The sequence below is a fragment of the Mycobacterium venezuelense genome, from assembly GCF_054919535.1.
Genome location: NZ_JBONDW010000014.1, coordinates 1 through 56141, shown reverse-complemented (window position 1 = coordinate 56141; position 56141 = coordinate 1). Strand labels below are relative to the sequence as shown.

Genomic DNA, 56141 nt, shown 5'->3' with positions numbered 1-56141 from the left:
ATTCCTTTGCCGGCGATGTCGAACGCCGTGCCGTGGTCCACCGAGGTGCGGATCACCGGCAATCCGACGGTGATGTTCACGCCTGCCTCGATGCCCAGTACTTTCACCGGGCCGTGCCCCTGATCGTGGTACATCGCCACGATCAGGTCGTAATCGCCGCGCCCGGCCAGGAAGAACGCGGTGTCGGCGGGCAGTGGGCCGTGCACGTCGACACCCTCGGCCTTGAGTTTGTCGACGGCCGGGATGATCTTCTGCTCCTCCTCGCCGTAGCCGAACAGGCCGTTCTCACCGGCGTGCGGATTGATGCCGCACACCCCGATCTTGGGGTGCGCCAAGCCCGATCGCACAAGCGCGTCATGACCGCGGCGGATGGTGCGCTCCACCAGACCCGGCTCGATCCTGGCTACCGCGTCGATGAGCCCGATGTGGGTGGTGACGTGGATGACCTTCAGTTTCGGGGTGGACAGCATCATCGACACTTCGTCGGTTCCGGTCAGATGTGCGAGCAGCTCGGTGTGTCCCGGGTAGATGTGCCCGGCCGCGTGCAGCGCCTCCTTGTTCAGCGGCGCGGTGCAGATCGCCTGCACCTCGCCGCGAACCGCGAGTTCGGCTGCCACCCTGATGTATTCGTACGCGGCGTTACCCGCGACCGCTGACAGCGTGCCCCATTCGAGGTCGGCGGGCAGCAGGTCGAGGTCGATGACGTTGATGACGCCGGGTTGCGGGACCGCCTCTCCTGGCGAAGCGACGGTGTTGATTCGCGCGTCGATTCCGAGGATGTCGGCGGCCTGGCGTAACCGCTTGGCGTCGCCGATCACCACGGGGTTGCAGCGGGTCAGCACGTCGTCGTCGAGCAGTGCCGGCACCACCACTTCCGGGCCGACGCCGGCACCGTCACCCATGGTGACGGCGATGACGGGGAGTTGGGGCGATGTCATGAGTCTTCCTCATTTCGTTGGGTGAGGTAGCGGACGATGGCGGCCAGACTGTCGGTGTCACCGAAGCTGCCGGGGCGCGTGACGACGCGCCGGCCATCGGGGGCCACGGAAACCACAGCGCCGTGGTGGATTTGATGCACTGGACGCAGGGCGGTGATGCCGATCGCGTCGACGACGGCCCTGGCCGTTTCACCGCCCGTGAGCACCAGATCGGGCAGCGTATGGGCCTGCACGGTCGCGACGAACGCAGCGAGCGCACGCGAAACGCCTGACGCCTCAACCGGTTCCACCGCCCCGCCGACCGTGACCACGGCCGCGCCGCGCTCCAGCGCCCGGTGTACCGGTTCGGGGTCGGCCTTGTCGTGCAGTAGCGCGCGGGAGTCGATCACCACGGTCGCATGCCCGTCGGGGTCGAGCGCGCCGATCTGGTTCTGCGCGACGGGGGCAGCGGTACCCACCACGGTCAGCACCGCACGCGCGGACCGTCGCGGGATGCTCGGCATCGGGGCGACCGGCAGGGTACGCGCGACGGCGGCCGTCAGCGCCGCGGTTCCGACGAGCTGGACTCCCGGACCACTGGCTTCGACGATCCCATCGAGGTCCGCATCGGTGGCGGCGTCGCAGATCGTGATGCCGGCCAGGCCGTCGAACAGTTCGGCGACGGTGCGCGGTGGCCTGCCGAGTTCGGCGTGCCAGGCGTCGGTTTCGTGCAACGGCGTATCGCCGAGATACAGCACACCCCCGGCGGTGCGACGCTGCAAGGCAGGCAGGGCGACGGCGACCGTCACCGGTCCACGTTCGGCGAGCACCACGACCTCGGCGCGAATGTGCCCGCGCAACAACGAGTCGATCTTCTTGACGACGCGGGTGCCTGCCGGGACACCGTCGAGCGCTTCGCCGACCGTGCGCATGGCGTCGGATTCGGTCATGGTGCGGGTGTTCAGGTCGACGACCGTCACACCGGCCGCATTCGGACCGTCGCCCAGGCGCAACACCAGGTCTGTTTCGCGGCCGAGGAAACCTCCGGCCACCTCGGCGGCACCCGAGAGATCGTCGGCGAGCACACGAATGGGTGTCATGGCAGTGACACTCCAGCGCATTGCACGATCGTCTGCCCGGTGATGCTCGCGCCGTACGGGCCGAGCAGGAATCCGATCAGTCCGGCGACCTCGTCGGGCCGCACGAAACGCCCCATGGGCGGAAGCTTCGGCGGTGTGTTGCGGCGGGCCGGGTCGCTGAGCATCGGGGTGTCGGTCGGCCCGGGTGCGACGACATTGACGGTGATCTGCCTGCCGACGAGCTCGGCCGCCCAGGACCGGGCCATGCCGACGAGCGCGGATTTGGTTGCGGCGTACTGGCTTTTACCGGCATTGCCGGTCATGGTGCGACTTCCGACCAGGACCACACGGCCACCATCGCGTATGCGATCGGCCAGCGTGTCGACGAGCACCTCTGCCGCCGCCACGTGCACGCGCCACATCGCCAGCCCGTCATCGACGTTCAACTTGCCCAGCGTGGCCGACCGCTGCAAGCCCGCGGCATGTACCACCGCGTCGACCGGACCAACCGGGCCAAGAGTGTCACGCAGCTGGCCGAAGTCGTCGAGATCGGCCGCGAGCCAGTCGAATCGGTCATGCCTCGACGCAGGGTCACGGCGGCTCACCCCGATCACGTGCCAGCCGTCGTCGAGCAGGTTGCTGACGGTGGCCGCACCGATGCCCGAGCTCGCACCGGTGACCACGGCCGTCGGCGGTGTGGTCATCCGCTGACCCAGTAGTCGGTGAGCTCGACGTACTCGATGGCCTGGCGGAAGCGCGTGAACGCGATGTGGAACCGGCCGCCCGCCGCGGTGATCGTCGGATACGAGAACTCGCGGTTGAGCCCGTCGCGGGAGTTGTTGGACAGGCAGTAACCGTCGCCGATCTCGATGTTGCGCCTGACCGGCCAGGTGAGGCCGGCATCAGCCGAGATCGCCAGGGTCATGGGTGCCCGAGGTGCGCCCCAGAACGCGCGGCCGAGGTGCTCGTTGGGCTGCGCGGGGGCAAGTGCCGCATCGGCCAGACCGTCATCGTCGATCTCGTCGTACAGCGAGGTGCGCCGGTCGGTGGCGTCGTCGGCGCTGGACTCGTTGAACACCAGGGCAAGCCGATCATCGGGCAGCACCACGAACTGGATGGAGGAGTTGTTGTTGGGCAGCTCGGTGCCCACCGGTGCGGTCCACGTCTCGCCGTCATCGGTCGAGGTGCTGCGATAGATCGCGTCGGCCCAGCGGCTGCGGTAGAGCGCGACAAGGGTTCCGTCGGAGAGCCGGCCGATATTCATGTGCACGCACCCGGTGCTGCCGGGCACCACGACCTCGCGCCAGGACTCGCCGGCGTCGTCGGAGATCATGACGGCGCTGTAATCGTGGTCGCCGACCCATTTGTGGCCCGGCACCTTCACGCAGTGGAAGACCGGCAACAGCAGGCGGCCACTCGGGAGCGTGACGACGGGTTGCCTGATAAACACGCCGCCCTCGTCGGTCTCGGGTATGAGCGTGTGCACCGGACCCCAGCTCGTGCCGCCGTCGGTCGACACCCGGCGCAGCACGCGCGCGGTGTCCTGATTGCCTGCGTGCTGTGAGGTCCACATCAACCAGACCGCACCGGATTCGGTCACGTGCAGCACCGGGTTCTGCTCGGACCGGGTGGGATCGTCGGACAGCTGCACCGGTGACGACCAGGTGTCGCCATCGAGCCGCGACATCCACACGCTGATGTCCGGAACGCCTTCCTGGGTACCCGCGAACCACACGCATGCGAGCGATCCGCCGGGCAGGACCGCGAGATTCGCCGCATGGTTCTGGACCTGCGGGGCCGGGAGCAACGCCTGGCGGCGGCCGGGTTCCTCGGTCGGGCGGACAGCGCCGTTCGTGGTGGTCAGTGACGTGTTCATGAGTGCAGCGACACCGCCGTCAGATCGTAGGAATTGGTGGGCCGCAAGGCGATACCCTCGATGCGGGTCCGACGCGCAAGTACAGCCTTCGGCACGAACGACCACAGCATCGGGCAGGTGTCCCAGATCCGTCGCTGTGCGTCGGCGAGCAGTTCGGCGCGGCGTTTGGGGTCGGGCTCCTCGGATGCCTGGGTGATGATCGCGGTGATCTCGGGGAACACGTAGCCGTGGTAGCTGTCGCGGGTCGCTTCCTTCTCCGCCGTTCCGGCGTACATGCCCTGCATGATCGTCAACGCGAGGCCCGTGGGGCTGGGGAAGCCGTTGCCGAGGATGTCCCAGTCGCCGGCCTTGCCTTGCCGCCACTGCATGATGTCGCCGCCCGGTTCGAACTGCTGCAGCCTCGCCCGCACCCCGGCGGCACCGAGCATCTGGACAACAGATTCCATGATGTCGGTGTCCGCGGCGAATTCGCCGGATTCCCAGATGATCTTGAGGTCCAGATCGTGGATACCGAGCGCATCCAGTTCGGCGCGGGCGCGCAGCGGGTCGTAGGTGTATTCACCGGTTTCGATGGCTCCGTCGAGGGTCAGCGGGATGACCCCGCGCGATGCGGTGGCCGAGCCCTGCATGACCTCGTCGATGAGCGATCTGCCGTCGATCGCGTAGGTCAGGGCACGGCGCACGCGGGCATCCGCGATCGGATGCCCTTGCGGTTTACGGAAATTGAAGAACAACTGGTTGAGACGGACCCCGTCGACCCGGTCGATTGCCACACCTGACAGGCCGTCCAGCTGGTCGGCCGAGTCGGGTGTGATCGAGTCGATCACATCGATGTCTCCGCTGCGCAGCGCGACAACACGACTGGTCTCGTCGGGGATGAACCGCACCCGCACCGACTCGACATGCGCCGGTGTACCCCAGTAGTTTTCGTTTCGCACCAGCGTGTAGGTACCGGCCCCGCGGTTGCTTTCGGTGACGATGTACGGGCCCGTTCCGACCCCGCTCTGCAGCTCTTCTGGCTTGTTCGCCGCGGCCGGGGTGACGAGGATGTTCGACATGAGGTAGTCCAGCACCGGGACCGGTCGCACGGTGTTGAGCGTGAAACTGGTGTCGTCGATCGCCTCGACCGTGGGGAACTCCGGGAAGAAGCCGGCCACGAATGATCCGTCGACTTCGCTGTACATCTTGAGCGCCGTCGCCACATCCTCGACCCGCACCGGCGATCCATCGGAGTACCGCACTCCGGGGCGCAGGCGGACGTACCACTGCGTGGGCGAGGTGAGCCTGAACTGGTCCGCCAGGACGAGTTGCGGGCGCAGGTCGCGGTCGATCGCGGTGAGCGCCTGCCGAACCCCGCGTTGCACGGTCAGTGCGGCGTCGAACTGGTTGAGCTTGTTGTCGAGGCTCACCAGCGACCGGTTGAGGCCCAGGCTCATCGTGGTTGGTCCCGGGGTGCCGGTCGGGGTTGCGCAGCTTGCCAGCGACCCGCCGAATGCCAACCCGGCACCGGCCAACAGACTGGACCGAAGCAGCGTGCGGCGCGAGAACTGCTGATCCAAAAGGGATTTGGTCACCGTCGGCCTCCAGGCTGCAAACAGGGTCGGTGTGATCGTTGACACACTCGACTTTAGCCGCGTTGCGCATAGCGCGCAAGTCTCAACAAGTACTTGCGCACAATACGCAACCGTGCCATTGTGAGCTGTGTAACAGAAAGGTCGACGATGAACTTTTCGCCACTGCATCCGGGCGTGCGATGACCCAACAGCTCATCGCAGCGCCCGCACATACCGTCACGGGCCGGTTGGCGTCGGCCGCACTGCCGCGCTACATCGCAAAACGCCTCGGTCAGAGCGCACTCGCGGTCTTCCTCACCCTCACGACAGTGTTCGTCCTCATCCGGTTGGCGCCGGGAGACCCGGCATACGCCATGGCCGGACCGTTGGCGACCAGCGAGGACATCGAACGCATCCGCAGCACCATGGGCCTGGACCAGTCGGTCTTCATCCAGTACCTGCGCTACCTGCAGGGCCTGCTGCATCTCGACCTAGGCACGTCGTACTCGTTCCAGGCGCCCGCCTTCGACGTGGTGCTGGACCGGCTGCCGTACACCATGACGCTCGCGATCGCCTCGATCCTGCTGACCACCGTGGTGTCGGTGCCGCTCGGGGTGTGGATGGCGCGCAACGCCGAGACCCGACGCGAACTCGGCGCCAACGCGATCACGATCGCCGGCCAATCGATGCCCGACTTCTGGACCGGGCTCATGCTCATCACAGTGTTCGCGGTAGTGATCCCGATCTTCCCGACCGCAGGGTTCGCGACCTGGTCGAGCCTGGTCCTGCCGACCGTGACGATCGCGATATTGCAGATCGCCTTGATCTCCCGGCTCGTGCGCCGCGAGATGCTCGGTGCGTTCACGTCGCCCTACGTGACGGTCGCCCGTGCGCGCGGTGTCTCCGAACGTGAATTGATCTGGCGGTACTCGATGCGCAACTCCGCCATTCCGGTGCTGACCGCGCTGGGCACGCGCTTCGCCTCACTCCTCAACGGCGTGGTCGTCGTCGAGGTCGTGTTCGCCTGGCCCGGTGTCGGCTCGCTGGTGGTGCGTGCGCTGGAGACCCGCGACTATCCGCTGATCCAGGCGACAGTGCTGGTCACCGCGGTCCTCGCGGTCCTCGTCCAGCTCATGGTCGACCTCTGCTATCCGCTGCTCGATCCGCGGGTTCGGCTCGGGAAAGGAACTGCCAAGTGACCACCGTCATCGCACCGCCCGCCGAACCGCGGCCGTCGGCCGTCACGCCGCGCGACATCGCCCGCGCCGGCGCAACGCGCCGGGAACGCGACAGCCGGGTCAAGATCTGGGTCGGAAGCCTTTGCACCCTGCTGGTCATCCTGCCGGTGGCGTTCGCCCGGGTGCTGCCGCTCCCCTCCCCCGACGCCACCCATCTCGGGGAACGACGGCTGCCGCCGCTCACCGACGGGCATCTGTTCGGCACCGACCAACTCGGCCGCGATCTGCTGGCCCGCGTGCTCTACGGCGGCCAGGTGTCGCTGGCCGTCGGCATTCTCGCCGTGGTGGTCTCTGGCCTGATCGGTCTGGCTCTCGGCGCGGCGGCCGGTTACTGGGGCGGTTGGGTCGACGCCGCGGTGAGCCGCCTGCTGGAGGCGCAGCTGTCACTGCCGCTGCTGATGATGCTGCTGCTCGTGGTCGCGTTGTTCGGCCCGTCCATACCGGTCATCACGTTCGTCATCGCGATCGCCCAATGGCCGGAGATCGCGCGCCTGACCCGGTCGCTGTGCCTCGTCGAACGCGAAAAGCCTTACGTCGCAGCGGCTCGCGTACTGGGCCTCGGCGGATTCGCGATCCTGCTGCGGCACGTGATCCCCAACGTCGTCAAGCAGGTATCGCTCGTGGTGCTGCTCCTCCTGGCGCAGGCCGTGCTGCTGGAAAGCGCGCTGAGCTACCTGGGCGCCGGGCCGCAGCGACCCTTCGCGACCTGGGGCCGGATCATCTCCGACGGCCAGGATTACGTCACCACCTCATGGTGGTTGGTCACCCTGCCCGGGCTTGTCATCGCGCTGTTGGTGATCGGGGTGAATCTGCTCGGCGACGGTTTGCGCGACCGCCAGGGTGGATTCAAATTCGGTCTGTTCAAACGACTTCCGCTCTCCAAGAAAGCAGGTTGAGCATGGGAAACCTACTGACGGTCGACGAATTGCAGGTTGAGTTGATCACCGCAGGTGGGGTGATCCGCGCTGTCGACGGGGTGTCGTTCGCCATGGACGCCGGCGAAACCGTCACGATCATCGGTGAATCCGGCTCCGGAAAATCCACCACGGCGATGGGCATACTCGGCTTACTGCCCGCTGATCTCGCCGTGCTGTCGGGACGAGTCTCGTTCCAGGGCGCCGACATTCTCGGTGACACGAAGGCGCTCGAGAAGGTCCGGGGCCGCCACATCGCACTCGTACCCCAGGATCCGATGACCGCGTTGAGCCCGGTGCACAGCATCGGGTCGCAGTTGCGCGACGCGATCCGCCACAGCGGGGTCAGCGGCAAATCCCGCGAAACCGCAAGGGCCGTCGAGCTTCTGGAGCAGGTTCGGATACCCCGGCCGGAAACCCAGCTGGGCAAGTACCCGCATCAGCTGTCCGGTGGCATGCTGCAACGCGTGCTGATCGCCACCGCACTGGCCGCAGGCCCCGAACTCATCGTCGCCGACGAGCCGACCAGCGCGCTGGACGTCACCGTGCAGGCCAGCATCCTCGATCTGTTGCTCGAAGTGCAGGAGACCACCGGTGTCGGCATCCTGCTCATCACCCACGATCTCGGCGTGGCCCGGCTGATGTCCGATCGCATCCTGGTGATGAAAGACGGCCGGTTCGTCGAGACCGGTGGCGCCGAGGACCTCATCTGTCACCCGCGCAGCGATTACACCCGTAAGCTGCTCGCCGCCGTCCCCCGGCTCGGTGACCACGTTCGACAGGGAGTTCCGGCATGACAACACCGCTGCTTTCGGTCGAGAACCTCGTCGTCGAATACCCCGTGGCCGGAGGTGTTTTCCGCGCGGTCGACAAGGTGAGTTTCGACGTGCCGAAGGGCTCCACGCTCGCCGTCGTCGGCGAATCCGGGTGCGGCAAGTCGACGATCGCCAAGGCGATCGTCCGGCTGGTGACTCCGACCTCGGGCCATATCCGCGTGGACGGGGTCGACATCGCACAGCTCTCCGAACGCGCGCTGCGGCCGTACCGGGCGCGTATCCAGATGGTGTTCCAGGACCCGTACGGATCGCTGGATCCGCACCTGAGCGCCGTCGACATCGTGTCCGAGCCCTTGCGGCTCAGGGGTGTTCGTAGCCGGGCCGATCGTGAAAAGCGGGCTGCCGAGCTGATCGACCGGGTCGGCCTGCCCTCGACCGCACTACAGCGCAAGCCCGCCGAGTTCTCCGGCGGTCAACGGCAACGCATCGGCATCGCCCGCGCGCTCGCGAGCGAACCTGAGCTGCTGGTGTGCGACGAGGCCACCAGCGCGCTCGACGTGTCGGTGCAGGCGCAGGTGCTAGAGCTGCTGCGCGAGATCAAGCGCGACACCGGTTTGACCTACCTGTTCATCTCGCACAATCTCGGCGTCGTCCGCGAGATCAGCGACACCATCATCGTGATGTCAGCCGGGACCATCGTCGAAACCGGCGTGACCGCAGACGTTCTGGCGCATCCGGCCGAACCCTACACTCAGGCGCTGCGGGCGGCCGCGCTCGATCCGACCACCATGACCGGCGTCAAACCCCGGCACCTGCTCAAAGGAGTTGCTTGATGCTCGACCTCGGCCCACTCGTTCTCGGCACCATGACATTCGGCGATACCGTCGGTGCCGACGGTGCCGCGCCGATGCTCGACGCCGCGCTCGATGCCGGCATCACCCACATCGACACCGCCAACGGTTACGCCGGCGGTGAGTCCGAGCGCATGCTGGCCGAACTACTGCGCGGCCGTCGGGACAAGGTCACGCTGGCCACCAAGGCCGGCATCCCTCACCCGGACGCCGGCGACCATGCACCACTTTCGGCGGCCGGGCTGCGCGCCGCCATCGACGGCAGCCTGGCGCGACTGCAGACAGATCACGTCGACCTGTTCTACCTGCACCAGCCCGACCGCGCGACCCCGCTCACCGAAACCCTCGGCACCATCGCCGAACTCGTGCGCGAAGGCAAGATCGGCGCACTGGGCGTGTCGAACTACGCGGCATGGCAGATTGCCGAGCTCAACCACGTCGCCGACGCCGTTGGTGCGCCACGACCGGTTGCCGCACAGCAGCTCTACAACCTGCTGGCCCGGCGTATCGAGGACGAGTACGTCGAGTTCGCCGCCGTGACCGGCCTGACCACAGTCGTCTACAACCCGCTCGGCGGCGGTCTGCTGACCGGCAGGCATTCGTTCGACACCGATCCCGCCGAGGGCCGGTTCGGCGATTCGCGTCTGGCCCAGATGTACAAGCAGCGTTACTGGAACGCGGCGATCTTCGAAGCGATCGAGGCACTCGCCGTGGTCGCCGACAAGGCCGGGCTACCACTCACCGAGCTCGCCCTGCGCTGGCTGGTGTCCAAACCGGCGACCGGACCGATACTGCTAGGCGGCTCGAAAGTCAGCCACCTGCAATCGAATATCGCCGCGGTGACGAAGGGTCCGTTGGCCGACGACGTCGTCGCGGCTTGCGATGATGTGGGTTCCGCACTGCGCGGCCCGATGCCCAACTACAACCGATAGGTATCGATCGATGCGTGCACAGGAATTCGCGGCCCGGCTCCGGGACCGGCAACGGCTGCTCGGGTACTGGTCGGTGATCGACAGCCCGGTGTCCACCGAATGGCTCGCTCACGTGGGCTGGGACTACATCGCGCTCGATCTGCAGCACGGCCTGATCGGCTACTCGGGCATGGTCGCCGGGCTGACGGCGATCGACGCGTCCGGCTCGGCAGTGGGCATGGTTCGCGTGGAAGCCAACGACGCCACCGCGATCGGCCGCGCACTCGACGCCGGGGCGGCAGGCGTCATCGTCCCGATGGTCGACGATGCCGAGGCGGCGGCGCGCGCGGTGGCGGCCGCGACATATCCACCGGCCGGCATCCGCTCCTACGGGCCGATGCGTTCACAACTGCGGATCGGGCCGGTACCCGCCGACGCCAACCGTGACACCGTGGTGCTGGCGATGATCGAAACACCGGGCGGTCTGGCCAATGTCGAGGAGATCTGCCGCGTGCCCGGGCTCGACGGCGTCTATGTCGGCCCGTCGGATCTGCGGCTGGCGATCGGAGGGGCGACCTCGCAGGATCCTACGGTCGCCGACGAGTTCGAGGCAGCCATCAAACGGATCCGCGTTGCCGCGGAGAACGCCGGGATCGCCGCGGGAATCCACAATGCCGACGGGGCGTCAGCTGCCAAGCGGCTGGCCGAGGGCTACACCTTCGCGACCGTCGCGTCCGACCTGGTCCATCTCAAGCAGGCGTCGGCCGCGCATCTGAAGGCCGCCAAGGGCGAATAGCCCTTGACGCTCACACACTGTCGCCCAAGCCCGCGAGCAATGCCTGCCTGCTGGCCCGCACGTGTTCGCGCATCACCCGTTCGGCACTGTCACCGTCCTTGGCGATGATGAGGTCCAACACGACGTGGTGCTCCCGGTCCGACTGCAGCGGACGGCCGGGCTGGCTGAGCGACGTGTGGACCAGCCGTGCGTAGGCGAGCTGGTTCATGAGCATGCGGTAGTGCGCCTCGAGCTTGTTGTTGTCGGCGCCGACGATCAGCAGGTCGTGGAATTCCTCGACGAGTTCGGCATAGCGAGCCCGGTCGTCATTGGCGACGGCATGGTCGGCCTGGCGGAGGTTTTCCTCGAGCTTGTCGATCTCGGGTACCCGGCCGCGCTGCGCCAGCAGCCGGGCCGCTGCGCCCTCGAGCAGCTCCTTCATCTGGAACAACTCGGTGATCTCGCGTCGCGACGGCGTGGTGACGAATGTGCCGACGCGTGGCCGGATCTCGATGAGGCCTTCGGTCTGCAGCTGCTTGAAGGTCTCGCGGACCGGGGTGCGGGATACCCCGAACTCTTCGGCGATCGCAAGCTCGGAGATGTTCACGCCCGGCGAGATCTCCCCGGCAATGATCCGGCGGCGGATCTCCTCGATCAGCCGACCTTGAATCGACCCATTACTGCTGCTCACCGCCACTCCCTACGTCGCTATCCCAATGCGGGCAAGCTGCCGCCATCGAAGAACCTACCGGCGCTGTAGACCATCGGGTGACGATCGCCGACCGAAGCGTGGACCACCCGGCACATGAAGACAGTGTGGGTGCTCGCCTGCAGCCGTTCGCGAATCTCGACCTCCATGGTCGCGGCGCTGCGGTCGATCAGCGGGCTGCCGAACGGCCCAGGGCTCCAATCGAGGCCGGAGAACTTGTCGTCGGACTTCACCGCGAAGCGATTCACCACGGCGAGTTGGTCGGTCGACAGAATGTTGATCGCGAGATGGCCGGCGCGGAAAAGACAGTCGTGGGTCGACGAGGTGTGTTGGACCGCGACCATGACCGTGGGCGGCTCCAGCGAGATGCTGGCGAACGCGTTCACGGCGAGGCCGCGAGGCTTGTCCCCGTCCAACGCCGTTACGACGGTGACCCCGGTGACGAACTGCCGATTGACCCGCTTCATCAGGTCCAGGTCGGGCACTACGGGTGCGCTCACCGGTCCTGCCCCACCGCGATGATGCCCAGCGCGGTCAGCAGCGCACGGGGATCCCAGGTCACGTGCTCTTCGACGATTCGGTCGTTTTCGAAGCGCGCGAATGTTGCACCGCTGACCTCGACCTGGCGTTTGGTGGCGGGCACGCCGAGGAACGAGTGTTCGTGACTGCCCGTGCTGTGCCACCGGATGGCGGCTCGGTCGCCTTCCACCACCACCTCGTCGACGACCGTCAGCAGATCGGGGAACGCCGAGCGGGTTGCGGTGATCGAAGCCTTGAACTCGTCACGCCCATGGCTGGTTCCGGTACCGCTGATTCGCCGGTACCCCCCGGCGAGCAGGTCGTCGAATGCGTCCACGTCGCCCCGGTCCCACGCCGCCTCCCACGCGGACGTGATGCGGGCGCGGCGGGAATCGTTGTCGGTCATGGCTTTTCCTTTCGGCTAATCGTCGATGAGTTCGACGAGCGGAGTCTGCGGCGTCGTGTGGCGGTTGTCGGCGATCAAGTCCTTCCAGAACGAGACGGCCAGACAGGCGATGATGATGAGGAACGGCAGCGACGCGACGATCACGGTGTTCTGCAGTGCGTTCAGACCGCCCGCGAACATGAGCACCACCGCCGTGATGCCGGTGAGCACACCCCACAAAACGAGCACACTGCGCCGCGGTGTCAGGGTTCCGTCGCTCGTCATCATGCCCAGGACGAAGGTGTTCGCGTCCGCACCGGAGATGAAGAAGATGAGCACAAGCAGGATGGCGACGACCGAGGTCACCGATGCGAGCGGGAAATGTGCCAGCGTCGCGAAGAACGCACTGTTGATATCGGCCGCGGTCTGCTCGCCGATATCCCCGCCCTCGAACATGTCGACGTGGATGGCGGTCCCGCCGAACACCGTGAACCAGGTGAAGAAGACCACGCTCGGCACCACCAGAACGCCGACGATGAACCCCCGAATGGTGCGACCCTTCGAGATTCGGGCCAGGAACACCCCGACGAAGGCGCCCCATGACACCCACCACGCGAGCATGAAGTAGGTCCACCACTGCATCCATTCGAGGTCGCCGAAGGCCGTGCCCTGCAAGCTCATCCGGAAGAAGTCGGTTGCCCATGTGCCGAGCGACTCGATGTAGAGGTTGGCGATGAACACGCTGGGCCCGACGACGAGCATGAAGACGAACAGCGCCACTGCCATGACCGTGCTGCCCTGGCTGAGGAACTTGATGCCCTTGCTCACCCCCGTCACCGCCGACAGCGTGAATATCGCGGTCACCGCGGCGATGATGACGACCTGGGTGGCATTGCTGACCGGGATACCGAACAGCGAGAAGAGGCCGTTGTTGACCTGAAGTGCGCCCAGCCCAAGGGAAGTCGTGGTGCCGAACAGCGTCGCGAACACCGCGAGGACGTCGATCAACGTACCGATCGGCCCGTTGACCCGATCGCCGAGCAACGGGGTGAACAGCTGGCTGACCAGCGTGCGACGCCCCATGCGATACGTCGAATAGGCGATGGCGAGGCCGAAGACCGCGAAGATCGCCCAGGCGTGCAGGCCCCAGTCGAAGTAGGAGTACTGCAGTGCCCGCACCGCGGCCTGCGGCGTGCCGGGCTCGGCGAGCCCGTGCGGTGGCGTGGTCAGATGTGAGATCGGTTCGGCGACACCGTAGGACACCAGGCCGATGCCCATCACCGCACTCAAGATCATCGCGAGCCAGGTGATCGTCCTGAATTCCGGTCGGTCGGTGTCCTTGCCGAGGCGCGTATCGCCGTACGGGCTGAACGCGAGGAAGACCAGGAACACCAGGATGGCCAGCGTCACGACCAGGTAGAGCCAGCCGAAGCTGCCCGTCACCCAGTTGAGCGACGCGGCCGTCACCTTGTTGAGGTTCTCGGTGAACAGGACGGCCCATGCGACGAACACGGTAGAGATCGCCACCGACGACCAGAAGACCGAACCGAGACGCCCAGATGGTCGGGGCGGTTTATCCGCGGCTGCGGGCGCAACGGGCGTTGCACTGAGGTCACTTGTCATGGGGAGCTCCCGGGAACGTCGCCGAGCAAGTACTGGCATACAACAGAATGTAAGCGCAGTCACAAAGCAGTGTCAACGGGTTGCTCGTCGCACGATTGCCGGGCGCCCACCGGAACTGCGTTTTTACTGCGAATTTACGCCGCCTCAAGCCATCCGGACACTGTCCGGCCGGCTAGCGCACCGCGAACGCTTGACCTACATCACAGTCGCAATCTATCGTCTGTGGCATGCAAGAGCGCATCTCTGGCGCGAGCCTTGGACTCCGCAAGGTCGTGGTCTACCGCGAAACGGTGATGACGGAGGCCGGGGTGCGACCCGCCTGTCCGGCCCTGCAAGCCAGCGTCGCCGCCGTGGTGCGCAACCCGTGGGTGGGCACCGGCCCGGCACGTGACCTGTCCCCGGAGGTGGCCCGCATCGCGCCGGTGTTGGCTCAGTTGGTGACCCGCCGACTCATCGACACGCTCGGCGGCGTCGACGCTGTCGAGGCATTCGGCAAGGCCGCGATCGTCGGGCTCGACGGCGAGATCGAGCACGGCGGCGCCCTGATCCACACGCCGTACTTCGGCAACTTGATGCGCGAGTTCCTCGACGGCGAATCGATCATCTGCTTCGCCGACGCCCGCGCCGATGCGGGCGATCCGCTCGTGGTCCCGCTCTGGCACAAGACCCACGCCGCGACGCGCAGCCACTATCAGACCGTGAGCACCCGGGTGCCCGACGGTCCGCGCGCCGACGAGATCGTCATCATCGCCGCCGGATCAACGGGCCCTCGGCCCCATCCCCGCATCGGGGACCGCACCACCGACCCCGCCGTCACCGTCAAGAGTCTGGAGAGTGTCCTGTCATGAAACTGCGCAAGATCGTCACCGTGGTCGAGGAGATCCGCACCGAGGGTGGTCGTGAGGTCAATCCGCCGGCACGCGTCGCCATCGTCGCCGCTGTGATCGAGAACCCCTGGGCTGGCCAGGGTTTCGTGGAGGATCTGGCGCCCGGCATCGACAGCACCGCGTCCGACCTCGGCGCCCTGCTGGCACCGCTGGTACTCGAGGCGCTCGAAGAGCCCGCCGAGGCCTACGGCAAGGCCGCGATCGTCGGGCTCAACGGCGAGATCGAGCACGGCTCGGGCCTGATCCACACGCTGAAGTTCGGCGACCACTTCCGCAAGGCCGCCAACGCCACGACGCTGCTGCCCGCGGTCGAGAAGCGCGGCCCTGCGGGTGTCATCTTCGACATCCCGCTCAAGCACATCACCGACGCCACCATCCGGTCACACCATCAGACCGTCGAGGTGCGCATCGCCGACGCTCCGCATGCCGACGAGATCGTGATCGCTCTCGCCGCCGCGTCGCAGGGCCGTCCGCAGCAGCGCCTCGCACCGCTCAGCAGCGAGAAGTAAGCCGATGTCCCGGCCGACGCTTGTGTTCCTGCACGGAGTGGGCTTGGACCACACCGTGTGGGGCCCGGTTACCGAACGGTTGCCCGGATTCGAGGTCATCACGCCCGACCTGCCCGGGCACGGGGCCCGGCCGGCCGCTCCCGCGGGAGTGACGTTGGCGGACTTGGCCGATGGCGTGGCCGACGAGATCCCGGCCGGGTCGCACCTGGTCGGGTTCTCCCTCGGCGCCCTCGTCGCCCAGCACCTTGCGGTGCACCGCCCGGATCTGGTGGCGTCATTGACGTCGGTGAGCTCGGTGTGCCGGCGCACCGACCAGGAGCGGGCCGCGGTCCTCGGCCGGCTTCGCACGGCTGAGCAGGATTTCGCCGCGAGCGCCTCAGCGTCCCTGCGCCGCTGGTATGACGGCACTGACGTCGACCCCGAGCACGTCGCACGCACGGAAGCGACGCTACTGGCGAACGATCCGGCGAGCTTCGTCAACTGCTACCGCGTATTCGCCACCGCGGATGCCGAGATCGCACCACAGTTGGGCAGTATCGGCGTGCCCGCGCTCGCGATCACCGGATCCGACGATCCCGGCTCCACCCCGGAGATGACCTATCGGCTCGCGGCGGCCATACCCGGGTGCGAAGCCGTCGTCGTCGCCGGTGCCCGCCACATGCTCCCGGTTCAATGCCCACGCGAACTCGCCGACGCACTCACTTCTTTCATCGGAAGGTCCGTCCATGTCTGACCCCCGCAAACTGCAACACTTCATCGGCGGCGAACCGGTCGCCCCGTCGTCCGGGGAGTACTTCGAGAGCACCAACCCGGCGACCCGCGAGGTGCTCTATCAAGCCGCGCGCGGCAACGCCGCCGACATCGATGCGGCCGTCGCGTCGGCCGCCGAGGCCTTCGACGACCCGCGGTGGCGCGATCTGAGCCAGACCAAGCGCGGGCATCTGTTGCGCCGTCTCGGTGACCTGATCGGTGAGCACGGTGAGGAACTCGCACGCTCCGAATCGCTCGACAACGGAAAGTTGTTGCGCGAGATGCGCGGCCAGCTCACGACGCTGCCCGAGTATTACTACTACTACGCCGGTCTGGCCGACAAGATCCACGGCGAGGTCATCCCCACCTCGGACCGGCAGGTCCTCAACTACACGGTGCGCGAGCCGCTCGGCGTGGTCGGCGCGATCACGCCGTGGAATTCACCGCTGACGCTGACCACCAGCAAGCTGGCCCCGGCGTTGTGTGCCGGAAACACCGTCGTGATCAAGCCGTCCGAGTACACGTCGGCGACCGTGCTCAAACTGGCCGAGCTCGTGATCGAGGCGGGATTCCCGCCCGGTGCGGTCAACGTGGTCACCGGATTCGGAGCCGAGGCCGGCCAGCCGCTCGTGGATCACCCTGGGCTGGCGAAGATCTCGTTCACCGGCAGCACCGCGACCGGGTCGCGTATCGCGTCGGCGACGGCGGGCCGGTTCATCGGGTCGACGCTGGAGCTGGGCGGCAAGTCCCCCAACATCGTGTTCGACGACGCCAATGTCGCCAACGCCGCGACGGGTGTGGTCGCGGGAATCTTCGCGGCCGCGGGACAGACCTGCATCGCGGGCAGCCGGGTGTTCGCGCAGCGTGCGATCTACGACGAACTGCTGGAACGCGTGACCGAGCGGGCCCGCAGCATCCGTATGGGCAATCCGCTCGACGATGCCACCGAACTCGGCCCACTGGCCTTCGAGGACCAGCGCGACAAGGTCGCCTCCTATGTCGAGCTGGGCCGCAGCGAAGGTGCCCGGGTGCTCACCGGTGGCCGCGCGACCGACGCCGGTTTGGGCGGATTCTTCTATGAGCCAACGGTGCTCGTCGATGTGAACAACCAGATGCGGGTGGTCCGCGAAGAGATCTTCGGCCCCGTCGCGGCGATCATGCCGTTCGACACCGAGGACGAGGTCGTGGCTTTGGCCAACGACACCGAGTACGGCCTGGCCGCGGGCGTGTGGACGACCAACCTGGCCCGGGCGCACCGCATGGCCGGGCGCCTCGATGCCGGCACCATCTGGGTCAACACCTACCGGGCGATGTCACCGATGTCGCCGCGGCAGGGGTTCAAGAGCAGCGGCGTCGGCGTCGAGCACGGCACCGAGACCATGAAGGAATACACCCGCCTCAAGAGCGTGTGGATCAACACCAACGAGGGCCCGGTGCCCGATCCGTTCGTGATGCGGAGCTGACATGCCGAACGTCGAAGTCACCATCGCCGAGGGCCGTTCGCCCGATCAGATCCGCGCCATGATGCACGAGGTGCACGAGGCCGTGCTGCGGACCGTCGACGCCCAACCCGAGCACATCCGCGTCATCGTCCGCGAAGTGCCCCGCACCCATTGGGCAACAGGCGATCTCACGATCGCCGAGATGAAGGAGCAATCATGAGATTTTCGTTGTTCGTCCACATGGAGCGCTGGGACGAGTCGGTGTCCCACCGCGAGCTCTTCGAGAATCTGACCGAGCTCTCCCTGATGGCCGAGGCCGGTGGGTTCAGCACGGTGTGGATCGGCGAGCACCACGCCATGGAGTACACGATCTCGCCGAGCCCCATGCCGCTGCTGGCCTATCTGGCCGGTCAGACCACGACGATCCGTCTCGGTGCGGGCACCATCATCGCGCCGTTCTGGAATCCGATCCGGGCCGCCGGTGAGTGTGCGCTGCTCGACGTGATCAGCAACGGCCGCATGGAGGTCGGGTTGGCGCGCGGTGCCTATCAGATCGAGTTCGACCGCATGATGCCAGGCCTGTCGGCAGCTGACGGCGGCAAGTACCTGCGCGAGCTGGTGCCGGCCGTGCGCAAGTTGTGGCAGGGCGATTACGCGCACGACGGCGACATCTGGCAGTTCCCGACATCGACGAGTGTGCCCAAGCCGGTGCAGCAGCCGATGCCGCCGATGTGGATCGCCGCGCGGGACCCCGATTCCCACGACTTCGCGGTGGCTCAGGGGTGCAACGTGATGGTCACCCCGCTCATGAAGGGCGACGAGGAGGTCGTCGATCTCAAACGCAAGTTCGACACCGCGGTCGAGAACCATCCCGAGGTGGCCCGTCCGCAGCTTATGGTGTTGCGCCATACCCACGTTCATGCCGCCGAGGATCCGGACGGCTGGCGCCCGGCCGCCGAGGCGATCTCGAAGTTCTACCGCACGTTCGACGCCTGGTTCGGCAACAAGACCACCCCGGTCAACGGGTTCCTGGAGCCCAGCCCGGAAGCCAAGTTCGCGCAGCGCCCCGAGTTCGAGCTCGAGTCACTGCACCGCACGGCGATGATCGGCACGCCCGAGGAGGTCATCGAACGTCTGCGGTTCTACCAAGAGCTCGGCGTCGACGAGTTCAGCTTCTGGTGCGACAACAGCCTGCCGCACGACGAAAAGCGGAAGTCCCTTGAGCTTTTCATCAAGGAAGTCGTCCCGGCGTTTCAGTGAGGAGCCAGCCATGGATGGGGTAAGAATTCACGCCGTCGATCTGCAGGACGCCCAGCGGCGTGCCGACAAGTTACGGGCCGACGCGCCAGACGTCCCGGTGCTGCTCGACATCGAGGTTCTCATCGACCGCGATATCCACGCCGCGTTCGCCGCACTCGACGGTGCGCCGTCCGGACATGCGCTGCGCTACATCGGAACTCCGCGGGGGCTGGCCGGCCTCATCGCCGACGTGCAGCGCCTCGGCATCGCCGACGGCGTGGTGCTCAAGCCGTTGGCGGGCAGCCCCGTCACCGACCTGATGCTGGAGGAACTGGCGCCTGGCCTGTGCGCCTGAGAAGCACGCTCAGGCCGCGAACGGATCCGTCGCCGCCGCAATGCGCGCGGCCGCGTCGGTCAGCACGGCTTCGCCGTGGCCGAAGCCCGCGATCTGCGCGCCGGTCGCGGCGATCCGAGCCAGTGACTCGGCGGCGGCCTGACGGTCGGTGTTGAAGACGCCGAGGATCACCTGCCCGTTGAACTCGGCGACGGTATCGCCCGTAAGAACCGCGTCGGCGGCGGGCAGGTACACCGCGATGCTGCCCGGCGTGTGGCCAGGCACGCCGATAACCCGTGTCCCGCCGGCGAAGTCGAGCACATCACCATCGCTGACCTCTCGGTCGACCCGGCACGCCGGGCCGTGCGGTGAGGCGTCGAGGTCCGGGCGGATCGTGCGCTCGCGGTCGGTGAGCACGGGCAGCGGGCCGGGTTCGTCGCCGCGAATATACGAGGCGTCGCCGGCCCCCGCGATCACCTCGATGTCAGCCCAGTCCGCGATCTCTGCGGCGGACCCGCAATGGTCCTCGTGGAAATGCGTGAGCACGATGCGCTTGACGTGCAGGCGGCGCATGCCCAGCGCGGCCAGCGCTTCGGCGATCAAGCCTGCGCTGCCGGGCCAGCCGGTGTCGATGAGCGTGACACCGTCCGGCTCGAGCCATAGGTAGCTGTTGAGCAGATGTGCCTGGCCGCCAGGGATGCGCAGCCGGTACAGCGAGGGCGTCAGCTGGAGGAGGTCGGCCATGCTCCCCGACGGTACTGATCTTGACCCGTCACGGTCGAGGTGTTTCGCTCTCGCCGAAATCCGGCGAGTGGCCACTTTGTGCACGCCTCACGCAGAAACCCGTGCAACAACTGGCCACTCGGCGGACATGAATCAAGCCATCGCGCGGCGCCCGGCCAGCGCGCGGCCAAGAGTCAGCTCGTCGGCGAACTCGAGGTCGCCGCCCATCGGCAGCCCGGACGCGATCCGGGTGACCGTCAGGCCGGGGATGTCGCGCAGCATCCGCACCAGGTAGGTCGCGGTCGCCTCGCCTTCGGTGTTGGGATCGGTCGCGATGATCACCTCGGCGACGTCGACGCCGTCGACGCGTTCGCCGATCCGGTTGAGCAGTTCCCGGATACGCAGCTGTTCGGGGCCGATGCCGGACAACGGGTCCAGCGCCCCGCCGAGCACGTGGTAGCGGCCGCGGAACTCGCGCGTGCGCTCGACGGCCTGCACGTCTTTGGGTTCCTCGACGACACACACCAGTGAGGCGTCGCGGCGCGGGTCACTGCAGATGCGGCAGCGTTCGTCGTCGGACACGTTGCCGCACACCGCGCAGAACGTGACACCGTCGCGGATGCGACCGAGCACGGCCGTCAGCCGGTCGATGTCGGGTGGCTCGACCGACAACAGGTGGAAGGCGATCCGCTGCGCGCTCTTGGGCCCGATGCCGGGCAGCTTGCCGAGCTCGTCGATCAGATCCTGGACGGGACCCTCAAACATTGCGGTACAACTCAGACCCCCGGGATACCGAAGCCGGAGAGCCCGCCGGCCAGCGGACCGAGCCGGCTCTGCGCGAGGATGGTCACCTGCTTGGAGGCATCGGCCAACGCGCCGACGATCAGATCCTGCAGGGTTTCGGGGTCGGCCGGGTCCATCACCTTGGGATCGATGCGGACGGCTACCACCTCGCCGCTTCCCTTGACGGTGACCTGTACCAGCCCACCGCCGGCCTGGCCGTGCACTTCTGAGTTGGCCAGCGCCTCCTGCGCCTCCATGAGTTGTTGCTGCACCTGCTGTGCCTGCGCGAGGAGTGCCGACATATCGGGCGTGCCTCCGGGTTGCATGACAGTCCCCTTCACGTATTCGTTGCGACCTGGTCTCGACTTGGTTGCTCTCGCCCGTCGGTGGCGGTTTGGCCTTTCAGCCTAGTCGGCGCGCGGGCTACGGTGGCGGCCGTGCGAGTCCCAGCCTGCCTGCGTGTCGGCGCCGCGGCGCTATCCAGTGTGCTCATCGCCGTGACCGCGCCCGCCCTCGTGAACAGTCCACTGGCGAATGCCGCCCCGAACGTCGCCGGGATGATCGTCTTCCTCGATCCCGGGCACAACGGCGCCAACGACGCCTCGATCAGCAGGCAGGTCCCGACAGGCCGCGGGGGCACCAAGAACTGCCAGGAGAGCGGCACCTCGACCGCAGACGGCTATCCGGAGCACACCTTCACCTGGGACACGACGCTGCGCGTGCGTGCCGCGCTGACCGCATTGGGTGTGCGGACCGCGATGTCGCGCGGTAACGACAACGCCCTCGGCCCGTGTGTCGACGAGCGCGCCGCGATGGCCAACTCACTGCGGCCGAATGCCGTCGTGTCCATCCACGCCGACGGCGGTCCGGCCAACGGCCGCGGTTTCCACGTGCTCTATTCGTCGCCGCCGCTCAACCAGGTGCAGGCCGGACCGTCCGTGCAGTTCGCCAAGGTCATGCGCGACCAGCTGTCGGCGTCCGGCATACCTCCGGCGACCTACATCGGCTCGGGCGGGCTCGATGCCCGCTCGGACATCGCCGGGCTCAACCTGGCTCAGTTTCCGTCCATCCTGGTCGAGTGCGGCAACATGAAGAACCCGGTCGACTCCGCGTTGATGAAGTCGCCGGAGGGCCGCCAGAAGTACGCCGACGCGATCGCCCGGGGCATCGTGGGTTACCTCGGCTCGCAGACCGCCGCCGCCCCGGCGCGTTAGGCGCGCTTACGCGCCCTCCGCCTCTTTCTTGAGGTTCGCCAGCACCTCGTCCTGGATCTTGCGCAGCCCGAGCGGTGCGAACGTCTTCTCGAAGAACCCCTTCACGCCGCCGGCTCCGGTCCAGCTGGTCTTCAGGTTGACCGTCGACCCGGTGCCTGCCGGTGCGACAGTCCAGTTCGACACGAGTGTCGAATTGGCGTCCTTCTCGATGACTGTGTGCCCGGCCACGTCCACGGTCGCCTTGACGTCGCGCACGCGGGACTTGGTGGCCTGCAACTTCCACGTGACGACGGTGCCTGCGCCCTGCCCGCCCTCGAGCACCTGATAGCCGCTGTAGTGCGCGGAGAGGATCTTCGGGCGCACGGTCTGGTAGTCGGCGATCGCTGCGAGCACCGCGGCCGGATCGGCGTTGATCAAAACGGTACTGACCGCGCTGACCTGTCCCATGGGTGAAAACTCCTTGTGCGAGAGAATGCTACGGGGTATCAACCCGGGCATATTTGGGTTACTGCGGTCGCATCGGGTGCAACCGCCGACTAGCGTATATGTGTGTCTGTTGCTTCGACTGACGCACAAGCTGTCCACGCTGCGGGGGTAGAGCGGCTTCTCGATAGCTACCGCGCCATACCGCCCACCGCGACAGTGCGCCTTGCCAAACCGACGTCCAATCTGTTCCGGAAGCGGGCCAAGAGCACCGCGAAAGGCCTCGACACCTCCGGTCTCACCGGGGTGATCGGTGTCGACGCGGCCGCTCAGACCGCGGACGTGGCCGGCATGTGCACTTACGAGGATCTCGTTGCGGCGACGCTCCCGTACGGGCTGGCCCCGCTGGTGGTGCCACAGCTCAAGACCATCACGCTGGGCGGCGCGGTCACCGGGCTCGGCATCGAGTCGACGTCGTTCCGTAACGGCCTACCGCACGAAAGTGTCCTGGAGATGGACATTCTGACGGGCGCAGGTGAAATCGTCACCGCATCGCCGCACCAGAATGCCGAGCTGTTCCGCGCATTCCCGAATTCGTACGGAACACTTGGCTATTCGACGAGACTGCGAATCGAGCTCGAACCGGTGACGCCGTTCGTCGCGTTGCGGCACTTGCGTTTTCACACACTGAAGGACCTGATCTCGACGATGGATCGCATCATCGAGACGGGCGGCCTCAACGGCGAGCGCGTCGACTACCTCGACGGCGTTGTCTTCAGCGCCGCTGAGAGTTACCTGTGTGTTGGCTTCAAAACGAAAACCGCCGGGCCCGTCAGCGATTACACGGGTCAGCAGATCTACTACCGGTCCATTCAGCATCCCGGCCGCAACGGTGCCGAGAAGCACGACCGCCTCACGATCCACGACTATCTCTGGCGGTGGGACACCGATTGGTTCTGGTGCTCGCGCGCGTTCGGCGCCCAAAACCCGCTGATTCGGCGGTTTTGGCCGCGGCGCTACCGGCGCAGCAGCTTCTACTGGAAGCTGATCGGCTACGACCAGCGGTTCAACATCGCCGACCGCATCGAGAAGCGGCACGGTCGCCCACCGCGGGAACGAGTCGTGCAGGACATCGAGGTGCCGATAGAGCACTGTGTGGCTTTTCTCGACTGGTTCCTGGAAAACGTGCCGATCGAACCCCTCTGGCTGTGCCCGCTGCGTTTGCGTGACCACGGCAACCAAGGTGCGGCCTGGCCGCTGTATCCGCTGCGTGCCCACCACACCTACGTCAACGTCGGCTTCTGGTCGTCGGTACCGGTCGGCCCCGATGAGGGCCACACGAACCGCCGCATCGAACGGAAGGTCGACGAACTCGAAGGGCATAAATCGCTGTATTCCGATGCTTTTTATTCCCGGGAGAAGTTCGACGATCTGTACGGCGGCGAGGCCTACAAGACCGTGAAGAAAATGTACGACCCCGATTCACGTCTCCTGGACCTGTATTCGAAGGCGGTGCAACGGCAATGACGACATTCAAAGAGAACGCGGCCCATACCTCTGACCGGAGGTTGAGCCTGGCCGAGATTCTGGAGATCTTCGCCGCGGGCCAGTTGCCGCTGAAATTCACCGCGTACGACGGCAGTTCGGCCGGTCCCGACGATGCGACGCTGGGCCTTGACCTGAAAAGCCCGCGTGGCACCACCTATCTGGCCACCGCGCCAGGCGATCTCGGGCTGGCGCGGGCTTATATCTCCGGCGATCTCGAAACTCACGGTGTGCACCCGGGCGACCCGTATCCCCTGTTGTGTGCGCTGGCCGACAAGATGAACTTCAAGCGTCCGCCCGCTCGGGTGTTGGCCAACATCGTGCGGTCCATCGGGATCGAGCATCTTGTGCCGATCGCCCCGCCGCCACAGGAAGCGCTGCCGCGGTGGCGTCGGGTTGTGGAAGGTCTGCGGCACAGCAAGACCCGCGATGCCGAGGCCATCCACCATCACTACGACGTGTCCAACACCTTTTACGAGTGGGTGCTGGGGCCGTCGATGACCTACACATGCGCGTGCTATCCCACCGCCGACGCCACGCTAGAAGAGGCCCAGGACAACAAGTACCGGCTCGTGTTCGAGAAACTGCGCCTGCAGCCCGGCGACCGCCTGCTCGACGTGGGCTGCGGCTGGGGTGGCATGGTGCGCTATGCGGCCCGGCACGGTGTCAAGGCGCTTGGTGTCACGTTGTCGCGCGAGCAGGCGACCTGGGCCCAGAAGGCCATCGCCGAGGAGGGCCTGGGAGACCTGGCCGAAGTGCGCCACGGCGACTACCGGGACATCGTCGAAACCGGCTTCGACGCGGTGTCGTCGATCGGGCTGACCGAGCACATCGGCGTCCACAATTACCCGTCCTACTTCGGCTTCTTGAAGTCGCGGATGCGCACCGGTGCCCTGCTGCTCAATCACTGCATCACGCGCCACGACAACAGAACGACAGCGGTTGCCGGCGGTTTCATAGACCGCTACGTGTTCCCCGACGGCGAGCTCACCGGCTCCGGACGCATCATCACCGAAGTGCAGGACATCGGCCTCGAGGTGCTGCATGAGGAGAACCTGCGCCACCACTACGCGATGACGCTGCGCGATTGGTGTGCCAACCTCGTCGAGCATTGGGACGAGGCGGTCGCCGAGGTCGGCTTGCCCACCGCCAAGGTGTGGGGTCTGTACATGGCCGGCTCCCGGCTGGGTTTCGAGACGAATGTGGTTCAGCTGCACCAGGTTCTGGCGGTCAAGCTCGACGAACACGGCCACGACGGCGGCCTGCCGCTGCGGCCGTGGTGGACGCCGTAGAGCGAGTCAGATCAGCCTGACCGCACCGCGAATGGTGCGCAGCACCGTATCCAATTCGGCCAGCGGCGGATTGGCGAGCGCGATGCGCAGCGCGTTCGGCGGGTTGGCGGCCACCGCGAACGCATCCGCGGTGGAGACCAGAATGCCGCGGTCGGCCAGCCGATGGGCGACGATGTCGGCCCTGATGTCGCCGGGCAGCGTCAGCCAGCCCCAGTAGGCGCTCGGATGCGCGTGATAGCCGAGGTCGCTCAGCTCACGCGTCGCGATCACCTGACGCAGGCGAGCGTCATCGCGACGCTGCGCCTGCAGGCGTTCGACGGTGCCGTCGGCGAGTAGTCGGGTCGCCAGCGCGGTGACGATGCTCGACGTTCCCCAATGTGATGCCCGCAGAACGCGATTCACCGCATTGCGCTGTCCGGGTGGGACCACGACGTAGCCGAAGCGCAACCCGGTGGCCAGATTCTTCGACAGGCTGCCCACATGGAAGGTGCGTTCGGGGGCGAGCGCGTGCAGTGGCGGGGCGGCGCCCGGCTCCAGGAACGCGTACGTCGCATCCTCGATCAGCAGGCAGTCGTGGCGCCGCGCGATGTCGACGATCCGGGTCCGGGCCGCCAGGTCCAGCACGAAGCCGAGCGGGTTGTGCAGCGTCGGCACCAGGTAGATGGCGGCGACCGCGCGTGACCTGCACACCGCGTCGAGGGCGTCGGTGTCGGTGCCCACCGGCGTCCCGCCGACCGGCACCAAATCGACGCGGCGGGTATCGGCGATGAGCTTCATACCCGGATAGGTGAGCGCATCGACCGCGACCGCCTGCCCGGCCGGTACGACGCCGGCGATGACGGCATCGAGGGCGTGCTGCGCTCCCGACGTGACGAGTACGTCGTCTCCGCCGACGTCGAGTCCCGCGGTCCGCAGATACTCGGCGACGGTTGCGCGATCGGCACCGCGGCCGCCCGGCGGATGCTGGGTGAGCAACGACGTGAGATCGCCCTCGGCGGCCAGCTCGCGCATGGCCTGCCGGAGCTGGTCGTCCTGGCCTGGTGCAAGCGGCTGGTTGAAGGACAGGTCGGCAAGCCGCGCCCCGGCCGGCAGCCGACGTGAGTCCAGTCCGCCGAAGCCGCTGAGGTCCCGCGCGAAGGTGCCGCGGCCCCGCTCACCCACCACGAGGCCCGTCACCGCGAGCTCGCGGTAGACCTTGGTCGCGGTGGCGAGCGCAATCCCATACCTGGCGGCGAGTTCACGATGCGTCGGCAGCCGGGTGCCCGCGGGGATGGTCCCGTCGCGAATCGCCGACGCGATCTCCTCGGCGATGAGTCGATACCGCTCGGGCCGCACTGCCACCCCTATCTCTAGGACAATTTCTTGATTGCATCATTTTGCTGTCCCTACAGTCCACCCCGTGACCACGACCGATACGACGCTGCCCGTGCTGGACTACCTGCAACGCCTCATCGCCGGGACGCTGCAGCCCGACGAACGCACGCACGTGCGTTATCCGACCGCCATCTCCGAATTCCTCGCCTTCACGATCGCCGATGTGGGACCTGGCACCGCGTCCATACGCGTTGAGACGGATCCCGCCCGGCACGGCAATCAGCAGGGCACGGTCCACGGCGGGTTTCTCGTCGAGTTGGCCGATGCCGCGATCGGCACCGCGCACTCCACGCTCATGCAGCCCGGTGAGTCGTTCACGAGCATCGACATCAGGGCGACATTCCTGCGGCCGGTGTGGGCCGACGTCCTCGTCGCCACCGCGCGGCCCGCTCACTCCGGCCGGACCATCACTCACTACACGTGTGACATCGTCCGCAGCGACGGCAAGACGGCCGCGAGCGTCACCAGCACCGTGATGACCCTGCGCGGTGCGCAGGCCGCCGGGCGCTGAACCACAACTGTCACATCAGTACCGCCGAGGCGTCATATAGGTGACTTGGGAACGCGATATCACAGGCGATATCACGTTTCGCAACCCACTACGTGTCACGTCCCAGGTGCCGAAGTGACAGATGTGACTGTCAACTCTCGATCTTTCGCGCCCCGAGCTCGTTCTGCAGCAGCTCGAGCGCAACCTCTTCCGGGTCCCGACGCGGCCCGGCCTCACTCTGCCCGGCCTCGGCCAGCATCTCTTCCTCGTCATCCAGCGGCGGCTCGGCATCCGGCACCGGCTCAGGCTCGGGGATGGAACGGCCCGGCCGACTGGGGATGCGTGGCGGCGGCTTGCTCGCCCGCGGCGGCGGGGCCGCGGCGGCCTCCGCGGTGCCAACCTCACACCGGATCTGCCAGTCGACGCCGAGCGCATCCTTCAGCGCGTCGCGGATCACGTCGGCGTTGCGCGACTCGGTGAGCCGCTTCGCCAGCGGTGGTGATTCATGCGACAGCACAAGGGTTTTGCCCTCGACTGCCCGCACGATCGCCCCCGACAACATGACCTCGGTGGTGCGGCTGCGTTCGCGGACCTTCTCGCGCACCGTCGTCCACATCGAACGCACCGCGGCGGCGTTGGGCTCGCCGCCGGGGGTGGCCGACGCCTGCACCGGCTCGGGAGCCGGCTGCGGTTCGGGCTCTGGCGTCGGTTCGGGCTCTGGCGTCGGTTCCGGCTCTGGCGGCGGCGTCGGCTCCGGTGCGGGCACGGGCTTCGGTGCGGGCGCTGACACCGGTTCGGGCGAAGGCGCGGGCGGCGGCGTGGGCTCCGGAGCGGGTTCGGGGGCCGGTGTGGGTTCGGAGGCCTGCGCCTGGCTGCGTCGCGTGTAGGTCTTGACCGGCTCGGCGGGTGGCGCGACGGCATGCGCTTCGCCGGCCGGGATCGACATGTCGAGGCGGGTCTCGATGCGTTCGACGCGCTGCAGCAGAGCCAATTCGGTGTCGCTTGCCGACGGGAGCAGCAGCCGCGCACACACCACTTCGAGCAGCAGCCTCGGCGCGGTCGCCCCGCGCATCTCGCCCAGCCCGGCGTGGACCACCTCGGCGTACCGGGTAAGCGTGGCCGAACCCAGCCGCGCCGCCTGATCGCGCATGCGGTCCAGCACGTCGGCCGGGGCGTCGACCACCCCGCGCGCCGCGGCGTCGGGCACGGCCTGCAGCACGATCAGGTCGCGGAACCGCTCGAGCAGGTCGGTCGCGAAGCGCCGCGGGTCATGACCGGCGTCGATCACCGCTTCGACGGCGCCGAACAGCGCGGCGGCATCGCCCGCGGCCAGTGCTTCCACGGCGTCGTCGATGAGCGCCATGTCGGTCGCGCCCAGCAGCGCGAGTGCTCGTTGGTACGTGATGTGGTTGCCGGTCGCACCCCGCTCGGAGCCGGCCAGCAGCTGATCGAGCACCGAGAGCGTGTCACGCGGCGACCCGCCGCCGGCCCGGATGACCAGTGGATAGACCGCGTCGTCCACCTCGACGTTCTCGTCGGCGCAGATGCGCTCAAGCAGCGGCCGCATGGTGCGGGGCGCCAGCAGCCGGAACGGATAGTGGTGCGTGCGGGACCGGATGGTCGGCAGCACCTTCTCGGGTTCGGTGGTGGCGAACACGAAGATCAGGTGCTCGGGCGGTTCCTCGACGATCTTGAGCAGCGCGTTGAAGCCTGCCGTCGTGACCATGTGGGCCTCGTCGACGATGAAGATGCGGTAGCGCGACTGCGCGGGCGCGTAGAACGCACGGTCGCGCAATTCGCGGGTGTCGTCGACGCCGCCGTGGCTGGCCGCGTCGAGTTCGACGACATCGACGTTGCCCGGGCCGTTCGGGGCGAGCGCGACGCACGAATCGCACACCCCGCACGGCGTCGGCGTCGGCCCCTGCTCGCAGTTCAGCGAGCGGGCCAGGATGCGCGCGGACGATGTCTTACCGCAGCCGCGCGGCCCGGAGAACAGGTAGGCGTGGTTGATCCGGCCCGCGGTGAGCGCGACCGAAAGCGGCTCGGTGACATGCTCCTGCCCAACCACTTCCGCGAAGGTTGCCGGGCGATACTTGCGGTAGAGAGCCACGGGAGAAGGCTACCGACCGATCCCGACTAGTCGGATCCCAGCAGGTGCTCGGTCGCCGCGAGCAGTGCACACGTCGCCAGACCGTCGATCGCCTCGCGCACGTCGGGCAGCGACGGGAACGTCGGGGCGATGCGGATGTTCTTGTCCTCCGGGTCTTTCCGGTAGGGGAACGCCGAGCCGGCCTCGGTCACCGCGATGCCTGCGTCCTTGGCCAGGGCGACCGTGCGCTTGGCCGTGCCCGGCCAGACATCGAGGCTCACGAAGTAGCCGCCCTTGGGGTCGGTCCACGACGCGATCTTCGACTCCCCGAGCCGGTCCTCGAGGATCTCGGCGACAAGCGCGAACTTCGGCGCGATCAACTCGCGGTGCCGCTGCATCTGCAGGCGCACACCGTCGGCATCGCCGAAGAACCTCAGGTGCCTGAGCTGGTTGACCTTGTCCGGCCCGATCGACTTCTTGCCCGCGTGCTGCAGGTACCAGGCGATGTTGCCCAGCGAGCCGCCCAAAAAGCTCACACCGGCACCGGCGAAGGTGATCTTCGACGTCGAGGCGAACACGAGCGGCCGGTTCGGGTTGCCCGCGGCTTCGGCAAGCCCCAGCACGTCGACCTGGCGGACGAAATCGTGCGTCAACGTGTGAACGGCGTAGGCGTTGTCCCACATCAACCGGAAATCGTTTGCGGCAGTGCGCATCTGGACCAAGCGCCGGACGGTCTCCCAGGAGAACGTGACCCCGGTCGGGTTCGAGTACACGGGCACGCACCACATGCCTTTGATCGCCGGGTCGGCAGCGACGAGCTCCTCGATGAGGTCGACGTCGGGGCCGTCTTCACGCATCGGCACCGGGATCATCTCGATCCCGAACGACTCGGTGATCGCGAAGTGGCGGTCGTAGCCGGGTGCGGGGCACAGGAACTTGACGACGGGCTCTTTGCTCCACGGACGCGCCGAGTCCACCCCGCCGTGCAGCAGCGAGTACACCACCACGTCGTGCATCATCTCGAGGCTCGAGTTGTTGCCTGCGATCAGGTTCTGCACCGGGATGCCGAGCAGCTCGCTGAAGATCTCCCGCAGCTCGGGCAGGCCGTGCAGCCCGCCGTAGTTGCGTGTATCGGTGCCGTCACGGTCGCGGAAGTCTTCGCCGGGCAGGCCGAGCAGCGCATTGGACAGGTCGAGCTGCGCGGGCGCCGGCTTGCCACGGGTCAAATCCAGACCGAGCTTCTTCGCCTGAAGCTCGGCATAGTTGCGTTGCTGGAGCTCGTGCTGCGCGAGCAGATCGTCGCGGCCGAGGGACTGGAACGACACCGCGCGCCTTTCACCTGTTCGGATCCCCGGAGATCACCGGGCAAAAATAGGGGACCCCGCGCACCCGCCAGAGCCCATTGACCCTTGCTGCCTTCCGGCCCTGGGGGAGTTCACAGGATGGACGCCGCGCGGGGTCCATGGGTGAGTGTAGTACCTGCCCTCCCCCCGACTGGACGGGAGCGGTCCCGGCTTCGGTTACCATTGCCGACGGAGGATTCGCCTAGTGGCCTATGGCGCTCGCCTGGAACGCGGGTTGGGTTAATAGCCCTCAGGGGTTCAAATCCCCTATCCTCCGCACTCGGGTCCGGGGTGCGACCTGCTGATAACCAGCCCGGTCGCACCCCGGCCCATAAATACCCGAGGAGGAGTATGGGCCGCACCGTCGCGGTGATCTGGCACGCGTCGTTCTCAATCGTCGCTGCAGGCCTCTACTTCTTCTTCGTCCTCCCGCGGTGGCCAGAGCTGATGGGCCAGACCTCGCCGACGCTCGGGCTGGTGCTGCGCATCGTCACCGGCGTGTTGATCGGTCTGGCCGCGCTTCCCGTCGTGTTCACGCTGCAGCGCACCCAGCGCCCCGAGTTCGGCACTCCCGAGTTGGCCCTGCGGTTGCGGTCGTGGTCGATCGCGCTCCACGTGCTGGCCGGCCTGCTGATCGTCGGCACCGCGATCTCCGAGATCTGGTTGTCGCTCGACGGCGCCGGGCAGTGGTTGTTCGGTATCTACGGCGCGGCCGCGGCCATCGCGCTGCTCGGTGTATTCGGCTTCTATCTGGCGTTCGTCGCCGAGTTGCCCCCGCCGCCGCCGAAACCGCTCAAGGTTCGCGACGCGGGCAAGCGTCGCGGTCGCGGTCAGGCCGACGAAAAGGCCGAGGAGAATGCCGAAGAAGAGCCGGCCGGCGAATCCGACAAAGACGAGGCCGAGAAGTCCGAAGCCGATGAGGTCGAGGACACCACCGACGCGGACGGATCCGAGGCCGAGGAAAAGCCTGCCGAGGTGACGGCCGAAGAGGGCGACTCCCCCGCCGAGACGACCGCTGAGACGGCCGACACCACGGCTGAGGACGATGGGGCTGCTGAGTCCGAAGCGTCCGATGAGGACAAGAACTCGAACGGCAAACTGCGTAATCGCCGGCCGTCGAACAAGGGCGGTAATTCCAGGTTGCGGTGGCGTTCCCGCGGCGGCGTCGCGGTCGAGGACTGACCTGCGCGTCGACAGCGGGCGAACTCACCGCCAAGATGGGTTCATGGGCAAACTGCGCTCGCGACCCGTCACGTCAGTACTTCTGGCGGCATTCGCCACCGCCGCGGCGCTGGTCATCCCGTCTGCGCCGGCCGCAGCCGCCCCGGCTGATCCGGTCGCAGCCGCGGCCCAGGTCGAGCCTGCGGTAGCACGGATCGACACCGTCGTCGACTACCAGCAGGCGTACGGCATCGGCACGGGCATCGTGCTTTCCCCGGGTGGTGAGGTGCTCACCAACTACCACGTCGTCCAGGGTGCGAACTCGATCAACGCCACGGTCGCCGGTCAGTCTTTCGCGGCCGATCTGGTGGGCTATGACCGGCGCAACGACATCGCGGTGCTGCAGCTGCGCGGGGCTGCCGGGCTGCCCGTCGCACAGATCGGCGATTCCCGCGCACTGGCCGAGGGGGCGCCGGTCGTCGCGCTCGGCAACGCCAACGGCACCGGCGCGCCGCTCACCCGTGAGGTCGGCACCGTCACGGCCTTCGGCCGCACGGTCAATGCCGAGGACGAGCTGACCGGCAGCACCGACGAACTCAACGGACTGTTCGAATTCGCCGCGCCGGTCCGCGCCGGCGACTCGGGCGGCCCGGTGGTCAACGGCGCCGGGCAGGTGGTCGGCATGACGACGGCCGCGTCGGTGAACTTCCGGATGGGGCCCGGCGGCAAGGGGTTCGCGATCCCGATCAACGACGCCATGGCTGTCGCGGGCCAGATCCGCTCCCGCACGCCGTCCGATCTCGTGCACATCGGACCGCCGACGATGCTCGGCGTCGGGGTCCGCACCGCGCAGCGACAGAACGCCGGCGTGATCATCCAGGACGTGCTGCGCGGCGGCCCGGCCGAGGCCGCGGGCCTGATGCCCGGCGACATCCTGACAGTGATCGACGGCACATCGCTGGACTCGGCGCGCACGCTGACGCTGGTGCTGGACCGGCGCTACCCGGGTGACGTCATCGACCTCACGTGGCTGGACCGCTCCGGCCAGGAACGCACCGGCAAGGCCACGCTGGCCGCCGGGCCGTAGCCACTCACTTAGGCTCGGTCCGTGGTCACACTGGACCGGCTGATCAATGTGCTGGGTGGCTATGGCGTCCACCTCCAGTACTGCTCGACGTCGCGGTCGACGGAGTTGCGCAGCGTCGTGATGCACGAGGCCGGCCAGGTCATCGGTGACGTCTTGCTCGCAGTCGGTGCTGCTTCGGTGGCCGAGGCGATCGAGTGGGCCGCCGCCGCACGCGCAGTGGTCGTGCTGGTTCGCCGCGGTGCCGAATCCGACGACGAGCTTCTACCCGCTGAACCGGAGCGCATCGCCGTCATGGCCGTTGACCCGGAAGTGTCGTGGAGTGACCTCGCGGCGGTGGTCTACGGCCTCGTGCTCGAAGGCAGGGAAACCGAATCTGGCCGTGGCCCAACGGATTTGTTCGCGTTGGCCGACAGTCTCGCCGAGGCGGTCGGCGGGTCGGTGACGATCGAAGACCGGCATTCGGCCGTGCTGGCGTACTCACGGCTGCAGCAGCACGCCGACCCGGCGCGCGCCGAGACGATCCTCAGCCGCCAGGCGCCCGAGCGGCTGCGGGCGGTCTTCACCGAGCGCGGCGTGTTCCGGCACCTGACCGAATCCGACGACCCGATGTTCGTCGACGGCGATGCGAAGCATGGCCTGACCGGGCGCATGGTCGTGGCCGCCCGCGCCGGCCGCGAGCTGCTGGGGTCGGTGTGGGTGACGTGCGCCGAACCGCTGCCCGGCGAGCGCCGCGCCACGCTGGCCGACGGTGCCCGCATGGTGGCCATGCATCTGCTTCGCTCACGCGCTAGCGCCGACCTGGAGCGTCAAGTCGAATCAGAGTTGGTGATCCGCCTGCTCGAGGGCGCCGCCGATGCGACGACGGTGGCGAGCCGGCTGGCATTGCCGCAGTCCCCGCTTCGGGTGATCGCGCTGCGGGCCCACACCGCCGATGAACGGCATTCGGCGTTGTTGCTCGCGTTCGAGCGGGCCACGGCCGGGTTCGGCTGGTCGCGGCCGGGACGTAGCGCGCTCGCCGGCAACACCGTCTACACAGTCCTGCCCGGTGCCGGGCCCGCGGCCGCCACGGATTGGGCGCTGGGCCTGCGCGCCGCCCTGCCCGAACCGGTCACGGTTCGCGCCGGCGTGAGCGGCCCGGCGACGGTTGCCGAGTTGGTATTGGCCCGTCGCGAAGCCGACGAATGCCTGGCCCTGCACGAGGTGCGACGCGGTGGCGCCGTCCCGGTTTACGACGAGGCCTGGGACGACATCCTCTTGCAGCGGCTGCGCATCGCCGCGCAATCGGGCCGTGCACCGAAGCGCGGCCCGGTCGCCGAATTGCGCGAGCACGACCGGGCGCACGGCACCCACTATGCGCGCACACTGCGGGCCTGGCTGGAGGCGCAAGGCGACCTCGCCGAAGCGGGCCGGGAGTTGGGCGTGCACGAGAACACCGTGCGGTACCGGCTGCGCAAGATGGCCGAGGTGACGGCTCTCGATCTGGGCGATGCCCGCAAACGGCTCGCGATGATGATCGAACTGGCCGTCGGCGAGAATTTGTCGTAGTCCGACAATCCACCGAGCGTCGATTGTCGAAAGGGCGCAAACAGTCCGATAACCACCGCCGCCACGATGGAAGTTCAGACAACTTCGGGTGTGGAGGTGGCGTCATGGTCGGCGTCGATCGGATTGACGGCGGACCGCGGTCGGCGATCGTCGTGGGTGCGGGCATCGTCGGATTGTCGACCGCGTGGTTCCTGCAGGAGCGTGGGGTCGACGTGACCGTGGTCGATCGCACCGGCGTGGCCGCGGGTGCGTCGTGGGGCAACGCAGGCTGGGTGTCGCCGACCCTCACGATCCCGCTCAACGATCCCGGTGTGCTGCGCTACGGCTTGCGTTCACTGCTCAGTCCGACGGCACCGCTGCACATCCCGGTCACCGTCGATGTCGGGTTGTGGTCATTCCTGACGCGGTTCGCCATGAACTGCCGGTTGTCCTCGTGGAATCGCGCGGCCAAGGCCAACCTGCCGCTCAACGAGGAATGTCTCGAGGCCTACGACGTCCTGACCGCCAACGGGGTGGCGGTGCCCACCACCGACGGGCCGATCACGGCATTGTTCGAAAACGCGCAGCGGGCCGAACATCTCATGATCGAGCTGCGCCGGATGGCCGCCGTCGGGCAGACGGTGACGGTGACCGGTCTCTCGGGAGACGCGTTGCGCGAACAGGTTCCGCTCGCCTCCCGCGCCATCACCGCGGGGATCAACATCGAAGGCCAGCGCTATGTCGATCCGGGCCGGTTCGTACATGGGCTCGCGGATTCCGTTGCCGCGCGGGGCGCGACGATACGCACGGGCGAGGTCACCGACGTCGAGCCGTCCGGCGCCGGTGTCCGGGTGCACCTGCGCGGTGAGTCCCTGCATGCGGACGCCGTCGTCGTCGCCACGGGGGCGTGGCTGTCGCGCCTCGTGGGCCGGTGGGTGCGCACCCCCGTGCGGGCGGGGCGCGGCTATTCGTTCACCGTGCCCGTCGACCGCCCCGTCCCGGCACCGATGTATCTGCCCGACGTACGCGTCGCCTGCACGCCGTATCAAGGCCAGCTCCGCATCGCGGGCACCATGGAGTTCCGCGCACCGGACGAGCCGCTGCAGCTTGCCCGCGTCGGCGCGATCGTCGCATCGACCGCCCCGCTGCTCGACGGTGTGCGCTGGGATGAGCGCACCGACGTCTGGGTGGGGCCGCGTCCGGTCACGCCCGACGGCCGGCCACTGATCGGTGAGGTCGCGCGCGGTGTCTATGTCGCAGGCGGACACGGGATGTGGGGCCTCGCCCACGGCCCGGTCACCGGACGGCTTCTTGCCGAATACCTCACGACCGGGAAACAACCCGAAGCGTTACGCGAATTCAACCCGCTCCGTTAGGAATTCACACGCCACGCCCGGACCGGGCACACCCGTCGTCGGGGGCGGTGCATCGTCCCGCCCCTGACGACAACCATCCTGGCCGATAGGAGGACCAGAAATGACTAACAGCCAACGTATTTGGATGTCGCCGCAAGCACACGAGCGGCTCCAGGACGAGCTGAGCACCCTGCGCGACCTCATCGCGACGGAGGCTGCTCAGGACTCCGACGAGAACCAGGTGGCGATCCAGCGCGCGCGCCAGGCCCGCATCCAGCACATCCATGACCTGCTGCTCAACGCCGTCGTCGGCGAGGATCCGCCGGACGACGGAATCGCCGAACCCGGCATGGTCTTGACCGTGCGTTACGACGAGACCGGCGAGACCGAGACCTTCCTGCTCGGTGTGCGTGGCGCCGAATACGGTGACATGGAGGTCTATTCGGTGCAATCGCCGTTGGGCAGCGCCATCCTCGGTGCCCGCCCCGGCGAGCAGCGGACGTACGAGACGCCCAGCGGTGCTCTGATCGCCGTGACGCTGCTGGCGGCAATGCCTTACGGGCTGCATCAGCCCGCCGATCTCACCGCGTAGCCAGACCCGCGATCAGCCGGGCGGCCAGGTCTGCCGCGCCGGCCGCCCGGAGTTCGCTGCCGATACGTGCGGCCGCCTGCCGCGGCGCCTGATCGTTGAGCAGGGTCGTGACCGCACGGCGAATCTCGTCGGCGGAAGCCGATCTGCGAAGGGTGATCCCGGCTCCCGCGGCCGCGATCGAGCGGCCGATGAGGGGTTGGTCCGACAGCGCATTGGCGGGGAGTACCAGCGTGGGCATGTCGTGCGCGAGCGCCAGGAACGTGGTGGCGTGCCCGCCGTGGCCGATCAGCAGCGAGCACCTCGGCATCAGCTCGGCGTGGTCGGCGAATCCGAGCACTTCGACATTCGGCGCGGCGGGCAGTGCGTCCGGGTCGATCACCCCGCCGGTGGTCACCACCGCACGCAACGGCAACGTCGCGAGCGCTTCGATGACGCGTCCGAGTGTGCGTCGCTGGCCGCGAAAACCGTTTGTGGACATGCTGACCAGAACGAGCGGCGGATCCGGATTTCGTCGTGGCGCACATCCGTCGACGATCGCGCCGACCCAGCGGAGATTGTGGGGCTGAGGACGTTTCGATTCGGGATCCAGCGACCGCAACGTCGCGACGATGTTGAGGTCGGCGGCATCCCACATTCTCGAGATGCGATGCCCGTACACCAGCGCGGCGGTGCCGGCTCCGAACCGGTACAGGCGATTGACGTAGCCGCGGAACGAATGAGTGAACACCGCGTGGGGTATGCGGGCGTCCTGCACGGCCCGCAATGCCGGAAGGAGCATGCAGTCCACGACCGCGACGTCGGGTCTGCTCTCTGCGCAAAGCCGTCGGACGTCGGCGCCGATGTTCGCGTCATTGAACATCGGCACCCACCTGATCGGGTTCTGTTCGCGGCGCGAGTCCCAATCACGGACGCGTCGGTACGCCTGAAACTCCAGGCCCGCCCGCTCGACCTGCTCGCGTAGACACGTATGACCGACCACCCGTACCCGGTGACCGTGACCGGCGACCGCGCCGGCCACCCCGAGCATCGGCGGCACGTTGCCCCCGCCGTCCATCGTCACGAATAACACGTCGGTCATTTTCCGCCGAATCCTCGTACCGGTGAGCGCCGCGGTCAGGTTATCCCGGTTGAACCGACGGCGGGGCCCACGCGCCTTAATCTGATCGGATGGCAGGTGACCGCCGCGGCACACCCGGCAACTTGACCGCCGACGACTGGCTGCAGGCAGGCTACGAACTGTTGGCCACCGACGGCCTGCGGGCGCTCAAGATCGAGCGGCTGTGCGAACAGGTCGGGGCGACGCGGGGCAGCTTCTACTGGCACTTCACCGACATGAAGGGTTATCGTTCGGCTCTGGTGGCGTCGTGGAACTCATTCTTGGAGAACGACCGTCGCTCACTGGCAGAGATCGAGCACCTACCGCCGCGCGAACGGCTGTCGAAGATGATGGCGGCGCTGGTCAGCCCCCAACACTGGACGTTGGAACGCGCGATGCGCGAGTGGGCGCGCTCCGACGACGTGGCAGCGGCAAACATCCGCGCTGCCGACCATCGTGTGCTGGTGGCGGTGAGCAAGGCCTATCTCGACTTCGGCTTCAGCCCCGAGGAAGCCCGACTGCGCGCCGAGTCGACGTTCGCGGCCGGCATCGGCATGTTGCACTTGATCGACTCCACGGCCCAGCTCGCGGCGTCGAATCGACACGAGCGGTTCCTGGATCTGATGTTGGGGATCTCTGGGCGGGCCGGTTCTCAGCCCTCGGGCGCATAACGTTCAAGATCAGCACGGCTGCGTTCCCGCAGTGACGACGTCGCCGCGTCCGACAGACCCAACACCCGCATGCACGCATCGGCGACGTGGTGCGGCAGTTCGGACCGCTGTGGGCCGCGCGGCATGGACCACATGTTGACCAACGACTCCACCAAGCGGAACGGCAGGTCGGCTGCGGCCTCGTGCACACCCGAATCTGCGGCGATGACCTTGCTCAGCGCGAGGTAATGCCGCCTGAGGCGCTCACGATCTGACCAGAAGGTCGAGAGCCTCGCTTCGCGCAGTTCAGGCTGCAAGTACAGCGCGCCCAGATTCCAACGGCCACTGAGGAGTTGATGACCGTCAAACACCGCGAGCGCATGCAGATGTTCGGCGTCGGTCAACGTCGGGTCGGCCGACCGTAGAGCCGGGATGAACGCCAACGTCGGTTGAACCGTCTGGCTCAGCAGTGCGCACAGGATGTCGTCTTTTGTCTTGAAGTAGTGGTAGAGCGAGGCCTGACGAATACCCACCGCCTCCGCGATCGTCCGCGTCGAGGTTCGGGTATAGCCCAACGTCGTGAACAGTTCCCCTGCGGCGTCGAGTATTTCGTCGCGGGCCGTGGAGCCCGGCCGACGTTGGGTGATCAGCCGCGGACGCCCCGCCCGAGTGATCGCCATTGCCCCATCGTGCCCACCGTGCCCGGGAAACTCCAAGGTCGGCGGTATCTGTCACGCGACAGAAACATGCGACATCGACCGGTTACGCACCGAATTGCATTGGTTACGCCTGCGACACCAACGAGGAGGGTGTGCGCTGAAAACTGTCACTCGACAGGCGGTCCTGAGCAGGAGATCAGATGACTAGCACAATCACCGAGGTCAACGCACCTCGCGCCACCGACGCATCGGGTTCCGGACCGGTCGCGTCGGTCCGCGACCTGCACGTCACGTTCCGCAGGGCCGGCCGCGATGTGAAAGCGCTTCGGGGCGTCTCGGTTGAGATCTCGCCCGGCGAAATCCTGGGGCTGGTGGGCGAATCCGGCTCGGGTAAGAGCGTTCTCGGTTTCAGCATGCTGGGCCTGCTGCCGTCGGAGGCCGCTACGAGCGGCTCGGTCCGAGTATGCGAAACCGACATGCTGACCGACGATTCGAAGGCGCTGCGCCGGGTACGCCGGCTCGACCTCGGCGCGATATTCCAGGATCCGATGACCTCGCTGAACCCGACCATGCGCATCGGCAAGCAGGTCGCCGAAGCCGCAGGAAGCGTCGAAGAAGCACTCAAACTTCTTACCTCGGTAGGCATTCCCGATCCTCAACGGCGGCTCCGGGCATATCCGCACGAGCTGTCCGGCGGGTTGCGCCAGCGGGTGATGGTGGCCATCGCGGTCGCGGGCAATCCCGATCTGATCATCGCCGACGAACCGACCACCGCGCTCGACGTGACCGTGCAGGCACAAGTGCTGCGGCTGCTGCGGCGCCTGCGTGACGACATCGGCTGCAGCATCGTGCTGATCACCCATGACCTCGGCGTCGCTGCCCAGATATCCGACCGGATCGCGGTGCTCTACGCCGGCCGGATCGCCGAGATCGGCGATACCGCAGATCTTCTCGACAACCCCGCTCATCCGTACACCCACGGTCTGTTGCGCTCTCGGCTGACCCTGCAGACACCGCGGCATCGCCCGCTGGTGACTCTGCCCGGCGCGGTGCCGAGTCCGGTCAGCCCGCTACCGGGCTGTGCATTCGCACCGCGCTGCGTGCTAGCCGCGCCGGCCTGCGAGATCACCCCTCCTGAGCCGGTCATCGTGGCACCCGGCCGGGTCAGCGCCTGCGTGCTGACCCGGGATACCGTCGTAGCGGAATTGGGCGGCCGGTCGGCGGGTTCCGACATAGCGACTGCCGACGAGGCCGAGGCGGCGTTCGGTGAATCCGCCGTCACCGTCCGCGACATCACCAAATCCTTCGTCGTCAAACACCGAAGGCGCGATCGGACGGCCGGCAAGCACGGGAAACTGCAAGCGCTGCGCGGGGTTTCGCTGACCGTCGGCAGCGGTGAATCGGTTGCCATCGTCGGTGAGAGCGGGTCGGGCAAGTCGACCTTGTTGCGCGTGATCGCGGGTTTGGAGAAGCCGACCACGGGATCGGTGAAGCTGGCGGGCAACCGCCGTCCACAGATGGTGTTTCAGGACGCCGGTGCATCGTTGACCCCGTGGTTGTCGGTCGGTGAGCTGATCGACGAGCGGTTACGCGAAAGCTCCACATCGCGCAGCGCACGGCGGACCGCGGTCGCCGAGGTGCTGGAGCGCGTGGGGCTACCCGCAGACATCGCGAAATCCAGGGCCGCCCAGTTGTCTGGGGGACAACGGCAGCGGGTTTCACTGGCCCGCGCCACAGTCGTGCCGCCCTCAGTCCTGTTGTGCGACGAGCCGACCAGCGCACTCGACGTGTCCCTGGCCGCGTCGGTGCTGAACCTGATCGGCGAGCTGCGCCGAACACTGGACATGTCAGTTGTTTTCGTGACACACGACCTGTCGGTGGCCCGCGTGGTCGCCGACCGCATCGCCGTCATGTATCTGGGCCGCATCGTCGAGATCGGTCCGGCCGACGATGTGATCAACCGCCCGGCCCACCCGTATACCCGAGCGCTCGTGGATTCCATCCCCGACCTCGGCCGTGACTCACCGGTGCTGGCCGGTGAGCCGGCCAGCCCGCTGGCACCGCCGGTTGGCTGTGCGTTTCATCCGCGCTGCCCGATCGCGGTGGACACCTGTGCAGACCATCACCTTGACGTCCGGCTGGAGGGAACCCCCGGTCAGCCGCACCAGGTGGCATGCATCGAACGGAAGGCGAGCTGATGGCCATTGCGTTGCCTGCGGGCACCTGGCTCCGCACCGGACGCCGCAGGTGGACGATGCCGAGCAGCCCTGCCGGACTGAGGGACTGGGTGGCGGTGTCGTCGGTCGTGGTGGTGACCGTGGTGGCGGTCGCCGTACCTCTGATCGCACCGCACGATCCCCTGCTTCCGGTAGGGATGCCGCTGCAGGCGCCGGGCACTCACGGTTTCCTGCTGGGCAGCGACAGCGTCGGCCGCGACATCCTGTCGCGGGTGCTGTACGGGGCACGGGCCAGTTGGTTCGCGGCCCTGGTGGTGGTTGCGGTCGGACTGGTCGTCGGCGGGCTGGTCGGTTTGATCGCCGGCTCGGTGGGCGGTTGGGTCGACGGGCTACTCATGCGGATCACCGATGCGTTCCTGTCGCTGCCCGCGCCGGTACTCGCCATCGCCGTGGTCGCCGCACTCGGACCCGGATTCGTGCACACGCTCATCGCGGTATCGATCGTGTGGTGGCCGTTCTACGCGCGGCTCGTCCGCGGCGAAGTGGCTCGGCTTGCGGCCCGGCCGCACGTGGAGGCGGCGAAACTGGCTGGAGTCAAGCCTTTTCGGTTGGCCCGCCGCCACCTGCTGCCCGGCGCGGTTCCGAACGCGCTCGTGGCCGCGAGCCTCGACATCGGCACCCTCATCCTCACCCTGGCGTCCCTGTCGTTTCTCGGGCTCGGGCAGGCAGCGCCGGCACCCGAACTCGGCGCCGATACCGGACGCAACCTGACGTATTTCCTGCAGCAGTGGTGGGTTCCGGTCATGCCGGGCGTCGGTGTGCTGGTGCTGGCGCTGATCGCCAATCTGGCCGGCGACGGCCTGCGCAACCTGATGAAGACGAGTTAGGGGCGCGCGATGAGAAACTTCATCTTGTCCCGGCTGGCCGCGATGGTGGCGATACTGGTCGCGCTGACCGCGGTGATGTTCGTACTGCAGCACATTTCGCCGCTCGACCCGGTCAAGGCTCAACTCGGCGCCAACTCCTCGGCGGAAGCCGTCGCAGCCAGGCGCCAGGCACTGGGCCTCGACCAGCCACTGCTCAATCAGTTCTGGCACTACCTCACCGGAGCCGTGCAAGGCGATCTCGGTACGTCGTACCGGACCAGGCATCCGGTCAGCAGCGACCTCGGTTCGTTCTTCCCGGCGACCCTCGAACTCGCGGTGTCGGGTATCGCATTGGCGCTCATCCTTGCCGCGTTGCTGGCGTTCGGTACCACGCTGAAATGGCCTGGCTCAGGCGTTTTGCGGGCTGTGCTGTTCACCGGCGCGTCGGCGCCGATGTTCCTGCTCGGGATCGTCGGCCTGATCGTCTTCTATCAGCAGCTGGGCTGGGTGCCCGCCAACGGGCGGATCGGTGTGGCGAACCCGCCGACCGGGCCGACGGGAATGCTGACCGTGGACGGTCTGCTCGCCGGGCGATTCGACGTCGTCATCGATGCGGCACACCACTTGATCCTGCCCGCGGCCGTGCTCGCGCTCGGTCCGGCAGTGGCGATCGGCCGGGTGCTCCGATCGAGCCTGTTGAGCGACGCCAACAGTGACTATGCCCGGACCGCAAGGGCCAAAGGGCTTTCCGAGTCCAGGGTCATGGTCGGACATGTTCTGCGCAACTGTGTCGGAGCGGCGTTGTCGATGACGGGACTGCAGGTGGGCTTGATGTTCGCCGGTGTGCTCGTCATCGAGCAGGTGTTCGGCTGGCCGGGTATCGGCCAGTACATCGCGCAGAGCATTCCGGTCGCGGATTTCCCCGCCATCGCGGGCGTGACGCTCATGCTCGGGGTTCTCTACGTCGTCATCAACACCGCAGTCGACCTGTTTCAGGCCGCAGCGGATCCGCGTATCGCAATAACAGGAGGTTAGGTGCCAACACAGCCCTTGATCGTCGGCAACCCGGTGTTCGTCGTCGTCGACATGCAGGAGTCCGGTGACATGCCGGTCGAGGCCGTCGGCATTCCGCACATGCCCGGGTACAGCGAGCGGATCGACCGGACCAGGCAATTGCTCACGGCCGCACGCAGAGCACGCATTCCGGTCGTGTTCTTTCAAGAGGTGCACCGCCCCAGCGGTATCGATTTCGGGCGCGAGCTCGACGGCACGGAAGGCGTCCACTGTGTGGAGGGCAGGCCGGGCACCGCGCTGCATCCGGCGCTGTTGCCCGAACCCGGTGAGTTTCACATCGTCAAGCGACGCTACTCGGGTTTCATCGGCACCGATTTCGAGATCGTGCTCAGTGGCCTGCGCGCCTCGACACTCATCCTCGTCGGCGGGCTCACCGACGTGTGTGTGCACTACACGTTCGCCGATGCCCACCAGCGCGACTTCTACGTGCGGGTGGTATCGGACTGCGTCGGCGGCTCGTCGCAGTACCGCCACGACGCGGCGTTGGACGCCATGGAGTACCTGCAGACCGGAGCCGTCCGCACCAGCGACGAGATTCTCGCCGCCTTCCAAGCACTGGCCGACACCACGACAACCGATCCCGTACTCGAAGGAGCAGCACGATGAGAAGCCGACTGACAGCGCGCCTCAAGACCGTGGCCGCGACAGGAGCCGTCGCGATGCTGACCCTGACAGCTTGTGGCGGTTCGGATTCCAGCGGCGGCGCGCCAAACGCTGCCCCAACCGACAAGGTGTTGCACTTGTCGTTCCTGCAGGATCCTGGGCAGCCGCCGGACCCCGACGTGTACTACGCAGGTCAGGGCCTACTGCTGACGACGAACATCTACGAAGGCCTGTTGCAGTACAAGGGTGGCACCGACAAGCCGGAGCTCGAGCCGCTGCTGGCGACCGAATGGACCGCGTCACCCGACAACAAGGTGTTCACGTTCAAACTGCGCGAAGGGGTCAAGTTCCATGACGGGACCCCATTCAAATCCGACGCGGTCAAGGCCTCGTTCGACCGCAGGCTGGCCGTCAACGGCGGACCCGCCTACATGGTCAAGGACATCGAATCCGTCACCGCACAAGGGGATTACGGCGTCACGATAACGCTGAAAGCGCCGAATTCGGAGTTTCTGCCTTATCTTGCGTCGGCCTACGGTCCGCGCATGATGAGCCCAACCGGCCTGCAGAAGAACGCCGGTTCGGACTTCGCGCAGACCTATCTGACCACGCACGACCTCGGCACTGGCCCCTACACCTTGACCGACGCACAGGTCGGATCGCACTACGCGATGGCATCCTTCGGTGAATATTGGGGTCCCAAACCGTATTTCGAGAAGGTCGAGATGCCCGTCATCACCGACACCTCGGCCCAGCAGCTGCAGTTCAACAACGGTCAGCTCGCCGCAATCCTGCACGACCTTCCGTCCTCGGCGGTCGAGCAGTACCTGAACAACGACAAGTTCTCCCACCACTCGTTGCCGACGATGATGGCCTCGTTCCTCTACGTCAACCCGAACAAGGGCATCATGACCGACCAGGCCACCCGCACTGCCGTACTCGACGCCATCGACGTCGAGCAGCTGGTCAAGCAGACATTCTTCGGCCGCGGCAAGGTCGGCGCGCAGATGTACCCGCCCTACGTGCTGGCCTCGGACTTGGGCAAACAGACGCTGACCCATGACCCGTCGGCGCTGACCAAGATCGCCGCGGGGCTGCCTGCCGATCAGAAGACCGTGACCGTCGGCTACGACACGAGCAACCCCGACATGCAGCTGATCGGAAATCTGGTGCAGACACAGCTCGCGGCGGCGGGTCTCACCGCGAAGGTGCAGGGATACCCGACGTCGGAGATCTACGGCTGGATCGGGACGGACATGCAGGCCGCTCCGGAGATCATGGCCAATACGGTGTGGCCGGACGCTCCGTCGCCCTACACGTGGGGTCACATCTCCTGGGACAAGGACGGTGGCATCAACTATCTGGGCTGCTCGTCGCCGCGGGTCAGCTCCGCGCTCGCACAGGGGCTGCCGACGGGTGCGACGCAACCGTATTCGGAGGCGGGCGCGGCAGCCGAGGAGACCGGATGCTGGCTGAACATCGCCGACATCGATGATTTCGTCGTGGCCCAGCCGTGGTTGAAGGGCGTTGAGCAGGCCCATGCGCTGTCCAACCCGAACTCGCTGCGAATCGCGGCACTTTCGGTCGGCTGAAGATGGGCGTCACCGACGGGAAGGTCAGGCGAATCGTCCTGCTGACGCTCGGCTGGGAAGAGTTGCCGAAGTCGGTATCGGTGTACGGATCGGCCCCAGAGCTTCGGATGCGCGAGCCGGTGCCAGGGGTTCTACTGCAGACCGACGGCGGCTGGGTACTGCTTGACACCGGGTTCAACACCGCCCTCATCCGCGATCCCGCGCTGTATCGGAGGTTTTTCCCGACCGTCGAGTACATCCCCGTGCTACCGGGCCCTGGGGAACCTGTCGAGCAGTCGTTGCTGGACATCGGCGTCGACATCGACGACATCCACGCGGTCGCCCTGAGTCATCTGCACCACGACCATGCCGGCGGACTGAAGCTGTTCGCCGGTAAGGTCCCGGTGCACGCTCAGAGACGTGAGTTGGAATATGGGCTGTCCAACCACCCTGAGCCCGAACACAATGCGATCAACCGCATCGACTTCGACGATCCGCGCATCGACTGGCAACTCGCGGACGGAGAGGCCGAGATCGCACCGGGTATCACCGCGATTCCGACCTACGGCCACACCCCCGGGCATCAGAGTTTCATGGTGGAGCTCGACAAGTCGGTCGGCAGCGACGGATTCGTGTTCGCGTTCGACGCCGCCGACCTCACCGAGAACATCGAGCACGAACTGGCGATCGGCGGTTACATCGGGGTGCAACCCGAGGAGACGGTGGAACCGATTCGCCGCCTCAAGAAGCTCGCGAAAGAGAAGGGTTACCAACTGATCCCCGGTCATGATCCGCATGTCTGGCCAAAGCTGACGAACCACTTCCACGAACGCTTCGGTCCGGTGTCGTGACCGGCGTGCGGATGGCTGACTGCGCCGGGCTATGGCGTCGCACGCTACTGGTGGACACCGACGGCTCAACCGATACCAGTGCCGGTGTGCGCTGGCTGCAGGGCATCACCGGCTACGTGGACAGCCGCGGCTTCGCCGGTGTTCTCGAACAGCGCGGGGACGTGTTCGAGTGGCAGCGACTGGTGGCGACCGAACCGTCCGACTCACCGGATGCGGGCCGGATGAGTTGGGACGGCGACACCTTGGTCGAGGTCGGACTACACGCCGACTATGTCGAGCATTGGGTACGTGACGAACCGCACGCATCGCCGTGCTGGTCTCTGGTTCTGCAGTCCGAGGACGGTCATACCGCCGTGCTGGTGCGTGCCGGCAACGAGTTCGGCTGGGCCGATGGGCGCCATGCCGTGATCGACACGGCAAGCGGGCGGCAATGGGCCGCGCTGGCTCCGCGCCGTTGGGGAGACGGGCTGACGATCAACAGCGTGCGGTGGCACGTGAAGATGACTGAAGGAGAAGTGGATCTGTGAGCGGGGCAACGTCTTTCACCGAGGTGCCGATCGTGGACATCAGCGGTCTGCTGTCGGCGGACCGCGGCGAGCAGGGCCGGGTGGCTGCCGAGATCGGTAAGGCCGCACGCGAAGTGGGCTTTTTCTACATCTCCGGGACCGGTATACCCGAGGAACTCTTCGGCACCATGCTGTCGGCCGTGAAGGAGTTCTTCGCACTGCCGATCGAGGAGAAGATGCGCTCCTACATCGGCTTGTCCCGCTGTCACCGCGGGTACGTCCCGGTCGGAGAAGAGGGCCTGGAGACCGGCACGCCCGACTTGAAAGAGGCGTTCGACACCGCACTGGACCTCCCCGCCGACGATCCGGATTACCTGGCCGACAACCCGATGCTGGGACCCAACACCTGGCCCGACGTGCCCGGGTTCGCCGAGGCCGTCACGGCCTACTACCACGCAGTCCTCGAGGTCGGGCACCGGCTGTTGTGGGCTTTCGCGGTCGCCTTGGGCGAGGACCCTGACACGTTCGCACAGCATGCCACCAAGACACCAAGCCAGCTCCGACTGATCCACTATCCGTATAACCCCGACGCCGAAGATTCCCAGGGCATCGGCGCGCACACGGACTACGAGTGTTTCACTCTGCTCAAACCGACCGCCCCGGGACTGGAGGTCATGAACGGGGCAGGCGAATGGATTGACGTGCCCCCGATTCCCGGCGCCTTCGTGGTCAACATCGGCGACATGCTGGAGTTGTGGACCAATGGCACGTTCATCGCGACGAGCCATCGGGTCCGTCGGGTCAAGGAGGAGCGGTACTCGTTCCCACTCTTCTTCAACGTCGACTACTACACAGAAGTGAAACCGTTGCCGCAGTTCATCGCTGAGGGTGTGGCCACCACCCGGCCCGCACTGCGCGCCGGTGAGCACCTGTTTGCCCAGACCGCACAGACATTCGCGTACCTGCGCGCCCGGATACAGCGCGGTGAGCTCGCGCTGCCCGAGGGTTCGGTGGGTCTTGGCACGTTCGGTCAGCAGGCGCTGCACGCGGGCAGCTGAACGGGTTCACCCGTCGGCACGACGACTGCGCCGGCAACTGCCGCTACTGTCGGGGCAGGGCGGGTGTTTGGAGGATTCGGCTGATGTGGACGCTGACCAAGTCGGTTGAGCTCGAAGACGGGGCCGTGCGCTGGGACTCCTTCGGCGAAGGGCCCCCGATCGTGCTTGTCCATGGCACGCCGTACTCGTCATTTCTGTGGCGCGACGTCGCGGGCGCGCTCGTCCGCCACGGACGGCAGGTCTACGTCTTCGACCATCTTGGTTACGGCCAGTCTGACAAACGAGACGGTCAGGACCTCACTATCGCAGCCCAGGGGCGCAACTTCGCAGAACTGCTCGGTCAATGGGATCTGCTGCGCCCCAGCATCGTTGCCTGCGACATCGGCGGGGCGATCGTGCTTCGAGCACTGTTGCTCGAAGACGCGACGTACTCAGATCTGACACTGTTCGATGCCGTCACCGGCGGAAGTTGGGAACACGGCCTGTTCGCTCTCATTCGTCAGCACCACGACGTCTTCGAGCAACTTCCCGCATACGCGCATGAAGCACTGGTGACCGCGCACCTGCGCAACGGCACTCATCAGGGTTATCGTCCGGGAGTCCTCGAAGCGTATCTGGCGCCCTGGCTGGGTCCAGAAGGACAGGCCGCGTTCTACCGGCAATACCGGCAACTGAGCCAGGACGACACCGCCACGTACGAGCACCTGCTGGAGACGATCGATATCCCGGTGTCGCTGTTATGGGGACGCGACGATCGAATCTTGCCCGCACATCACGGGGAATGGATCCGACAACATGTCACCCATCAGGGATTCGTCTGGATCGATGACGCGGGCCATCTGCTGCCGGAGGACGCGCCCGCCCAACTGGTCGAGAGACTCGTCCAGTTCTCGGGGTTTCAGTGAGTAACGAAACAGTCGCCGAAGTCGCCACCTGAGCCACATGCAGCCCACTGGTCACACGCGCTACGCCGTCACTGAAAAATCCTGACGGTCAAAGGCATTCACGGAGATCCTCAATCGGGCTACGACCGAAAGTTTGTTCAGTCGACAGTTGACCAAACCTGTCTACTGAGGCGCCTCCGTGCCTTAGCGTGGCGTCCAACAACCGAACGAACATCTCTGGCAGGAGACATCGTGGCGCGATTATCGGTCTGGATGGGGGCGGGCGCAGTTGCCGCAGGCGTTTCTGCCGCAATGATCGCCGGAGCCGACACTGCGAGCGCTGACACCGGATCGGAGACCTCGAAGTCCGACGTCAGCGCCAGTTCGCCCGACAAAGATGAGCGGCCGGGGCCTCGTCGGAACAATGGCGGCACACGCGACTCAACGAGCCACGACGACGCGGGCACGGCCGACACCGCGACGACGGCGCCGAAGACCACGAAGTCCGAAAAGCCCGAGAAGGCCGAGAAGGCGGCCAAGCCGCGAACACGTAAACGGGACGCCCGCGCCGGGGAGCGGCAGGAGCCCGCCGCCCACGATGCGCCGACTGCCGATACCCCGCAGCGGCCCGAGGACTCCCCGAAGCCAGATGTGGCGGTCGAGGATGAACCGGAAACCGCAGCCCCAGGTCCAGAACCCATGGCTGCCGAATCTCAGGAGCGACGACCACTGGCGCCTGTCCAGCGACGCGCCTCTCGCCAAACCGCGGATTCGGTCGAAGCTCCTGAGCCACAGTTGATCTCAACGGTGCAGACCGCGTTGACGTCGGCAACCACACCGCAGGCACGGTCGCTGCCCGAGCAGATCCAATCGGTCGTCTTCGACGTCATCGGGGTGGCCGTCACGGCCATCGCGGGTCGCCCCGTGGTACCGCCCGGGAGCGAGGTCACCGTACGAAGCTCGTCGTTGGAGATCACGGAGGGACGCACCGTACCCGCCGACTGGTATTACCCGGAGGGCGACGAACCACCGGAGCGGATGATTCTGCTGCAGCACGGTTTCCTCGGGGTGAGCGCGATGTACAGCTACACCGCGGCCAATCTGGCCGAGCAGACCAACAGCGTCGTCGTCGTACCGACATACTCTTCGAACCGCTTTGTCCGAGACGGGTTCTGGTTGGGCGACGATCAGGTGTACCGCGCCACCGCCGAGTTGTTCCTCGGTGATCGCGAGGCGTTGACGGCCAGCGCGCTGGCCGCGGGCTACGCCGACCAATACGGTCCGGGTGTTCCCTTGCCGGACGCGTTCGTGCTGGTTGGACACTCGCTCGGCGCCGGAGTGGTGGCGGGTGCCGCCGGGTACTACGCCGATGCGGTCACATCGAGTGGGGACGTCAATCATCTGGCCGGCGTGGTGTTGCTCGACGGCGCACCGCCGGGGGACACGTTGCCTGATGCGCTGGACAAGCTCGACCAGCTCGGTACCTACGTACCGGTGCTGGAGCTGGGGGCACCCAGGGAAAACCGCAGTGTGGACGCCGCCCTCGTCGAACACCGGCCAGGCATGTTCAACGGCGTCGTGCTGACCGACGGCAAGCACCTGGATGCCATGCAGGGCGGCACCCCGCTCATCCAACTCCTGTCGCACTTGTTCTACGGCTTCTCTACGCCGCAGAACGAATCGGCTTCCCAGACAGTCATCGCCGGCTGGGTCAATGACATGTTCGCGAACCGCATCGATGCCTCCACCGGACAGTGTGAAGGCGCCGGCTGTGCGGGCATCTACGGGGATCCGGGACAGACCATCGCCCTGCCGACACCGGCCGGGCCCACCAGCGCGGTCGTGATCGGCGGGTCGGCCCCCGCACCGGCGACTACCGTGTTTGAACCGATGCTCGCCGACTCCCTGGTCGCCGCGAGGCCTGCCGCGAGTATCAGCCTGCGCTTGCTGGTGTGATCGTGCGGCGCAGCGTCAGCAGAGTGATCTCGCTCGGCGCGAAGACCCGGAATGGCGGACCCCAGAACCCGGTGCCGCGACTCGTGTAGAGCTGGGTGCGGTCGCCGTGCCTGCTCAATCCCTGCACGACGGGCTGCTCGAGCCTGACCAGAAAATTGAACGGCCAGATCTGGCCGCCGTGCGTGTGTCCGGAAAGCTGGAGATCAACTCCGGCGGCCGCCGCCGTGGCGACTTGCTTGGGCTGATGCGCGAGCAGCATGACCGGAAGCGTCGGATCGCTACCCGCAAGCGCCGCTTCGAGGTTCGCCCCGTGGCCGGCGACACCGGAGGCGTGGGCCGTCGCATCGTCGACACCCGCGATGATCAGCTTGTCGCCGTTGCGTTCGACGACGATGTGCCTGTTGTGCAGCGCGTCCCACCCGATGCTCTCGATGTAGTCGAGCCAGCCTTGCGCCTCACTGAAGTACTCATGGTTGCCCGTGACGTACACGCGGGCGAGCCGGGCCCGCGCCGCGGCAAGCGGTTTGGCCTGCGCCTCACGGCGGTTGACGATTCCATCGGCGATGTCGCCGACGTGACACACGACGTCGGCGTCGAGTTCGTTGACGCGCTCCACCACCGACGCCGACCAACGGGTGCGGTCGAGCGGCCCGTAGTGGGTGTCGGTGATCACCGCTACGCGCAGGCCGTCCAGGCCGCCGCCGAGTCTGGCGATGTCCACGTCGACGCGTCTGATGCGCGGCACCCGCATCGCTTCGGCATAACCCCACGCCAGCACGGCAATGACGACGACCACAACCGCGACCGCGACGATCCGCGAGCGCTCGGGATCCGGCACGCCAAGCACGAGCAGCGCCAGCCGCAGGAGTTGGGCCAGCACCGACCACACGAACAGCACCCACATCACGCCGAGCAGCACATCCCCGGCGACGGCGGCCCAGTCCCGGTGCCGACGGCCGTGTCCCAGGGTCATCATCGCAGGCAACCCGATGAAAGCCGCCACGAATACGACTGTGCCGGAGGCGATCACAGCGGGCGGCCACTGTGTTCCTGACGACAGCAGCGTCCACCACGGTATCCCGAGCAGGAGCAACATGATGACGCCGACGACAAGCAACCGGCGCCATCGGCGACGGGGGCGCGGACGTGCGACCGATTCGACCTCGGCGGCCGGGGTGTCTTGCATTAGATCGACGGTACCCAGCGGCGGCGCAGCGTGACGACGGTGACGTCATCGTCGGCGTTCGCCGATTCCATGGCTTCGGAGATCCACGACGCGGTCACCTCGCCGGCACTGCCGAGCACCGTGGCCAATCTGTCGAGTCTGTCGTCGATCGCCTGCCCCCGGCGTTCCACCAAACCATCGGAGAACATGACCAGTCCGGTTCCCTGCTCGACGGTGAACGTGCTCGGCGCATACTCAACGCCCCTGACGCCGATCGGCGGTGACAACCGCAGCGGCGCCGGAACTGCCGCCGACTCCGAATCCACCAGATACGGCATGAGATGCCCGGCGCACGCGGCGTCGGCCTGGCCGGTGCCGAGGTCGACGCGGGCCACGAGGACCGTCGCGAACGCCCTGGACACCAGGTTCACACTGAAATCGTTGAGGTGGTTCAGCGCCTCGGCGGGTGAAGCACCGGCGAACAGGTAGGCGCGCAGGGCATTTCGCAACTGCGCCATCGTGCCTGCTGCGGTGATGCCGTGGCCGGCGACGTCACCGATCAGAACGATCAATCGGCCATCGCGGAGTTCGAACGCGTCGTACCAGTCGCCGCCGACACGTCCACCGGCGGCCGGTTCGTAATGCGCGGACAGTTGCCAGTTGTCGGGAGCCGGAATGGACTGGGGCAACAGGCTGCGCTGCAGGGTTTCGGCCATGCGCAACTCTCCGCGGGTGCGGCTGTAGAGCGATTCGACCAGATGCCGTCGCAGTGCTTCGGCGGCCTCGGTCTCGATCGCGGTCCAAGGCTGGCTGCGTCGACGGACGATCTCGCGCCACCGCTCGAACGACTTGCGCGGACTGAGCCGAGGCTGCTTGCCGTCGCGTCCCTCGCTGACCGCGATCGCCTTGTTGTGCGGATCTCCTCCCCAGTCCACCGAGCGCAAGACCTCGCGCCGGAACCACACCGCATGCTGCCCGTCTGGCAGGTTGAGCACGAGTGCACCGGCCGCGACGTGCGGATCGACCTCGACGTCGGGAAGCGAGTCCGTCAGGCATTCGGTGCTGGCGACCTCGTCACCGGCGCCGCGCGCCCAATCGATGACGGCCGACACGACTGCCGGTGGCGGAACCGCCCCGAGTACCTGTCGCTCGCCCTGGACGTTGACGACGACGCCGTCGGCGGGCACCAGATCGAGCAGGTCGGGCCCGCCGAGCAAGGCGGCCGAGATCGGGGCGCGGTCATCGATCGTGGCGGCCATGAGTTTCGCGAGCACCGCCTGCGTGTCCAGCCGCTTGTTTAGTTGGTCTTCTTCGAACTGGTCGACGAGCCGCAGTGACAGGGTCGAGCCGAGGAATTCGGCAGCCGCTCGGGCACCGAAGGGCGGCAGATGCGGCCCGGAGTAGTGATGACACGCGATGAGCCCCCACAGCTTGCCGTGCCGCAGCAACGAAATGGACATCGACGCGTGCACACCCATGTTCTGTAGATATTCGATGTGGATGGGCGAAACACTGCGCAGGGTGGCGTAGGTGAGGTCGGTCGGTGTGCCGACGGCCGGGTCGACCACAGGCACGAGCTTGGCAGGCGAGTAGTTGACGTCGGAGATGAGCCGCAACCAGTTTTTCTCGTACAGCGCCCGAGCCTGTGCCGGAATGTCCGTCGACGGATAGTGCAACCCGAGGAACGGGTTGAGGTCATCGCGTTTGGACTCCGCAACGACCTCGCCGTTGTAGCTGTCGTCGTAGCGATACACCATCACGCGGTCGAAACCGGTGAGGTCGCGGACGGCCCGCGCGGTCGCGTCGTAAAGCTCGAAGAGCGTCTCGGCCCGGTTCAGCTCCTCGACCGAGCTGCGCACCGCCTGATAGGTGTTCGGGTAGGAGTACGGGCGCTCGCCGTACGCGATCTCCAACTCGACCAGAAGCATTCCGTCCGGCTCCCGGTGCAGGATGGCGTCGAACTCGCGCGGTTCGCCATTGACGTCGATGACGCACTCGACCGGGTTGCGCCGGCGCAGATCGCGGAATGCCGACACGACACCTGCGACTCGGTCGGCTTGGTCGGCGCCCATCAGCGCCGACAGGTGCCTGCCGAGGACAGCATCGACGGGCCGGGCAAGCAGGTCGTCGACGTTCGCGCTGACCTGGCGCACCTCGAGGTCGGCCTCCCGCACCACCGCGAGCACGCCGCGCGGCTGGATACCGCCGGGAATGTGGATCGGCTCTCGGGCGCAGTTGTCCAGGTCGATTACCGTACCGGCCGGGACCAGGTCTTCCGGGTTGGTCAAGCAACACGCTCCATCGGTTTCATAAACAGGCTGCAGTCGTTACTGCGGTCCGTTCGAGGTGGTCTCGCCACTGCTTGACCGTCCCAACCTCTGGCTGCCGGCGTGGCCGCCGACAGTTCGCATCTTCACACGATAGCGACGGCTGGGCCAACCGCTGTTGCGTCATGGTCACGCCACGTCGGCTTTTCTTACCGGCTAGCACTACCGTCGAACTACCGTCAGCCCGGTGGTCGCGTCTCCTGGTCCACCCAAGACTTCCCTCATGACCGAGACCCCGCCACGCCAGCACGAGGCTCACCCGCCGGCAGGCACGCCCCGCCGCCCGGCACCGGCGAACAACAGTCCCATCGCTGCTGTCGCCGCCCTGTCGGGCTGGAGATTGACCTGGGCCCTCATCATCGCGATCGCGATCTTCGCCACGATCGCCGCTTTGGCGGTCGGCGGCGCCGGCGGAGCCAATCTCGGAATTCGATTCACCGCCCGCACGTCAGCGGTCCTCTTTCTGCTCACGTTCACCGCGTCGTCGCTCTACCAGTTGTGGCCGACCACGACCACGAAGTGGATCCGGCGCAACCGTCGCTATCTCGGCGTCGCCTTCGCCGGATCCCACGCCATCCACGCCGTGTTCATCGTCGCGACGATCATCTTGAACGCGCAGCGCTTCCAGACGGGGGTCGACCACACGCCGCACGCGATCTATGTCGTCGACTTCATCGCCTATGGGTTCATCATCGCCATGACGATCACCTCATTCGACAGCGTCGCTGACCGGATGCGGTACCGCAATTGGAAAGCCCTGCATGTCACGGGAAGTTACGTCATCTGGTTCGCGTTCTTCATCGCCTACTGGCGCCGCGGCGTCACCTACACCGAGTTCTACGGGCCGTTCCTGCTGATCGTTCTCGCAGCGTTGATCATCCGGTTCATCGCGAAAGCTCAGCGGCTCAGAACTCGTCGTACCTCTGTGCGATGATGGCTATATATCAACTGCCGCAGCGTCTTTCGCCGCTGAGGGGTCACCGTGCGAGCGGCTTGAGGTGTTGTTCGGTGAACTCGATCAGATCCTGTCTCGGCTCTTGGGTTGCAGTCTGGTGTTGGGGAGGGTGTGGACGAAAAATCGCTCGGCATCGGCGTACTTTTCGCCGAGTGCGTCGGCGACGAAACCGTTTGCGATGTAGAAACCCACTGCGTCGGAACCCGTTTCGGCAATCAGATGACAGTGACGCGGAGTCGCTTCTCGTACCGCTTGCAGCATTTGGCGTCCGACGCCGCAGCGACGGGAGATCTCGTTGGTCGCGATGTGCGGTATCACTACGTCGGTGAGTTTCACGGTGTAGCCCACCACATCAACTGGGGAGTTTCGCATCGATGCACACAGAAGGATTAGCCCAGGGTCTCGGCGATACTGCTCGACGACGCGGTCGGCGCGGTCCGCCAGCAACCGATACAGCCAGCAGATCGAGTACACCCTCGTCGTCGATGCCTGCAGGCGACACCTGCACAGGCTCCCCGATCGCCATCGATACAGCTTGCCCCTGGGCACTACCAAAGATCGCCTGGCCGCCAGTCGCAAATCAGAGCGGTGTCCGCGTTGAGCGGTTGGTCTTGTGCTTCGATAGTGAAAAGGTAAATTCGGTCGGCGTCGTCGTAGGTGTCGATGATGCCGACTGGGCCAGCAGCTTGAGTGCGGCCGGTCCAGGGCTGCCAACCGCGAGCCGTATAGAAGGCTGCGGCAGTCTCGACCGCATTGAGCGCACCCAGCTGATGACGTGTGCTGATGATGTTTTCGGCATGGTCCATGACGACTCTGCCCAATCCACGACCCTGTTGGTCGCCACGAACCGCGACCCCCTCGACATAGCCGGTGTTGAAGGCAATGTCGTTGTGTCGCAGGGTCCTAGCTACGACGGACGCGAATCCCACCATGGACTGGTCAACGTCATTTAGGACGATGTGCACTCCGTCGACGGCATGCAGCCAATCGTAAGATCGAAACTGAGATCCGAAAGCGTTGCGTACCAAAGCTTCCGCGGCATCAAGCTGAGCTGCGCTGAGTTCCCCGGGCTCGGCTATCGACACCTCGACCATGAGGCCAGCATGTCACAGCAGCGCGGCTCTGACGCCGCGCCACACCGCGCGCCCGCTAGCGCATTTGACTGTTAGCAACATCTAAGCGCGAAGCCTGGCAACTGCCTGAGGGTCGGGTCAAGTTCTCACCACCAGCAGGTCAGACATAGCTATCAGAGATCTTTTGCTCAGACGGAACGACGCCGAGCGTTCCGCCGCCAGGCTGGCCTTGTTACCCCAGATTGTTGACGTTTTCATTGACATTGCCTACAGTCCGTGCCACGGGACGGCACGTAGCTGACTGCTGCTGCGTGTTGACACTGATCGGGGGATCGGATGCGCGGATACAAAGGCGTTATTGCCAGTACAGGCAACTTTCTGCCCGACA

The 56141-nt window shown here is 66.6% G+C and carries 56 protein-coding genes, 1 tRNA gene and 1 other RNA gene (1 of these 58 running past the window's edge); 35 read left to right on the top strand and 23 right to left on the bottom strand.

The features are described 5' to 3' along the window. The 5 genes in view from pdxA to ACRCUN_RS22075 are tightly spaced (each overlapping or abutting the next) and all read right to left on the bottom strand, a layout consistent with a single transcriptional unit that may run on beyond the window. Positions 1-938, bottom strand: the 5' portion of a protein-coding gene (gene pdxA, locus ACRCUN_RS22095) for a 4-hydroxythreonine-4-phosphate dehydrogenase PdxA (RefSeq protein ID WP_462143765.1). The gene continues 76 nt to the left of window position 1, outside the view; 938 of the gene's 1014 nt are visible here — the first part of the coding sequence; its start codon is at positions 936-938; the stop codon falls past the left edge of the window. Next, the gene (locus ACRCUN_RS22090; RefSeq protein WP_462143764.1) at positions 935-2017 is read right to left on the bottom strand and encodes a four-carbon acid sugar kinase family protein; all 1083 of its coding nucleotides are present in this window, start codon (positions 2015-2017) and stop codon (positions 935-937) included. The genes pdxA and ACRCUN_RS22090 overlap by 4 nt, the downstream gene beginning before the upstream one ends. After that, complete coding sequence (locus ACRCUN_RS22085; RefSeq protein ID WP_462143763.1) at positions 2014-2700, bottom strand: SDR family NAD(P)-dependent oxidoreductase; 687 nt, start codon at positions 2698-2700, stop codon at positions 2014-2016. Before ACRCUN_RS22085 ends, ACRCUN_RS22090 begins: the two co-directional genes overlap by 4 nt. After that, the gene (locus ACRCUN_RS22080; protein WP_462143762.1) at positions 2697-3872 is read right to left on the bottom strand and encodes a sialidase family protein; all 1176 of its coding nucleotides are present in this window, start codon (positions 3870-3872) and stop codon (positions 2697-2699) included. Before ACRCUN_RS22080 ends, ACRCUN_RS22085 begins: the two co-directional genes overlap by 4 nt. Next, on the bottom strand, positions 3869-5446 hold the full coding sequence (locus tag ACRCUN_RS22075) for an ABC transporter substrate-binding protein (protein ID WP_462143761.1): 1578 nt from the start codon (positions 5444-5446) through the stop codon (positions 3869-3871). The genes ACRCUN_RS22080 and ACRCUN_RS22075 overlap by 4 nt, the downstream gene beginning before the upstream one ends. Before the next feature lie 242 nt (positions 5447-5688). Between ACRCUN_RS22075 and ACRCUN_RS22070 the strand changes: the two genes are divergently transcribed. From ACRCUN_RS22070 to ACRCUN_RS22045, 6 genes are read left to right on the top strand one after another with little or no spacing between them, the layout of a single operon-like run. After that, positions 5689-6624, top strand: coding sequence for an ABC transporter permease (locus ACRCUN_RS22070; RefSeq protein WP_462143897.1), 936 nt, complete (start codon positions 5689-5691; stop codon positions 6622-6624). Further along, a complete protein-coding gene (locus ACRCUN_RS22065) occupies positions 6621-7559 on the top strand; it encodes an ABC transporter permease (protein ID WP_462143760.1) in 939 nt (312 codons plus the stop codon). Before ACRCUN_RS22070 ends, ACRCUN_RS22065 begins: the two co-directional genes overlap by 4 nt. A 2-nt stretch (positions 7560-7561) precedes the next feature. Beyond that, on the top strand, positions 7562-8374 hold the full coding sequence (locus tag ACRCUN_RS22060) for an ABC transporter ATP-binding protein (protein WP_462143759.1): 813 nt from the start codon (positions 7562-7564) through the stop codon (positions 8372-8374). Next, on the top strand, positions 8371-9186 hold the full coding sequence (locus ACRCUN_RS22055; RefSeq protein WP_462143758.1) for an ATP-binding cassette domain-containing protein: 816 nt from the start codon (positions 8371-8373) through the stop codon (positions 9184-9186). The genes ACRCUN_RS22060 and ACRCUN_RS22055 overlap by 4 nt, the downstream gene beginning before the upstream one ends. Beyond that, positions 9186-10136 (top strand): aldo/keto reductase, encoded by a 951-nt coding sequence (locus ACRCUN_RS22050; RefSeq protein ID WP_462143757.1) that lies wholly within the window; start codon positions 9186-9188, stop codon positions 10134-10136. Before ACRCUN_RS22055 ends, ACRCUN_RS22050 begins: the two co-directional genes overlap by 1 nt. Before the next feature lie 10 nt (positions 10137-10146). Beyond that, entirely contained in the window at positions 10147-10911 is a 765-nt protein-coding gene (locus tag ACRCUN_RS22045; protein ID WP_462143756.1) for an HpcH/HpaI aldolase family protein, read from the top strand. A gap of 10 nt (positions 10912-10921) precedes the next feature. Here the strand turns inward: ACRCUN_RS22045 and ACRCUN_RS22040 are convergent, their stop codons facing one another. From ACRCUN_RS22040 to ACRCUN_RS22025, 4 genes are read right to left on the bottom strand one after another with little or no spacing between them, the layout of a single operon-like run. After that, complete coding sequence (locus ACRCUN_RS22040; protein ID WP_462143755.1) at positions 10922-11581, bottom strand: GntR family transcriptional regulator; 660 nt, start codon at positions 11579-11581, stop codon at positions 10922-10924. Positions 11582-11598: 17 nt separating this feature from the next. Next, entirely contained in the window at positions 11599-12099 is a 501-nt protein-coding gene (locus tag ACRCUN_RS22035; RefSeq protein ID WP_462143754.1) for a flavin reductase family protein, read from the bottom strand. Further along, positions 12096-12524, bottom strand: coding sequence for an ester cyclase (locus tag ACRCUN_RS22030; protein WP_067851711.1), 429 nt, complete (start codon positions 12522-12524; stop codon positions 12096-12098). The genes ACRCUN_RS22035 and ACRCUN_RS22030 overlap by 4 nt, the downstream gene beginning before the upstream one ends. Before the next feature lie 15 nt (positions 12525-12539). Continuing rightward, the gene (locus ACRCUN_RS22025; RefSeq protein ID WP_462143753.1) at positions 12540-14126 is read right to left on the bottom strand and encodes a BCCT family transporter; all 1587 of its coding nucleotides are present in this window, start codon (positions 14124-14126) and stop codon (positions 12540-12542) included. 227 nt (positions 14127-14353) lie between these two features. Between ACRCUN_RS22025 and ACRCUN_RS22020 the strand changes: the two genes are divergently transcribed. The 7 genes from ACRCUN_RS22020 to ACRCUN_RS21990 are packed head-to-tail and all read left to right on the top strand — an operon-like array spanning position 14354 to position 19308. Further along, entirely contained in the window at positions 14354-14974 is a 621-nt protein-coding gene (locus ACRCUN_RS22020; protein ID WP_462143752.1) for an amino acid synthesis family protein, read from the top strand. Beyond that, positions 14971-15522, top strand: coding sequence for an amino acid synthesis family protein (locus tag ACRCUN_RS22015; protein ID WP_067851705.1), 552 nt, complete (start codon positions 14971-14973; stop codon positions 15520-15522). Before ACRCUN_RS22020 ends, ACRCUN_RS22015 begins: the two co-directional genes overlap by 4 nt. Positions 15523-15526: 4 nt before the next feature. Continuing rightward, complete coding sequence (locus ACRCUN_RS22010) at positions 15527-16255, top strand: alpha/beta fold hydrolase (RefSeq protein ID WP_462143751.1); 729 nt, start codon at positions 15527-15529, stop codon at positions 16253-16255. Continuing rightward, on the top strand, positions 16248-17735 hold the full coding sequence (locus ACRCUN_RS22005; RefSeq protein ID WP_462143750.1) for an aldehyde dehydrogenase: 1488 nt from the start codon (positions 16248-16250) through the stop codon (positions 17733-17735). Before ACRCUN_RS22010 ends, ACRCUN_RS22005 begins: the two co-directional genes overlap by 8 nt. 1 nt (position 17736) lies before the next feature. Then, entirely contained in the window at positions 17737-17934 is a 198-nt protein-coding gene (locus ACRCUN_RS22000) for a tautomerase family protein (protein WP_462143749.1), read from the top strand. Beyond that, positions 17931-18974, top strand: a complete 1044-nt coding sequence (locus ACRCUN_RS21995) for an LLM class flavin-dependent oxidoreductase (protein WP_462143748.1) — start codon at positions 17931-17933, stop codon at positions 18972-18974. Before ACRCUN_RS22000 ends, ACRCUN_RS21995 begins: the two co-directional genes overlap by 4 nt. 10 nt (positions 18975-18984) lie before the next feature. Next, the gene (locus tag ACRCUN_RS21990) at positions 18985-19308 is read left to right on the top strand and encodes a hypothetical protein (RefSeq protein WP_462143747.1); all 324 of its coding nucleotides are present in this window, start codon (positions 18985-18987) and stop codon (positions 19306-19308) included. A 9-nt stretch (positions 19309-19317) separates the two neighbouring features. Here ACRCUN_RS21990 and ACRCUN_RS21985 read toward each other — a convergent pair whose 3' ends face one another. From ACRCUN_RS21985 to ACRCUN_RS21975, 3 genes are all read right to left on the bottom strand, one after another. Further along, positions 19318-20031 (bottom strand): MBL fold metallo-hydrolase, encoded by a 714-nt coding sequence (locus ACRCUN_RS21985; protein ID WP_462143746.1) that lies wholly within the window; start codon positions 20029-20031, stop codon positions 19318-19320. A gap of 132 nt (positions 20032-20163) precedes the next feature. Next, the gene (gene recR / locus ACRCUN_RS21980; protein WP_067851691.1) at positions 20164-20775 is read right to left on the bottom strand and encodes a recombination mediator RecR; all 612 of its coding nucleotides are present in this window, start codon (positions 20773-20775) and stop codon (positions 20164-20166) included. Between the two features lie 11 nt (positions 20776-20786). Next, positions 20787-21119 (bottom strand): YbaB/EbfC family nucleoid-associated protein, encoded by a 333-nt coding sequence (locus tag ACRCUN_RS21975; protein ID WP_462143745.1) that lies wholly within the window; start codon positions 21117-21119, stop codon positions 20787-20789. 102 nt (positions 21120-21221) lie between these two features. Here ACRCUN_RS21975 and ACRCUN_RS21970 point away from each other — a divergent pair, with 102 nt between their 5' ends. Further along, a complete protein-coding gene (locus tag ACRCUN_RS21970) occupies positions 21222-22007 on the top strand; it encodes an Rv3717 family N-acetylmuramoyl-L-alanine amidase (protein WP_462143744.1) in 786 nt (261 codons plus the stop codon). A 6-nt stretch (positions 22008-22013) separates the two neighbouring features. Here the strand turns inward: ACRCUN_RS21970 and ACRCUN_RS21965 are convergent, their stop codons facing one another. Continuing rightward, positions 22014-22454, bottom strand: coding sequence for an SRPBCC family protein (locus ACRCUN_RS21965; protein WP_462143743.1), 441 nt, complete (start codon positions 22452-22454; stop codon positions 22014-22016). Between the two features lie 102 nt (positions 22455-22556). Between ACRCUN_RS21965 and ACRCUN_RS21960 the strand changes: the two genes are divergently transcribed. Beyond that, positions 22557-23957, top strand: a complete 1401-nt coding sequence (locus ACRCUN_RS21960; RefSeq protein WP_462143742.1) for an FAD-binding oxidoreductase — start codon at positions 22557-22559, stop codon at positions 23955-23957. Next, positions 23954-25267 (top strand): class I SAM-dependent methyltransferase, encoded by a 1314-nt coding sequence (locus tag ACRCUN_RS21955; protein WP_462143741.1) that lies wholly within the window; start codon positions 23954-23956, stop codon positions 25265-25267. The genes ACRCUN_RS21960 and ACRCUN_RS21955 overlap by 4 nt, the downstream gene beginning before the upstream one ends. A gap of 6 nt (positions 25268-25273) precedes the next feature. Here ACRCUN_RS21955 and ACRCUN_RS21950 read toward each other — a convergent pair whose 3' ends face one another. Beyond that, positions 25274-26602: an aminotransferase-like domain-containing protein gene (locus ACRCUN_RS21950; RefSeq protein ID WP_462143740.1), complete on the bottom strand. Its 1329-nt coding sequence runs from the start codon at positions 26600-26602 to the stop codon at positions 25274-25276. A gap of 151 nt (positions 26603-26753) precedes the next feature. Here ACRCUN_RS21950 and ACRCUN_RS21945 point away from each other — a divergent pair, with 151 nt between their 5' ends. After that, positions 26754-27152 carry a PaaI family thioesterase gene (locus tag ACRCUN_RS21945; protein WP_462143896.1) on the top strand — a complete coding sequence of 133 codons (399 nt, stop codon included), beginning with the start codon at positions 26754-26756 and terminating at the stop codon, positions 27150-27152. Between the two features lie 130 nt (positions 27153-27282). On the opposite strand, the gene ACRCUN_RS21940 is transcribed toward ACRCUN_RS21945, so the two are convergent. From ACRCUN_RS21940 to ffs, 3 genes are all read right to left on the bottom strand, one after another. After that, complete coding sequence (locus ACRCUN_RS21940; protein WP_462143739.1) at positions 27283-29241, bottom strand: DNA polymerase III subunits gamma/tau; 1959 nt, start codon at positions 29239-29241, stop codon at positions 27283-27285. 26 nt (positions 29242-29267) lie between these two features. Beyond that, on the bottom strand, positions 29268-30545 hold the full coding sequence (locus tag ACRCUN_RS21935; protein ID WP_462143738.1) for an aspartate aminotransferase type Ic: 1278 nt from the start codon (positions 30543-30545) through the stop codon (positions 29268-29270). A gap of 45 nt (positions 30546-30590) precedes the next feature. Further along, positions 30591-30685: signal recognition particle sRNA small type (ffs, locus tag ACRCUN_RS21930), an RNA gene on the bottom strand. A 69-nt stretch (positions 30686-30754) separates the two neighbouring features. Between ffs and ACRCUN_RS21925 the strand changes: the two genes are divergently transcribed. From ACRCUN_RS21925 to ACRCUN_RS21900, 6 genes are all read left to right on the top strand, one after another. Continuing rightward, a tRNA-Ser gene (locus ACRCUN_RS21925) sits at positions 30755-30840 on the top strand. Positions 30841-30914: 74 nt separating this feature from the next. Next, positions 30915-31745 carry a lipid uptake coordinator LucA gene (locus tag ACRCUN_RS21920; RefSeq protein WP_462143737.1) on the top strand — a complete coding sequence of 277 codons (831 nt, stop codon included), beginning with the start codon at positions 30915-30917 and terminating at the stop codon, positions 31743-31745. 43 nt (positions 31746-31788) lie between these two features. Further along, the gene (locus ACRCUN_RS21915; RefSeq protein WP_462143736.1) at positions 31789-32811 is read left to right on the top strand and encodes a S1C family serine protease; all 1023 of its coding nucleotides are present in this window, start codon (positions 31789-31791) and stop codon (positions 32809-32811) included. Between the two features lie 21 nt (positions 32812-32832). Further along, entirely contained in the window at positions 32833-34356 is a 1524-nt protein-coding gene (locus ACRCUN_RS21910) for a PucR family transcriptional regulator (protein WP_462143735.1), read from the top strand. 104 nt (positions 34357-34460) lie between these two features. Then, entirely contained in the window at positions 34461-35711 is a 1251-nt protein-coding gene (locus ACRCUN_RS21905; RefSeq protein WP_462143734.1) for an NAD(P)/FAD-dependent oxidoreductase, read from the top strand. Between the two features lie 100 nt (positions 35712-35811). Continuing rightward, a complete protein-coding gene (locus tag ACRCUN_RS21900) occupies positions 35812-36282 on the top strand; it encodes a GreA/GreB family elongation factor (protein ID WP_462143733.1) in 471 nt (156 codons plus the stop codon). Here ACRCUN_RS21900 and ACRCUN_RS21895 read toward each other — a convergent pair. Continuing rightward, positions 36272-37360: a glycosyltransferase gene (locus ACRCUN_RS21895; protein WP_462143732.1), complete on the bottom strand. Its 1089-nt coding sequence runs from the start codon at positions 37358-37360 to the stop codon at positions 36272-36274. The genes ACRCUN_RS21900 and ACRCUN_RS21895 overlap by 11 nt on opposite strands. An 89-nt stretch (positions 37361-37449) precedes the next feature. On the opposite strand from ACRCUN_RS21895, the gene ACRCUN_RS21890 reads away from it, so the two are divergent. Further along, positions 37450-38049 (top strand): TetR/AcrR family transcriptional regulator, encoded by a 600-nt coding sequence (locus ACRCUN_RS21890; RefSeq protein WP_462143731.1) that lies wholly within the window; start codon positions 37450-37452, stop codon positions 38047-38049. Here the strand turns inward: ACRCUN_RS21890 and ACRCUN_RS21885 are convergent. Then, on the bottom strand, positions 38031-38708 hold the full coding sequence (locus ACRCUN_RS21885; protein WP_462143730.1) for a TetR/AcrR family transcriptional regulator: 678 nt from the start codon (positions 38706-38708) through the stop codon (positions 38031-38033). The genes ACRCUN_RS21890 and ACRCUN_RS21885 overlap by 19 nt on opposite strands. A 179-nt stretch (positions 38709-38887) precedes the next feature. On the opposite strand from ACRCUN_RS21885, the gene ACRCUN_RS21880 reads away from it, so the two are divergent. The 10 genes from ACRCUN_RS21880 (at position 38888) to ACRCUN_RS21835 (ending at position 50233) form a co-directional block, all read left to right on the top strand. Next, the gene (locus ACRCUN_RS21880) at positions 38888-40885 is read left to right on the top strand and encodes a dipeptide ABC transporter ATP-binding protein (protein ID WP_462143729.1); all 1998 of its coding nucleotides are present in this window, start codon (positions 38888-38890) and stop codon (positions 40883-40885) included. After that, entirely contained in the window at positions 40885-41751 is an 867-nt protein-coding gene (locus ACRCUN_RS21875; RefSeq protein WP_462143895.1) for an ABC transporter permease, read from the top strand. Before ACRCUN_RS21880 ends, ACRCUN_RS21875 begins: the two co-directional genes overlap by 1 nt. 9 nt (positions 41752-41760) lie before the next feature. Continuing rightward, positions 41761-42765, top strand: a complete 1005-nt coding sequence (locus ACRCUN_RS21870) for an ABC transporter permease (RefSeq protein WP_462143728.1) — start codon at positions 41761-41763, stop codon at positions 42763-42765. Further along, positions 42766-43410: a cysteine hydrolase family protein gene (locus ACRCUN_RS21865; protein ID WP_462143727.1), complete on the top strand. Its 645-nt coding sequence runs from the start codon at positions 42766-42768 to the stop codon at positions 43408-43410. It abuts the gene before it with no gap. Beyond that, the gene (locus ACRCUN_RS21860; RefSeq protein ID WP_462143726.1) at positions 43407-44999 is read left to right on the top strand and encodes an ABC transporter substrate-binding protein; all 1593 of its coding nucleotides are present in this window, start codon (positions 43407-43409) and stop codon (positions 44997-44999) included. The genes ACRCUN_RS21865 and ACRCUN_RS21860 overlap by 4 nt, the downstream gene beginning before the upstream one ends. Before the next feature lie 2 nt (positions 45000-45001). Next, complete coding sequence (locus ACRCUN_RS21855; RefSeq protein ID WP_462143725.1) at positions 45002-45829, top strand: N-acyl homoserine lactonase family protein; 828 nt, start codon at positions 45002-45004, stop codon at positions 45827-45829. An 11-nt stretch (positions 45830-45840) separates the two neighbouring features. Next, positions 45841-46356, top strand: a complete 516-nt coding sequence (locus ACRCUN_RS21850) for a hypothetical protein (protein WP_462143724.1) — start codon at positions 45841-45843, stop codon at positions 46354-46356. Further along, the gene (locus ACRCUN_RS21845) at positions 46353-47393 is read left to right on the top strand and encodes an isopenicillin N synthase family dioxygenase (RefSeq protein WP_462143723.1); all 1041 of its coding nucleotides are present in this window, start codon (positions 46353-46355) and stop codon (positions 47391-47393) included. The genes ACRCUN_RS21850 and ACRCUN_RS21845 overlap by 4 nt, the downstream gene beginning before the upstream one ends. Positions 47394-47476: 83 nt before the next feature. Further along, a complete protein-coding gene (locus tag ACRCUN_RS21840; protein WP_462143722.1) occupies positions 47477-48298 on the top strand; it encodes an alpha/beta fold hydrolase in 822 nt (273 codons plus the stop codon). 231 nt (positions 48299-48529) lie between these two features. After that, the gene (locus ACRCUN_RS21835) at positions 48530-50233 is read left to right on the top strand and encodes a hypothetical protein (RefSeq protein WP_462143721.1); all 1704 of its coding nucleotides are present in this window, start codon (positions 48530-48532) and stop codon (positions 50231-50233) included. Here ACRCUN_RS21835 and ACRCUN_RS21830 read toward each other — a convergent pair. Both ACRCUN_RS21830 and ACRCUN_RS21825 read right to left on the bottom strand, forming a co-directional pair. Next, the gene (locus ACRCUN_RS21830) at positions 50211-51419 is read right to left on the bottom strand and encodes a metallophosphoesterase (RefSeq protein WP_462143720.1); all 1209 of its coding nucleotides are present in this window, start codon (positions 51417-51419) and stop codon (positions 50211-50213) included. The genes ACRCUN_RS21835 and ACRCUN_RS21830 overlap by 23 nt on opposite strands. Continuing rightward, positions 51419-53686 (bottom strand): SpoIIE family protein phosphatase, encoded by a 2268-nt coding sequence (locus tag ACRCUN_RS21825; RefSeq protein ID WP_462143719.1) that lies wholly within the window; start codon positions 53684-53686, stop codon positions 51419-51421. Before ACRCUN_RS21825 ends, ACRCUN_RS21830 begins: the two co-directional genes overlap by 1 nt. Positions 53687-53948: 262 nt before the next feature. On the opposite strand from ACRCUN_RS21825, the gene ACRCUN_RS21820 reads away from it, so the two are divergent. Beyond that, on the top strand, positions 53949-54659 hold the full coding sequence (locus ACRCUN_RS21820) for a hypothetical protein (protein WP_462143718.1): 711 nt from the start codon (positions 53949-53951) through the stop codon (positions 54657-54659). 84 nt (positions 54660-54743) lie between these two features. Here the strand turns inward: ACRCUN_RS21820 and ACRCUN_RS21815 are convergent, their stop codons facing one another. Both ACRCUN_RS21815 and ACRCUN_RS21810 read right to left on the bottom strand, forming a co-directional pair. After that, positions 54744-55052 carry a GNAT family N-acetyltransferase gene (locus tag ACRCUN_RS21815; RefSeq protein ID WP_462143717.1) on the bottom strand — a complete coding sequence of 103 codons (309 nt, stop codon included), beginning with the start codon at positions 55050-55052 and terminating at the stop codon, positions 54744-54746. 176 nt (positions 55053-55228) lie between these two features. Beyond that, entirely contained in the window at positions 55229-55774 is a 546-nt protein-coding gene (locus tag ACRCUN_RS21810; RefSeq protein WP_462143716.1) for a GNAT family N-acetyltransferase, read from the bottom strand. Positions 55775-56141: the final 367 nt, after the last annotated feature.

What these genes read in the sequence shown, in the direction of transcription:
- ACRCUN_RS22085 (WP_462143763.1), bottom strand. Translation starts at nt 2,700, where the DNA reads ATGACCACACCGCCGACGGCCGTGGTCACCGGTGCGAGCTCGGGCATC.
- ACRCUN_RS21975 (WP_462143745.1), bottom strand. Translation starts at nt 21,119, where the DNA reads ATGCAACCCGGAGGCACGCCCGATATGTCGGCACTCCTCGCGCAGGCA.
- ACRCUN_RS21815 (WP_462143717.1), bottom strand. Translation starts at nt 55,052, where the DNA reads ATGCGAAACTCCCCAGTTGATGTGGTGGGCTACACCGTGAAACTCACC.
- ACRCUN_RS21880 (WP_462143729.1), top strand. Translation starts at nt 38,888, where the DNA reads ATGACTAGCACAATCACCGAGGTCAACGCACCTCGCGCCACCGACGCA.
- ACRCUN_RS21920 (WP_462143737.1), top strand. Translation starts at nt 30,915, where the DNA reads ATGGGCCGCACCGTCGCGGTGATCTGGCACGCGTCGTTCTCAATCGTC.
- ACRCUN_RS22060 (WP_462143759.1), top strand. Translation starts at nt 7,562, where the DNA reads ATGGGAAACCTACTGACGGTCGACGAATTGCAGGTTGAGTTGATCACC.
- ACRCUN_RS22025 (WP_462143753.1), bottom strand. Translation starts at nt 14,126, where the DNA reads ATGACAAGTGACCTCAGTGCAACGCCCGTTGCGCCCGCAGCCGCGGAT.
- ACRCUN_RS21830 (WP_462143720.1), bottom strand. Translation starts at nt 51,419, where the DNA reads ATGCAAGACACCCCGGCCGCCGAGGTCGAATCGGTCGCACGTCCGCGC.
- ACRCUN_RS21900 (WP_462143733.1), top strand. Translation starts at nt 35,812, where the DNA reads ATGACTAACAGCCAACGTATTTGGATGTCGCCGCAAGCACACGAGCGG.
- ACRCUN_RS21820 (WP_462143718.1), top strand. Translation starts at nt 53,949, where the DNA reads ATGACCGAGACCCCGCCACGCCAGCACGAGGCTCACCCGCCGGCAGGC.
- ACRCUN_RS22000 (WP_462143749.1), top strand. Translation starts at nt 17,737, where the DNA reads ATGCCGAACGTCGAAGTCACCATCGCCGAGGGCCGTTCGCCCGATCAG.
- ACRCUN_RS22050 (WP_462143757.1), top strand. Translation starts at nt 9,186, where the DNA reads ATGCTCGACCTCGGCCCACTCGTTCTCGGCACCATGACATTCGGCGAT.
- ACRCUN_RS21840 (WP_462143722.1), top strand. Translation starts at nt 47,477, where the DNA reads ATGTGGACGCTGACCAAGTCGGTTGAGCTCGAAGACGGGGCCGTGCGC.
- ACRCUN_RS21860 (WP_462143726.1), top strand. Translation starts at nt 43,407, where the DNA reads ATGAGAAGCCGACTGACAGCGCGCCTCAAGACCGTGGCCGCGACAGGA.
- ACRCUN_RS21990 (WP_462143747.1), top strand. Translation starts at nt 18,985, where the DNA reads ATGGATGGGGTAAGAATTCACGCCGTCGATCTGCAGGACGCCCAGCGG.
- ACRCUN_RS22045 (WP_462143756.1), top strand. Translation starts at nt 10,147, where the DNA reads ATGCGTGCACAGGAATTCGCGGCCCGGCTCCGGGACCGGCAACGGCTG.
- ACRCUN_RS22090 (WP_462143764.1), bottom strand. Translation starts at nt 2,017, where the DNA reads ATGACACCCATTCGTGTGCTCGCCGACGATCTCTCGGGTGCCGCCGAG.
- ACRCUN_RS22030 (WP_067851711.1), bottom strand. Translation starts at nt 12,524, where the DNA reads ATGACCGACAACGATTCCCGCCGCGCCCGCATCACGTCCGCGTGGGAG.
- ACRCUN_RS21875 (WP_462143895.1), top strand. Translation starts at nt 40,885, where the DNA reads ATGGCCATTGCGTTGCCTGCGGGCACCTGGCTCCGCACCGGACGCCGC.
- ACRCUN_RS21985 (WP_462143746.1), bottom strand. Translation starts at nt 20,031, where the DNA reads ATGGCCGACCTCCTCCAGCTGACGCCCTCGCTGTACCGGCTGCGCATC.
- ACRCUN_RS21915 (WP_462143736.1), top strand. Translation starts at nt 31,789, where the DNA reads ATGGGCAAACTGCGCTCGCGACCCGTCACGTCAGTACTTCTGGCGGCA.
- ACRCUN_RS21890 (WP_462143731.1), top strand. Translation starts at nt 37,450, where the DNA reads ATGGCAGGTGACCGCCGCGGCACACCCGGCAACTTGACCGCCGACGAC.
- ACRCUN_RS21855 (WP_462143725.1), top strand. Translation starts at nt 45,002, where the DNA reads ATGGGCGTCACCGACGGGAAGGTCAGGCGAATCGTCCTGCTGACGCTC.
- ACRCUN_RS21965 (WP_462143743.1), bottom strand. Translation starts at nt 22,454, where the DNA reads ATGGGACAGGTCAGCGCGGTCAGTACCGTTTTGATCAACGCCGATCCG.
- ACRCUN_RS21885 (WP_462143730.1), bottom strand. Translation starts at nt 38,708, where the DNA reads ATGGCGATCACTCGGGCGGGGCGTCCGCGGCTGATCACCCAACGTCGG.
- ACRCUN_RS21955 (WP_462143741.1), top strand. Translation starts at nt 23,954, where the DNA reads ATGACGACATTCAAAGAGAACGCGGCCCATACCTCTGACCGGAGGTTG.
- ACRCUN_RS22005 (WP_462143750.1), top strand. Translation starts at nt 16,248, where the DNA reads ATGTCTGACCCCCGCAAACTGCAACACTTCATCGGCGGCGAACCGGTC.
- ACRCUN_RS22020 (WP_462143752.1), top strand. Translation starts at nt 14,354, where the DNA reads ATGCAAGAGCGCATCTCTGGCGCGAGCCTTGGACTCCGCAAGGTCGTG.
- ACRCUN_RS22010 (WP_462143751.1), top strand. Translation starts at nt 15,527, where the DNA reads ATGTCCCGGCCGACGCTTGTGTTCCTGCACGGAGTGGGCTTGGACCAC.
- recR (WP_067851691.1), bottom strand. Translation starts at nt 20,775, where the DNA reads ATGTTTGAGGGTCCCGTCCAGGATCTGATCGACGAGCTCGGCAAGCTG.
- ACRCUN_RS21870 (WP_462143728.1), top strand. Translation starts at nt 41,761, where the DNA reads ATGAGAAACTTCATCTTGTCCCGGCTGGCCGCGATGGTGGCGATACTG.
- ACRCUN_RS21905 (WP_462143734.1), top strand. Translation starts at nt 34,461, where the DNA reads ATGGTCGGCGTCGATCGGATTGACGGCGGACCGCGGTCGGCGATCGTC.
- ACRCUN_RS21895 (WP_462143732.1), bottom strand. Translation starts at nt 37,360, where the DNA reads ATGACCGACGTGTTATTCGTGACGATGGACGGCGGGGGCAACGTGCCG.
- ACRCUN_RS22080 (WP_462143762.1), bottom strand. Translation starts at nt 3,872, where the DNA reads ATGAACACGTCACTGACCACCACGAACGGCGCTGTCCGCCCGACCGAG.
- ACRCUN_RS22015 (WP_067851705.1), top strand. Translation starts at nt 14,971, where the DNA reads ATGAAACTGCGCAAGATCGTCACCGTGGTCGAGGAGATCCGCACCGAG.
- ACRCUN_RS22055 (WP_462143758.1), top strand. Translation starts at nt 8,371, where the DNA reads ATGACAACACCGCTGCTTTCGGTCGAGAACCTCGTCGTCGAATACCCC.
- ACRCUN_RS21850 (WP_462143724.1), top strand. Translation starts at nt 45,841, where the DNA reads ATGGCTGACTGCGCCGGGCTATGGCGTCGCACGCTACTGGTGGACACC.
- ACRCUN_RS21995 (WP_462143748.1), top strand. Translation starts at nt 17,931, where the DNA reads ATGAGATTTTCGTTGTTCGTCCACATGGAGCGCTGGGACGAGTCGGTG.
- ACRCUN_RS21810 (WP_462143716.1), bottom strand. Translation starts at nt 55,774, where the DNA reads ATGGTCGAGGTGTCGATAGCCGAGCCCGGGGAACTCAGCGCAGCTCAG.